Annotated in this window: 48 protein-coding genes (2 of these 48 cut by a window edge); 24 read left to right on the top strand and 24 right to left on the bottom strand. The window is 68.9% G+C overall.

The features are described from left to right. Nucleotides 1–70: the 3' end of a hypothetical protein gene (locus tag FL344_RS00765; protein WP_141617108.1), read on the top strand. The gene continues 1,037 nt to the left of window position 1, outside the view; the window shows 70 of its 1,107 coding nt (coding positions 1,038–1,107); its start codon lies off the left edge, out of view; its stop codon occupies nt 68–70. A 5-nt stretch (nt 71–75) separates the two neighbouring features. Here FL344_RS00765 and FL344_RS00770 read toward each other — a convergent pair whose 3' ends face one another. Next, nucleotides 76–1,929 carry a hypothetical protein gene (locus tag FL344_RS00770; protein ID WP_228564654.1) on the bottom strand — a complete coding sequence of 618 codons (1,854 nt, stop codon included), beginning with the start codon at nt 1,927–1,929 and terminating at the stop codon, nt 76–78. A gap of 18 nt (nt 1,930–1,947) precedes the next feature. Continuing rightward, nucleotides 1,948–3,402, bottom strand: a complete 1,455-nt coding sequence (locus tag FL344_RS00775) for an MATE family efflux transporter (protein ID WP_141589643.1) — start codon at nt 3,400–3,402, stop codon at nt 1,948–1,950. 221 nt (nt 3,403–3,623) lie between these two features. Here FL344_RS00775 and FL344_RS00780 point away from each other — a divergent pair, with 221 nt between their 5' ends. Further along, nucleotides 3,624–4,685 (top strand): gamma carbonic anhydrase family protein, encoded by a 1,062-nt coding sequence (locus FL344_RS00780; protein WP_141617110.1) that lies wholly within the window; start codon nt 3,624–3,626, stop codon nt 4,683–4,685. Between the two features lie 13 nt (nt 4,686–4,698). On the opposite strand, the gene FL344_RS00785 is transcribed toward FL344_RS00780, so the two are convergent. Continuing rightward, entirely contained in the window at nt 4,699–5,118 is a 420-nt protein-coding gene (locus tag FL344_RS00785) for a 2TM domain-containing protein (RefSeq protein WP_141589645.1), read from the bottom strand. 264 nt (nt 5,119–5,382) lie between these two features. On the opposite strand from FL344_RS00785, the gene FL344_RS00790 reads away from it, so the two are divergent. Next, nucleotides 5,383–5,829 carry an ATP-dependent DNA helicase gene (locus FL344_RS00790; protein ID WP_194862929.1) on the top strand — a complete coding sequence of 149 codons (447 nt, stop codon included), beginning with the start codon at nt 5,383–5,385 and terminating at the stop codon, nt 5,827–5,829. A gap of 457 nt (nt 5,830–6,286) precedes the next feature. Next, on the top strand, nt 6,287–7,633 hold the full coding sequence (locus tag FL344_RS00795; RefSeq protein ID WP_228564655.1) for an ATP-binding protein: 1,347 nt from the start codon (nt 6,287–6,289) through the stop codon (nt 7,631–7,633). Between the two features lie 13 nt (nt 7,634–7,646). On the opposite strand, the gene FL344_RS00800 is transcribed toward FL344_RS00795, so the two are convergent. From FL344_RS00800 to FL344_RS00815, 4 genes are read right to left on the bottom strand one after another with little or no spacing between them, the layout of a single operon-like run. Continuing rightward, a complete protein-coding gene (locus tag FL344_RS00800; protein ID WP_141617112.1) occupies nt 7,647–8,828 on the bottom strand; it encodes an aromatic ring-hydroxylating dioxygenase subunit alpha in 1,182 nt (393 codons plus the stop codon). Next, the gene (locus FL344_RS00805; protein WP_141617113.1) at nt 8,825–10,492 is read right to left on the bottom strand and encodes a GH3 auxin-responsive promoter family protein; all 1,668 of its coding nucleotides are present in this window, start codon (nt 10,490–10,492) and stop codon (nt 8,825–8,827) included. Before FL344_RS00805 ends, FL344_RS00800 begins: the two co-directional genes overlap by 4 nt. Nucleotides 10,493–10,499: 7 nt before the next feature. After that, complete coding sequence (locus FL344_RS00810; RefSeq protein ID WP_141617114.1) at nt 10,500–11,273, bottom strand: hypothetical protein; 774 nt, start codon at nt 11,271–11,273, stop codon at nt 10,500–10,502. Then, nucleotides 11,270–14,137: an FG-GAP-like repeat-containing protein gene (locus tag FL344_RS00815; RefSeq protein WP_141617115.1), complete on the bottom strand. Its 2,868-nt coding sequence runs from the start codon at nt 14,135–14,137 to the stop codon at nt 11,270–11,272. The genes FL344_RS00810 and FL344_RS00815 overlap by 4 nt, the downstream gene beginning before the upstream one ends. Before the next feature lie 175 nt (nt 14,138–14,312). On the opposite strand from FL344_RS00815, the gene FL344_RS00820 reads away from it, so the two are divergent. The 11 genes from FL344_RS00820 (at nt 14,313) to FL344_RS00870 (ending at nt 24,168) form a co-directional block, all read left to right on the top strand. Then, nucleotides 14,313–14,939 (top strand): hypothetical protein, encoded by a 627-nt coding sequence (locus FL344_RS00820; protein ID WP_141617116.1) that lies wholly within the window; start codon nt 14,313–14,315, stop codon nt 14,937–14,939. Between the two features lie 158 nt (nt 14,940–15,097). Continuing rightward, the gene (locus FL344_RS00825) at nt 15,098–15,613 is read left to right on the top strand and encodes a DUF1629 domain-containing protein (RefSeq protein WP_228564656.1); all 516 of its coding nucleotides are present in this window, start codon (nt 15,098–15,100) and stop codon (nt 15,611–15,613) included. Between the two features lie 133 nt (nt 15,614–15,746). After that, nucleotides 15,747–16,784, top strand: a complete 1,038-nt coding sequence (locus FL344_RS00830; protein ID WP_141617118.1) for a DUF2169 domain-containing protein — start codon at nt 15,747–15,749, stop codon at nt 16,782–16,784. Nucleotides 16,785–16,900: 116 nt separating this feature from the next. Next, nucleotides 16,901–17,365 (top strand): DUF4150 domain-containing protein, encoded by a 465-nt coding sequence (locus FL344_RS00835; RefSeq protein ID WP_141617119.1) that lies wholly within the window; start codon nt 16,901–16,903, stop codon nt 17,363–17,365. 34 nt (nt 17,366–17,399) lie between these two features. Beyond that, nucleotides 17,400–18,650 (top strand): hypothetical protein, encoded by a 1,251-nt coding sequence (locus FL344_RS00840; protein WP_141617120.1) that lies wholly within the window; start codon nt 17,400–17,402, stop codon nt 18,648–18,650. Further along, nucleotides 18,647–19,420, top strand: coding sequence for an AHH domain-containing protein (locus tag FL344_RS00845; RefSeq protein ID WP_141617121.1), 774 nt, complete (start codon nt 18,647–18,649; stop codon nt 19,418–19,420). The genes FL344_RS00840 and FL344_RS00845 overlap by 4 nt, the downstream gene beginning before the upstream one ends. A 7-nt stretch (nt 19,421–19,427) precedes the next feature. Beyond that, nucleotides 19,428–20,015 carry a DUF1629 domain-containing protein gene (locus tag FL344_RS00850; RefSeq protein ID WP_141617122.1) on the top strand — a complete coding sequence of 196 codons (588 nt, stop codon included), beginning with the start codon at nt 19,428–19,430 and terminating at the stop codon, nt 20,013–20,015. 14 nt (nt 20,016–20,029) lie between these two features. Beyond that, nucleotides 20,030–20,848: an immunity 49 family protein gene (locus FL344_RS00855; protein ID WP_141617123.1), complete on the top strand. Its 819-nt coding sequence runs from the start codon at nt 20,030–20,032 to the stop codon at nt 20,846–20,848. A gap of 97 nt (nt 20,849–20,945) precedes the next feature. After that, nucleotides 20,946–22,271: a TIGR02270 family protein gene (locus FL344_RS00860; protein ID WP_228564670.1), complete on the top strand. Its 1,326-nt coding sequence runs from the start codon at nt 20,946–20,948 to the stop codon at nt 22,269–22,271. Nucleotides 22,272–22,750: 479 nt separating this feature from the next. Continuing rightward, a complete protein-coding gene (locus FL344_RS00865) occupies nt 22,751–23,347 on the top strand; it encodes a DUF1629 domain-containing protein (protein ID WP_141617125.1) in 597 nt (198 codons plus the stop codon). A 20-nt stretch (nt 23,348–23,367) separates the two neighbouring features. Further along, nucleotides 23,368–24,168, top strand: coding sequence for an immunity 49 family protein (locus tag FL344_RS00870; protein ID WP_194862931.1), 801 nt, complete (start codon nt 23,368–23,370; stop codon nt 24,166–24,168). Nucleotides 24,169–24,195: 27 nt separating this feature from the next. Here the strand turns inward: FL344_RS00870 and FL344_RS00875 are convergent, their stop codons facing one another. Further along, the gene (locus tag FL344_RS00875) at nt 24,196–24,720 is read right to left on the bottom strand and encodes a CinA family protein (RefSeq protein WP_141617127.1); all 525 of its coding nucleotides are present in this window, start codon (nt 24,718–24,720) and stop codon (nt 24,196–24,198) included. A gap of 304 nt (nt 24,721–25,024) precedes the next feature. On the opposite strand from FL344_RS00875, the gene FL344_RS00880 reads away from it, so the two are divergent. Continuing rightward, nucleotides 25,025–26,869 carry a penicillin-binding transpeptidase domain-containing protein gene (locus FL344_RS00880; protein ID WP_228564657.1) on the top strand — a complete coding sequence of 615 codons (1,845 nt, stop codon included), beginning with the start codon at nt 25,025–25,027 and terminating at the stop codon, nt 26,867–26,869. Nucleotides 26,870–26,950: 81 nt separating this feature from the next. Here the strand turns inward: FL344_RS00880 and FL344_RS00885 are convergent, their stop codons facing one another. Then, the gene (locus tag FL344_RS00885; RefSeq protein ID WP_141617129.1) at nt 26,951–29,518 is read right to left on the bottom strand and encodes a glycoside hydrolase family 15 protein; all 2,568 of its coding nucleotides are present in this window, start codon (nt 29,516–29,518) and stop codon (nt 26,951–26,953) included. Nucleotides 29,519–29,719: 201 nt separating this feature from the next. On the opposite strand from FL344_RS00885, the gene FL344_RS00890 reads away from it, so the two are divergent. Continuing rightward, nucleotides 29,720–30,250 carry a hypothetical protein gene (locus FL344_RS00890; protein ID WP_141617130.1) on the top strand — a complete coding sequence of 177 codons (531 nt, stop codon included), beginning with the start codon at nt 29,720–29,722 and terminating at the stop codon, nt 30,248–30,250. A 3-nt stretch (nt 30,251–30,253) separates the two neighbouring features. On the opposite strand, the gene FL344_RS00895 is transcribed toward FL344_RS00890, so the two are convergent. The 6 genes from FL344_RS00895 to FL344_RS00920 form a co-directional block, all read right to left on the bottom strand. After that, nucleotides 30,254–31,597 (bottom strand): PAS domain-containing sensor histidine kinase, encoded by a 1,344-nt coding sequence (locus FL344_RS00895; RefSeq protein ID WP_141589663.1) that lies wholly within the window; start codon nt 31,595–31,597, stop codon nt 30,254–30,256. Next, the gene (locus FL344_RS00900; RefSeq protein WP_141589664.1) at nt 31,594–33,027 is read right to left on the bottom strand and encodes a sigma-54 dependent transcriptional regulator; all 1,434 of its coding nucleotides are present in this window, start codon (nt 33,025–33,027) and stop codon (nt 31,594–31,596) included. Before FL344_RS00900 ends, FL344_RS00895 begins: the two co-directional genes overlap by 4 nt. A 61-nt stretch (nt 33,028–33,088) precedes the next feature. Beyond that, nucleotides 33,089–33,766, bottom strand: a complete 678-nt coding sequence (locus FL344_RS00905) for an ABC transporter ATP-binding protein (protein ID WP_141617131.1) — start codon at nt 33,764–33,766, stop codon at nt 33,089–33,091. 7 nt (nt 33,767–33,773) lie between these two features. Beyond that, entirely contained in the window at nt 33,774–34,535 is a 762-nt protein-coding gene (locus FL344_RS00910) for an ABC transporter ATP-binding protein (protein WP_141617132.1), read from the bottom strand. Nucleotides 34,536–34,592: 57 nt separating this feature from the next. Next, complete coding sequence (locus FL344_RS00915; protein WP_194862941.1) at nt 34,593–37,022, bottom strand: ABC transporter permease; 2,430 nt, start codon at nt 37,020–37,022, stop codon at nt 34,593–34,595. Continuing rightward, complete coding sequence (locus tag FL344_RS00920; RefSeq protein WP_141589667.1) at nt 37,022–38,266, bottom strand: HlyD family secretion protein; 1,245 nt, start codon at nt 38,264–38,266, stop codon at nt 37,022–37,024. The genes FL344_RS00915 and FL344_RS00920 overlap by 1 nt, the downstream gene beginning before the upstream one ends. A 182-nt stretch (nt 38,267–38,448) precedes the next feature. Between FL344_RS00920 and FL344_RS00925 the strand changes: the two genes are divergently transcribed. From FL344_RS00925 to FL344_RS00935, 3 genes are all read left to right on the top strand, one after another. Then, complete coding sequence (locus FL344_RS00925) at nt 38,449–40,008, top strand: AMP-binding protein (protein WP_141617134.1); 1,560 nt, start codon at nt 38,449–38,451, stop codon at nt 40,006–40,008. A 101-nt stretch (nt 40,009–40,109) separates the two neighbouring features. Then, nucleotides 40,110–41,654: an ATPase domain-containing protein gene (locus FL344_RS00930; RefSeq protein ID WP_141617135.1), complete on the top strand. Its 1,545-nt coding sequence runs from the start codon at nt 40,110–40,112 to the stop codon at nt 41,652–41,654. After that, a complete protein-coding gene (locus tag FL344_RS00935; RefSeq protein WP_140869452.1) occupies nt 41,651–42,019 on the top strand; it encodes a response regulator in 369 nt (122 codons plus the stop codon). Before FL344_RS00930 ends, FL344_RS00935 begins: the two co-directional genes overlap by 4 nt. On the opposite strand, the gene orn is transcribed toward FL344_RS00935, so the two are convergent. From orn to FL344_RS38880, 5 genes are read right to left on the bottom strand one after another with little or no spacing between them, the layout of a single operon-like run. Continuing rightward, the gene (gene orn / locus FL344_RS00940) at nt 42,016–42,567 is read right to left on the bottom strand and encodes an oligoribonuclease (RefSeq protein ID WP_141617136.1); all 552 of its coding nucleotides are present in this window, start codon (nt 42,565–42,567) and stop codon (nt 42,016–42,018) included. The genes FL344_RS00935 and orn overlap by 4 nt on opposite strands. A gap of 39 nt (nt 42,568–42,606) precedes the next feature. After that, the gene (locus tag FL344_RS00945) at nt 42,607–43,803 is read right to left on the bottom strand and encodes a bifunctional alpha/beta hydrolase/OsmC family protein (protein WP_141617137.1); all 1,197 of its coding nucleotides are present in this window, start codon (nt 43,801–43,803) and stop codon (nt 42,607–42,609) included. A 3-nt stretch (nt 43,804–43,806) separates the two neighbouring features. Beyond that, the gene (locus FL344_RS00950; protein ID WP_141617138.1) at nt 43,807–44,298 is read right to left on the bottom strand and encodes an archease; all 492 of its coding nucleotides are present in this window, start codon (nt 44,296–44,298) and stop codon (nt 43,807–43,809) included. Further along, a complete protein-coding gene (locus FL344_RS38875; protein WP_141589673.1) occupies nt 44,295–44,987 on the bottom strand; it encodes a dienelactone hydrolase family protein in 693 nt (230 codons plus the stop codon). The genes FL344_RS00950 and FL344_RS38875 overlap by 4 nt, the downstream gene beginning before the upstream one ends. A 25-nt stretch (nt 44,988–45,012) precedes the next feature. Continuing rightward, nucleotides 45,013–45,696, bottom strand: coding sequence for a phosphoribosyltransferase (locus FL344_RS38880; RefSeq protein ID WP_011557074.1), 684 nt, complete (start codon nt 45,694–45,696; stop codon nt 45,013–45,015). 135 nt (nt 45,697–45,831) lie between these two features. Here FL344_RS38880 and FL344_RS00965 point away from each other — a divergent pair, with 135 nt between their 5' ends. Beyond that, the gene (locus FL344_RS00965; RefSeq protein WP_141617139.1) at nt 45,832–46,737 is read left to right on the top strand and encodes a ribose-phosphate pyrophosphokinase; all 906 of its coding nucleotides are present in this window, start codon (nt 45,832–45,834) and stop codon (nt 46,735–46,737) included. 432 nt (nt 46,738–47,169) lie between these two features. Here FL344_RS00965 and FL344_RS00970 read toward each other — a convergent pair whose 3' ends face one another. Both FL344_RS00970 and FL344_RS00975 read right to left on the bottom strand, forming a co-directional pair. After that, nucleotides 47,170–49,065, bottom strand: a complete 1,896-nt coding sequence (locus FL344_RS00970; protein WP_141617140.1) for a M12 family metallopeptidase — start codon at nt 49,063–49,065, stop codon at nt 47,170–47,172. Nucleotides 49,066–49,458: 393 nt separating this feature from the next. Then, entirely contained in the window at nt 49,459–50,004 is a 546-nt protein-coding gene (locus FL344_RS00975; RefSeq protein ID WP_141617141.1) for an IS30 family transposase, read from the bottom strand. Nucleotides 50,005–50,667: 663 nt separating this feature from the next. Between FL344_RS00975 and FL344_RS00980 the strand changes: the two genes are divergently transcribed. After that, on the top strand, nt 50,668–51,420 hold the full coding sequence (locus FL344_RS00980) for an enoyl-CoA hydratase (RefSeq protein WP_141617143.1): 753 nt from the start codon (nt 50,668–50,670) through the stop codon (nt 51,418–51,420). 64 nt (nt 51,421–51,484) lie between these two features. Here FL344_RS00980 and FL344_RS00985 read toward each other — a convergent pair whose 3' ends face one another. Next, a complete protein-coding gene (locus FL344_RS00985; protein ID WP_141617144.1) occupies nt 51,485–54,238 on the bottom strand; it encodes a M1 family metallopeptidase in 2,754 nt (917 codons plus the stop codon). A gap of 17 nt (nt 54,239–54,255) precedes the next feature. On the opposite strand from FL344_RS00985, the gene FL344_RS00990 reads away from it, so the two are divergent. Further along, complete coding sequence (locus tag FL344_RS00990) at nt 54,256–55,377, top strand: lysophospholipid acyltransferase family protein (protein ID WP_141617145.1); 1,122 nt, start codon at nt 54,256–54,258, stop codon at nt 55,375–55,377. On the opposite strand, the gene alr is transcribed toward FL344_RS00990, so the two are convergent. After that, entirely contained in the window at nt 55,334–56,563 is a 1,230-nt protein-coding gene (gene alr / locus FL344_RS00995) for an alanine racemase (protein ID WP_141617146.1), read from the bottom strand. The two genes, FL344_RS00990 and alr, sit on opposite strands and share 44 nt — an antisense overlap. Before the next feature lie 205 nt (nt 56,564–56,768). Here alr and FL344_RS01000 point away from each other — a divergent pair, with 205 nt between their 5' ends. Then, nucleotides 56,769–57,482 carry the 5' portion of a sigma-70 family RNA polymerase sigma factor gene (locus FL344_RS01000; protein WP_141617147.1) on the top strand. Its footprint extends 186 nt past the window's final position, so 714 of the gene's 900 nt are visible here — the first part of the coding sequence; the start codon lies at nt 56,769–56,771; the stop codon falls past the right edge of the window.

The following is a 57,482-nucleotide window of genomic DNA, read 5'->3' on the forward strand; positions in this document are numbered from 1 at the left end:
GACGCCCGCCTCACGCCCCCGGGACACCTTCCCCGCCGGGCGGACCGGCTTTGAAATCTGCCTGCCCTGACGCACTCACTCCGCTTGGAGCGTGAAGCGCCAGGGGACCTGCTCCAGGCCGGAAGCACCGGCGAGAAACAGCGTATGGAGACCGCTCCGGCTCGCCACGAACCGTCCGTCCCGCAGATTCGCCAGGAGACCGCCAGGAGCGATGAGCGTCACGCGGAGCGTGCCAGCGTCCAGGCCCAGCCGGTACGCGCGCCCCTCCTCCAGCCAGACGGAGAACACGTCCGTGTCGACGGCCGACTGGACCACACCGGACACCGAAGCCGGCAACGCCAGCACCTGCGCATCCTCGCTGGCGTCCGGATGGTCATCGAAGGCCACCTCCTCCAGCGTCAGGGAGAAACCCTCCACGCCATTCAGGGGCTGGAACATCAGGGTGACCTGCCGGGCGTCCCTCGCGCTGAAGAGATGGCGGCCGCCCCCCAACCCCAGGATGCCCACGGCGCCTCGCGGGTTCAGGGACAGGTCGGCGAACGGCGCATAGGACGCAAGATAGATGGCACGCACCTGGGTGTAGAAGGCGATGGCATCCGTGTCCTGAGGTGAGTCGAAGCGACCCGTGATGGCGGTTCCCGGGGAGATGACTGTCGCCGTCTCTGGAGAGTCGCCATGGTCATCCGTTCCCGCGTCCACCAGCGTCAGCACGAAGGAGTGCGCCCAGGGAGTCCCGCCTTGGATGCGAAGGGAGTAGGTGCCCCAGCGATTCATTCGGACCCGCAACTGGTCGGTCGTCGTGAGCGCCACGTTCGCGCCATCTTCGTCCACCACCTGGGCCGACCACCGCCCGGCCCCTTCCGTCCGCACCGTGTAGACATGCCCGGGCTCCCCCGTGAAGGAGAAGACATCCACGTCATCACGCGACTGAAGGGTGACCGCCACCGGGACACCCGGCGTCATGGGCGTGGCGGTCTCCTGTGTGTCGCCATGCTCATCGGGCCCCAGGTCCTCGAAGCGGCAGGCGGCATCCACCGGGAAGGTGCTTTGGTCGGCAGCCAGCAGCAGGAGCCAGTCTCGCTCGGACGTCGCCTGCAGGCTCACCGTGAGCGGCTCCCCTGACGTGCCCTGCACCGCATCCATCAGCAAGCCGGTCGCGGACCGCAGCGTCAATTGAAGGAACGGGTTGGGAGCCTGCTCACAGATGAAGCGGTAGCCATGCCCCACCCGCGAGCGGAAGGTGAACGCATCCGCGTCAAAGGGCGAGGAGAGCCGCACGGGGAACGACGTGCCGGAGCCGGCCTCCACGACGGTGGCCTCCTCCAACGTATCGCCATGGTCGTCCACGCCCAGCGACTCCAGCTCGTACGTGTAGCGCCCGTGCGAGTCCCTGCTGGAGACCTCGAAGTACCAGGTGCCCTCGGAGAGCGTGGGGAACCACGACACCGTCGCCCCCTCGACCATGGAAGGCATGTCCTGCGCGTTCCCAGCCACATCCAGCAACCGCACCCGGCACTCCACCAGCGTCAGCCTCGTGCACGAGAAGCGATACAGGCCGCTCGCCTCCACGGTGACGGCGAACAAGTCCCTGTCCAGCATCGCCTCCCGCCAGCCCTTGTCGATGCGGCCCTCCTGGGGCGACATGGGGAGCGTCAGCACCGTCGCGCTGTCAGGCGAGCCCCCATGGTCATCCGGCTGCGTGAAGGCGGCGACCGAGCACGTCAGCCCCGCGGCCCGCTCCCACGGTCCGCAGCGGCACATGGGCTGCCCCGCGTTGGAGAAGCAGGTGCCCGCGGTGCACCGCAGCCCCGCGCAGGCCACCTCATCCCCGGGCAACTCCACGGTGTGGCACGAAGCCAGCCCCAGGACGAGGAGCAGGAGCACCGGAAGCAGCCCCGGGGACCGGGCGGAGCGCCGTGCATGGACCATGACGTTCCGCCCTCCCATTCAGACCACCCGGTGCTTCCAGGTTCCGCGCCGGAACAGGATGACGGCCACCAGCGCCATCACCGAGAACGCCACCGAGATGGAAAGGAATGCCCCCGGCGGCCCCAAGCCCAGGGGTCCGGAGAGCACCCACGCCAGGGGCAGCTCCAACAGCCAGAAGCAACAGATGTTGAGCACGGTGGGCGTGGTGGTGTCCCCTGCTCCGTTGAAGGCCTGCGTCAACACCATGCCGAAAGCATAGAACAGGAAGCTGGCGCTCAGGATGCGCAGGGCGAGCACCGCTTCCTTCATGACCGCGGCGTCGTTCGTGAAGATGCCCACCACGGGATTGGCCGCGAGGACGAACAGCAGCCCCAGCGAGCCCAGGAAGACGGCGTTGATGCGCCCCGCCGTCCACACCGCGTGCTCGCCCCGCTCCGGCTTTCCCGCGCCCAGGCTCTGTCCCACCATGGTGGCCGCCGCGTTGCTCAGCCCCCACGAGGGCAGCAGCGCGAACAGCACGATTCGCAACGCGATGGTGTAGCCCGCCACCGCCGCGCTGCCGAACGTGGCCACGATGCGGGCCAGCACCACCCAGCTCGTCGTGCCCACCAACGCCTGAGCCGTGCCCGCGCCCGACATCCGCAGCATGGCCAGCATCGTCCCTGGTTCCAGGCGCAGGTGCTCGCGCCGCAGCCGCAGCCGGCCGGAGCCCTGCGCCAACCGGTAGAGCTGGTACACCACGCCGCAGGAGCGCCCGAAGGTGGTGGCCACCGCGGCGCCCATGACGCCCAGCTCCGGGAAGGGCCCCACGCCGAAGATGAGGAGCGGCGCCAGCACGATGTTGATGGCGTTGGCCAGCCACAACACCCGCATGGCGATGGCCGCGTCCCCCGCGCCGCGGAAGATGGCGTTGATGAGGAACAGCAGCAGGACGCTGCCCATGCCGCCCAGCATCACCTGCGTGTAGCGGATGCCGTGCTCCAGCACCCACGGCGAGCCGCCCATCAGCGCCATCAACGGCCGCGCGAAGTAGACGCCCGCCACCGACACCGGAATGGACAACACGACGCCCAGCCCCACCGCCTGCACCGCCGTGCGCGCGGCCCGCTCCGGGTCTCCTTCACCGATGCGGCGGGACACCAGCGCCGTGGCGCCGATGCTCAGCCCCGCGGCCGCCGCGTAGATGATGGTGAGCAGCGACTCCGTCAGTCCCACCGCTGCCACCGCGTCCGCCCCCAACCGGCCGACGAAGAAGACGTCGACGACGGCGAAGACGGACTCCATCATCATCTCCAGCACCATCGGCACGGCGAGCAGGAAGATGGCGCTGCGAACTGGAAGCCGGGTGAGGTCCCTCTCGGTTCCGTGAATGGCTTCCTTCACCGAAGCCCAGAACCCCTGAGGCCCCTCTTCGGGCGGACCTCCTGCTTCCGCCGGAACGGGTTCGAACCCGACCGGGGATGACTCAGACATGCCTGCCTCCGTTGGCGCCCTTCTGTCAGGAAGGCCGAAAGAGGTCCAGGGACGCCACGCCCCACGACACCTGACGCCTCTCCCCTCCCGGCCCCCTGCGCGGCGAGCGGGCAACCGCCCCCAGGGCAAGGCCCGGCCCTGAGAGCGTCGGACGCTGGACAACCTACCTGCGCCGTCGGGCCGTCGGGCCGCCGAGCGCGTGGGTGTAGGGTGCCGCGTCAATGGTCATCAGCCTGCCGCACGAAAGTGCGCCCGCGGTGCCTGTCGGGGGGGCCGCGCACTTCAGCCTCTCCAGCAGCGCTCGGGTGCTGGGAACTCTCCTCCTGGGTCCGGGAGCCAACATCGCGCAAGGCGCGGTGGTGCGCTCGCACGAAGGCGCCGTGCGGTTGGGCGCCGGCTCGGCCGTACTGGAGAACGGTGTCATCATCGGACTGCCGCAGCAGCCCGTCACGGTGGGAGAGCGTACCTTCCTGGACCACCGCAGCGTCGTACTCGGCGCGGAGGTCGGCGCGCTCTGCAATGTGGGAGGTGGCTCCATCCTCATGCCCGGCGCGCGCATCGGCACGCGCTGCCTGCTGGCGGAAGGAACGCTCATTCCAGCGGGCACCGTGGTACCGGACGACTCCGTCGTCGTGGGCCGCCCCGGCCGCATTCTCCGTCGAACCACCGCGGATGACCTGGAACGGCTCCGGAAGCGCCGCGGCGGAAGCCTCGACCTGCCGGGCCAGCCACTCACCGCTTTCTCCGCGAGAGATCGCGCAGAGGACGCCCCCATGGGACAGCTCTATACGTTTCGCGACAAGCACCCACTGGTGCACCCCACCGCCACCCTCTTCTCCTCGGCCGAGGTGACAGGGGACGTCATCATCGGCCCGGGCTGCATCATTGGCCCCGGGGTCAAAATCCTCGGGGATGGCAATGGCCCAGTCCGCATCGGCGCGGGCGTGCAGGTGCTGGCCAACACCGTGCTGCACCGGCTGTCGGACCACACGCTGACGCTGGAGGACGGCGCCATCATCGGTCCGGGCTGCACGGTGCATGGCAGCCACGTGGGCGCGAACACCGTGGTGGAGCCGGGTGCCATCCTCTGTGACGGAACGCGGCTGGGACGCGGCAGCTTCGTGGGCGCGGGCAGCCTGGTGAAGCAGGGCAGCGCCTTCGCTGATGGTGCGCACATCGAGGGCTTCCCGGCGACGCAGACGGGTACGTTGGCGTCCCTGCCGCCGGTGCCCCGCTGGGCGCTGCGGCCGGAAGACCTGCCGGGGCTGCGGCGCATCGGCTAGCGCGCCCGCATGCTCACCGCTGCCTGTCCGCGTGATTGAAGGCCGCGAGCAGCGTGCCCATGGCATGGAACGCCAGTCCCATGCCCCAGCCGATGGCGGGGTACTGCACCCACCAGCCCGGCCCCGAAAACAGGTCGATGAAGGTGAGCCCTCCCATGACGATGGTGTAGCTCGTCGCGTGTGACGCAAGGCCCATGTAGGCCCTGCGCATGCGGCGCTGCGCCTTGTCACGTCCCGCGCGCGCGGAGATGACGCTCTCCACGGCGGCTTCACTCACGCCCATCTCCCGGGCCATGGCGAGCAGGTCCTCCCGGGTGAGCGAGCGATCCACGTCCTTGCCCGCCAACGCGCGAGCCGTGGCCTCACGGATGATGTCCGCGGCCTCGTTCTGGGAAAAACTCGGAGGTGCACTGCGCTGCCGTGTGTCCGCCATGGGACGGGGACGCTAGCGCGGCGTATCCGCCACGAAAAGAGAAGCAATCCCCCCATGCCCACCAGGAAATCGAAATCGGCGGCGACGGAAGCCGGGGTGCGCTCAAGTCGCTCTATCGGTGAGTGACGCTCCGGGACGCGCGTCCGTGGCAGGGGGGCGCCTCCCGCGGCCGTAATGAAGGGGACTGAATGCCTCCCGGGACCTCCCGTCAGAAGGAGCAAGACGACGAAACAAGGCCACGGTGGCCATGAACGGGAGGCAGTCATGCGTGGAAAGCTGATGCGGGTGCTTGTGGTCATCGCAATGTCCGTCGGAAGCCCGGTCCTCGCGCAGGGCGTGCATGGCGCCTCCGGAATCCAGGCCCCCAACAACACCCAGGCCTGGGCACGGGGTGGCAGCGTGGATGCCGCGCGGCAGCGCGCGGAGAACGAGCGGCTGGAGCGGGAACGGCAGGCCCGCATCGAACGCGAGAAGAAGGCGCGCCTGGAGCGGGAGCGGCAGGCCCGCCTGGAGCGCGCGCGCCAGGAACGGGAGCGTCTGGCCCGCATCGAACGCGAGCGGCAGGAGCGCGAACGCATCGCCCGCCTGGAGCGTGAGCGCCAGGAGCGGGAACGCATCGCCCGCCTGGAGCGTGAGCGCCAGGAGCGCGCACGCTGGAACCGCGACAATCCCATGCACGGGCGCTCCGCGAGCAACTCCCGGCATGGCTAGTCTCCAAAGCATCCACCCCACGGACAGCCCCCCGTGGGGTGGATGCTTCAGTCGCGCATTCGCGTAACCCAGCGGTGGAGCAGGTCCACGCCGTGCCGGTCCACCTCCTCCATGGTGAGCGATTCGTGGCGCGCATGGCGCGGCCCACCCCTTGCCCGGAACGACGGCCGGTGCACGAACTCCAGGCGCTCAATCCACGCGCCGCCACCGCTTGCAGGAACGTGTTGCCCCAGACAGCCGCCTGTGCCTTTCAGCGGTGAACCCGAGTCAAGCGAGCCAGCCCACCAGTGACGGCTTCCGTGCGCTCCACTGCCCCCGGGGGTCGTTCCGCGTCGAAAGGCCCCGACAGAATAATGAGGCGCCCACGCACATGGTGAGGACGATGCCTCCATCCGACGCCGCAGCTCTCGGGAGCAGCCACCGGCAGCCAGCCAGCGAAACCCCCGTCGGGTATCCCTTGGAGCATGCCCACACGGTCCAGTTCTATGAGGACGAGGCAATCGTCATCGACATCGTCGAGGCCTACATCACGGGCGGGCTCGAACGAGGAGACCCGCTCGTCATCATCGCCCAGGCGAGCCACCGGCAGCAGCTCATCGCGCGACTGGTGGCCGCGGGCGTGGACACCGCGGCGGTCATCGCGAGCGGGCAGCTCACCCTGCTCGAGGCCCGTGAGACACTCGCGCGCTTCATGGTGGGGGGGCGCCCGGACTGGGAGCGCTTCCGCGAAGTCATCGGCACCGTGATTGAGCACAGCCTCGCGGCCGCGCGCCCTGGCGCCAAGGTACGCGCCTACGGCGAGATGGTGGATGTCCTCTGCCTGGATGGGATGCCGGACGTGGCTGTGGAGCTGGAGGCACTGTGGAATGACCTCAGCGTGCTGTACCCCCTGTCCCTCCTGTGCACCTACGCCATCGGCCACTTCGGCCAGGCGGCGCACGCGCGGCCCTTCCTCGATGTCTGCAAGGCGCACGCACACGTCATTCCCACCGAGCGCTACACACGGCTCGCGGATTCGGAAGGACGGCTGCGAGAAGTCACCCTCCTCCAGCAGCGCGCCCAGGCACTGGAGGCGGAAGTCAAACAGCGGCAGCAGGCGGAGCAGGCCCTCCACGAGGCGCTCCATCGCCGGGATGAATTCCTGGCCCTGGCCGGTCACGAGCTGAAGACGCCCCTGACCGCGCTCCAGCTCCAACTCCAATCACTCCCCTCCGCGGTGGCGCGGAAGGATGGTGGCGGACGCCTGCTGGAGCGGCTGGACAAGGCCATCCGCCATACCGAGCGGCTCGCCACGCACATCGACGGGTTGCTCGACGTCTCCCGCATAGGAGAAGGCCAGGTGCCCTTGATGATGGAGCCGCTCGACCTGTCACGGCTCGTCCGAGAAACGGTTGCCCGCGCCATGACTCCGGCGGCCGAGGCGGACTGCCCCATCCAGTTGAGGGCGGAGGTCCCCATCGAAGGCGTGTGGGACCCGCTGCGGATTCAGCAGGTGGTGGGCAACCTCCTGGTCAATGCCTTCAAGTACGGCAAGGGCCGGCCCATCGAGGTGCGGGTGGACGGCGCACCGGACCACGCGCGCATCCTCGTGAGAGACCACGGCATCGGCATTGCCCCCGAGCACCAGGAGCGCATCTTCCACCGCTTCGAACGCGCCGTTCCCTCGAGCGCCTTTGGAGGACTGGGCCTGGGGCTCTACGCAGCCCGTCAGGTCGTGGTGGCCCACGGCGGCACCCTCCGCGTGGAGAGCGAGGTGGGCCAGGGCGCCACCTTCATCGTGGAACTACCCTACCGTCCGCAGTAACGCGGCGACGGACTCAAATCCAGAAGGCCATGTCGCGCTCGGCGTCCTCGGGCCCCGAGCCCTGGCCGCCCTCCCGCAGCCAGCGGCGATACGCCTCGATGTCGGCGTGGTGCAGGTCCGCCTCCGTGCCGGAGTAAACGCCTCCACCCGGGCCGTCCAGCAGCGCCTCGCGCTGGATATCCATGATGACCACGTCCTGCTGGATGACCTGCCGCGTGTACCACCGCACCAGCGGCATCATGGCGCGTCCCACCAGCGCACCGGGGACATCCACCGGCAACCGATAGCTGATGGCCGTGTAGACGAGGCTGTCCGTGGGCCCGATGGGCGTGCACTGCGAATTGATGACGAAGCCGTGCTCGCCCCACAAGTAGTCCACGCGCGTGACATTGGGGACGTAGAACTTGTCCGTGTGGAGCAGCGGCAGTCCGCGCGGATTGAAGAGCCGGCCCAGGCCCGTGACGGTGTCCTGTGCCTGCTTGTACGTCACCAACACGCTGCCCGCCGTGCGCCGCACCGTGGCCGGCACTCGCTTGCTGGCGGGCCTGCGGAACCAACCTGGATGCACGAAGAGCGTGTGCGGGACGTCCATGAAGTTCTCGACGAGGTTCGTCACCCCGTTCGGGAAGCGCGTCACCATGAAGTAGACGGTCCACCCCTCCTGGTCCCAGTAGGGCACGCGGAACGGCGCGGACCGCGCGGGCTCGGCGCCGCCCATGTAGACGAAGACAAGGCCGTCCTGCTCCAGGGTGGGAAAGCGCGTCAGGCGTCCCAGCGCGCAGGGCGTGGTCGCCAGTCCCTCCCGCGCGCAGGCGTCAGCGTCGAGCAACTCGCTTCGCTGCGAGGGCCCCAACGAGGGCACCTCCACCACGGCGCCCGACGCATCGTAGACCCAGCCGTGATACGGGCAGCCGATGCGGCCATCGAAGACCGCGCCCCGAGACAGCCGCGCATTCCGGTGCAGACACCGGTCCCGGAGAGCGGTGGGCTGCCCATGTACATCACGGAAGAGGACCACCCCCGTGCCGAAGAGGGTCCGCGCCAGGGGCTCGCCTTGCTTCAGTTCGGTGGAGAGACACGCCACGTACCAGAAGTCCTTCAGCGCGCCACAGCGCGTGAGGTCGGCTTCGGCTTCCAGGTCCACGTTGAGGGCGGGCGAGGTGTCGCGCGAATACAGACGCAGTGGCGGTCTCATGTGGCGGCTCCGGAGAAATGGTCCGACCAGCCCGTCAGGCGGTGCAGGTCCAGGGGCTTGATGTCGCCCGCGCGCTGGCCCAGCGCGACGCAGCGGGCCTCGTAGCGGCGAGCCCCGTCCGCCACGCGCACGGCGCGCACCGGACCGAGCTGTCCCAGGGCTCGCGCGTAGCCGTAGTGGTGTCCCTCGCAGAGGGCGTGCTCCACGGCCTCCGCAGCGGCTGCGAGCCGTGGGGTGGGGGCGTCCGTCTCCAGGAACAAGACGTAGGACGGCGCGGGAGTCCACTCGGGCGCCAGCATGGAGAAGCCGGGGCGCGCGCCGCCAAAGAAGTCCGGAAGCACGGCATCCAGCACGGCCCCAACGCGCGTGCCGGCGAGCTTCTCGCCCACCAGGTCACAAACGGCGTCCGCTCGGCCGACGAAGCGAAGGCAGGGCGTCGCGTGTTGGAAGCCCTCCACGCGGACCAGGTCGCCCAGGCGGTAGCGCAGCAGGCCACCCGAGGTGGACAACAGCACCGTGTACGTACGGCCCTGCTCCAGCTCGTGTGCGAGGCGAGGTCGCGAGGTGGGCTGCTCGCTGTCGATGAACTCGAAGAAGTGGCTGCGCACCGCGAGCACGGGGGCTGGCGCATCGAAGAGGGGCACGGTGACGACGCCCTCCGTGGCCAACAGCCCCTTGCCCTGCACCTCCACGCCCGGAAAGCGGCGGCATGCGGCGGGCAGCGCGTGGGCGGCCTGTGCGTCCGTCCACATGCTGAGGAGCGACAATCGAGGCCACAGCTCGCGAGCGCTCCAGCCACCTCGCAGCACCTCACGCAGCAGCGAAGCCCGCTCCGGGCGCGGAGAGAAGCGCATCCGGGCCAGCACCGCTTGCATCGCGGCTTCATCGTGCGCGGCGCCGGACGCAGGCGGCCGGCAGCGCCCTCGCGTCAGGTCATCGGCCAGTCGCTCCCCGTGCCGCTCCAGCGCGTCCATGAGGAGCGTGAGAAAGCTGGGGTTCCACACGCTGATGAGAGACAGGTCCTCGCGGGCGACGAGATGCCAGAGCGTCACGTAGCGACAGGACTCCACATCCGGCAATGCCCCCACTTCACCGGGCACCGCGAAGATGCGGGACAGCAAGGGGCGCAGCACGCGCGAGAAGTAGGCGCTGTCCTCCGCGCTGCCCACGGGAATGCCGCCCGCCGTGCGGTCCTGCTTTCGCGCCAGCGGGGAGATGGACCAGTAGCTGGCGCCCTCGCGCAACGCGGGCCGGCGGTGGAGCAACTCGAAGAGCATGGGGGCCAGGGCGCGCTGGAACTCGGCCAGGAGTCCGCGTGTCATGGGCACCCGCTTGCTGGCGCCCGAGGAGCCGCCAGAGAGTTCGAAGCGCAGCACTGGCTCTCGCGTGAGCACTCGGGCCTCGCCCGCGGCGATGCGCTCCACGTCCGGAGCCAGCGCGTCCGGTGTCACCCACGGCACGGCGGCCTGGAAGTCACGGGCGTCGCTGATGCTGTGGAAGCCAGGAATGCGCTCCGCCTGCACGCTGCCCGCGGCCGAACGAAGCACCCGCTGCAGACACACCGCCTGCGCGGCCTCCGGATGGCGCAAGGCCCGGTAGAAGCGCAGCGCGGGGGGAGCGAGCACGGCCCGCAGGCCGCTCAACGGCAGGGAGGAAGCACTCACGACGGCCTCACGTCCCCACGCGGACACCGGCGTTCCGCAGCCCTCTCCGGGCCCAGCCGCGAAGCTGTCCGGACACACTCCGCCCCAGCGCCAGGAAGAGGTCCCACCAGCGAATCTCCACCAGGCACACCAGTTCCTCGCCCTCGCCATGGCGCGGATTGCGCTCGGCGAAGAAGGCGATGTCGGGGTGCAGTGCCGCCGCGCGGTCGATGGGCGCGACGCCGTCCCGCACGCGATAGTGCGCGCCCTGGAAACGGAGCGTGCCCCGCGACGCGTCGTACTGCGCGCCGAACCAGCGGGTGGCCAGCGCGCGCAGGAAGTCGGCGCGGCCGGGAGGCGGCGTCCAGTCCCGCCGAGGCATCGTCCTGGGGAAGTAGTTCACCGCGAGCAGGTACGTCTTGAAGCCGGCGCTCAACAGCAGCCAGTGCACCGGCCGCAGGGGATGGCGGAGCTTGCGCGACAACACGAAGCGCCCGAAGCACACTTGCAACACCTTGTGGCCCCACCAGTCGGGGTGGATGACCGTGTCGCCCGAATACACCACCTCCACCCGCTGCCCGCCCGCGAGTTCCTCGGCGACGCGCAGCGTGCTGAAGCCCACCAACTCCCCGCCTCGCCGCGTGTGGAGGAGGATGACGTACTGCTTGGCCTCCAGGTCCTCGGAGAAGCGCTCCGGCGACACGCCCGTGTAGCAGAGCTGCATCAGCGCCAGCATCTGCCCACGCTGCGCCTCCGTGAGCGCATCACGCCGCACCGTCGAACCCTTGAGCGGCGACATCATGGCCGGGCACGCCCCTGCAACACCTCCGCGTCAGGAGGCTGCCGAAGCTCATGCGTGCGGTCCGGCGACAGCGACACCTCCTGCACGTCGCCCCCGTACCAGTGCACCCGCGCCGTCACCAGCCCCGAGTACCGGCCCAGCCCGAAATGCAGCCGGGCGTCCGCCGATGCGGAGAAGCCTCCCATCAACCCCACCTCCTGCACCTGCTCCACGCGCTTGCCCGCCTCCTCGTAGGAGACGACCACCCGGGTGCCCACCGCGCTCCGGTGTGTGCGACCACCGTGCCCCACCAAGGAGAGCCCCACGAAGTGCGCATCCTGACGCCCCTCCGAGCGCAGCGTGTTGCGATACAGCGACACGGGCCCGTGCTGATTGGTGATGAGCGCGTCCAGGTCGCCATCCCCATCCATGTCCGAGAGCAGCACGCCTCGCGAGTTGTCCGGGTCGTCCAACCCGAGCTCGCGCGCCAGGTCCACGAAGTGTCCGGGCTTCGCGTCGCCCAGGTTGAGGTACGCGCGGCGCGCTTCGTTCGGGTAGATGGTGCGGCCCCGGATGTCGCCCCACTTGTCCGCGTACGTGTGGATCTCCGGACCGGACTGCATCAGCTTGTGATTCACGTACCAGTAGTCCTTGCGCTGGCCGTCGGGGATGCGCCACCGCGCCGCGTCCAGGCGGTCATCCACCATGCCATTGGCCTGCACCAAGTCCGGCCAACCATCGTTGTCCAGGTCTCCCGCCGCCGCGCCCCAGCCGAAGCGCCGCTCGTTGAGCGCGCCGCGGAAGGTGGCCTCGTCCCGGAACTCCGGCGTGAAGGCGTCCTTCCCGGGGCCCACCATCCACAGCAGGCTGCCCTCCGCCTGGAGCGAGTGGTGGACGTTGGAGACGTACAGGTCCAACCAGCCGTTGCGGTCGAAGTCCGCCACGGAGGCATTCATGCCCTTGTACGTGTCCTTTCCAATCTCGCCGAAGAGCCGGCCCGCCACGCGGCGGAAGTGCTTGCCGCCCTCGTTGAGGTAGACGTCGTCCGGCCCGAAGTCGTTGGCCACGTACAGGTCCGTCCACCCGTCGCGATTGAAGTCCACCGTGCTCACCGCCAGCGACCAGTGCGTCTCCGGCATGCCCATCGCGGCGATGTCCACCTTCTCGAAGGTGCCATCTCCCTTGCCGCGATAGAGCGCGTTGAGCCCACCGTTGGCCGCGTTGTGCCAGCCGTCGTGCATGAAGCGGAACATGCGGCGGTCGTCGGCGTGCTCGGGCTCGGGCAGCCGGAAGAGGTTGAGCGGCACCGGCGGCTCGTAGCCCGGCAGGTGCGTGGTCATCACGTTGAGCACGAAGAGGTCCAGGTGCCCGTCCCGGTCGTAGTCCAGGAAGGTGAGGCCCAGGCTCACCGCGTGGTCCGTCACGCCCGCGGCCTCCGTCACGTCCTCGAAGCCCGCGGTGCCCGTCTCTCGCAGCGTGTTGCGCAGCAGCCGGACAGGCCCGAAGGCCACCGCCACCGCGAGGTCCAGGTCGCCGTCACCGTCCCAGTCCACGAAGGTGCCGCCGCCCGGTAGGCCCTCTTCCTTGTAGCGGGTGGCGAAGCGCTCCAGCGCGGGCTCGGGCACCCGTTCGAAGCGGAGGTCGCCGAGGTTGCGATAGAGGATCGCATGGTCCTCGGGCCGCGCCAGCGGGTGCGTAAGGAACAGGTCCGGCCGGCCGTCCCCGTCGTAGTCCCCCACGGCGACGGAATCCCCCACCGCCACCAGCCACTTCGCGACGTGCCCCAGCCGTGAGTCCAACTCCTCGAGCGTGTTGCCCATGGTGGAGTCGAGCCCCGCGGCCCGCGCCTCCACGCGCTCCATGCGGAAGTCCAGCGGCGAGGTCCGGACTCCGGGCGTGGCGGCCAGGGTGTAGCCACCCACCATGAGGCCTCCCAGCCCGCCCACCACCGCCGCGCGCTTCAGCCAGCCGGAGGACACCAGCGTGCTCAGCGACTCGCGCAACCCGCGCTGCCAGGCGGCTCGCGCGTGGAGGAAGAGGAAGCGGACCGTGGCGCACGTGAGGGCCGCATAGAAGAATGTGTAGACGCTCTCCTTGAAGTGCAGCACCAGGTCCACCAACGTCACCGCCAACGCCAGCAGTATCTGCCCGCGCCGCGTGCCCGGTGACGTGGCCGGGTCGGTGAGCATGTAGAAGACGAAGATGAAGAACGACGGCGCGCCCAACGTACCGAGGAAGAGGACCTCCGGCGGCAGGTGGTGCCGGAGCACATAGGCGCGCAGCGCCGTCTGGAGCGCGTAGAAGAAGAGGAAGCTGACCACCAGCCACCCGCGCCCCACCCGGAAGAAGAACAGCACCAGCGCCGCCATGAGGATGAAGGCGGAGAGGGCCACCTCGCCGTTGGCCCACTGGTAGGCGGGCGCGGCGGTGATGAGCTCGCGCGTGAAGAGCAGCGACATGGCCACGCCGAACATGGACGGATTGAAGACGTGGCGCCCCTGGAAGGTGAGCACGTACTTCGAGCCGATGGCGATCCACACCGGAAGGAGGAGCAGCCAGCTCGAATGCGAGTAGTTGAGCAGCAGCGCCAGCGAGCAGCAGGAGATGTACGCGCTCAGGGGGACGACCTTCTGCCGCTTCAGTCCCCACCCCAGCGCGACGTCCAGCACGTTGCCCGTCACCACGATGGCGGCCATCTGCCACGGGCTGCGGTTGAAGCCGAAGAAGGTGAAGCCGAGCACGCCGTAGAGCGTCAGCAGGAAGGCGAAGGGCAGGCGCGGGTCGTTCCAACGAGGCCAGACCCAACCCCAGCGCTCGACGCGCGGCGCCGTGTGTTGCGGGATGTACACCTGTGCAGCCGGGCTCACCCCGGGACCAACGCTCATGGAAGCCCGCCTCCCGCCGAAGCGCGTCGCCGCGCGCGTGCGGAGCGTGCCCCGTGGAGCGCGCCCTGTCCAATCAGGTCAGGGGCTTGCAAGAGCCCCTGCTGTCCATGCATCCATGCCATGCCCGGGGCATTGCAAACTCCGGGCACAGGTCCTTCAGCACGCGCGCTTTCCGATGCCCTCTCCGCACACCCGAGCCCTTCTCGCCATCCTGGCCGCTGTCTGCATCGTGGCGGCGGCCGGGTTTCGTCACGCGCAGAATGTGAAGGGCTCACGAGGCGGACGCATCTCCGGTCCCAAGCTGGCGTGGCTCTTCTACGCGGTGTTCCTGTGGTTCCTCGTGTGCCCGCTGGTGGCGCTGGACGTGGCCGTGCCGGAGGAGGCGCGAGGCGTGCTGGGCGCGTTCGCCGCCTTCATGTGGCTGCGAGGCGTGGCGGAGCTGTACCTGCTCTACGGCGTGAAGCGCTGGCGTCCTCCGTATGGCGTGGCCCATGACGTGGCGTGCATCGCCCTGGTGCTCGGAGGCCTGTTCTGGGGCCGGGCGCGGTGGCTGGGCGTGCTCGGCCCCGAGGACCTGTGGGCCCTGGCCTTCCTGGGGCTCGTGCTCGTGAGCCTGTTCGTCGAGGTCGCCTACGCGGCCCTGTTCTTCCACGCCGTGGAAGGACGAACCACGGGCGAGGACGGCATCTGGTTCGCGGACGAAGAGCAGGCCCGGTTCCGCCGCATCAACCGGCTGACCCTTGCGCTCAACGTGCCCCTGTACGCGGGACTGGCGGGCCTGCTGGCGGTGGGGGCGTGGTAACGCTTCCGCTGCCGTTTCTGGAGATCAAGAGCAGACATACCCTTTGGGGTCTTCTTTCCATATACTGACCTGACAGGTCATACCGAATGCACTCATTCTCCATCCTCTCAGAGGCCAGTGCGCCCAAGGACTGCCTCATTGCCCAAGTTCCCGCGCCCTTGATCCCCAAGAAGTGGCGAATCAGCGCGGGACTGCCAATGGGACATCACTTCCCGCCCAATCTCATCTTTCAGATGGACCGTGGGCACCCGGGCCAAGCCATCCCAGACCTCGTGAGTAACACTGAACGCATCAGCATCGTGTCCGGCAAACTCAAGTCCTTACTGGAACAGCATGCAGCAGCCCGCATCGAATTCCTTCCCATCTCCATTGCCCGAGCCAATGGGAGAATCGTCGCGAAGGACTACTTCATCGCCAACGTGCTGGACCATGTCGATTGTGTCGACAAGGCGCGCAGCGAGGTGGAAGAGCTAAACCCCGACCCAACGATGCTTTCAGGGCTTTTCCGTCTCCAAGTCCATTCGTCCCAAATCCCAGCTGAAGCCCGTCTTTTTCGGCTCAAGAGCATGCCACCCGCAGTGCTGATCCGAGACGACCTGCGAGCCATCCTCGATGCCGCCAGCATCACTGGGGTGAAGTACATCACCATGGGCGAAGAGTGCACCATCTACTGACTCCGGACTTGCCTCTGCCAGTCGTCAAGAATTCCTGGTGCACCAGACGCCCCCTCGGAACGGGTTCGGCATGGCTGCCAGTACTGGTAGTTTGCCCCGTAGCAGCTTGGACCTCCTGCCGAATCGAAAAATCATGGGACACCCTACCCTCGAGAACGAAACGCCCTTTGCCTTCGACATGATGGGCCTCGCCGACGAGGACGGGAGGCCACTGCTTCTACTCGTCGTGAAGGCCACGTACGACTTCGGAACGTCTGGGCTCAAACTCGCGGGCGAACAGTTGCCCGTGACGTGGGGCGGCGAGTCCTGGGGCAAGCCCGGAGAGTCCAGCGACAAGTACGAACCCGAGAGCGCCTTCATCAAGCTGGCCACGGACGTGGCGCTGATTGGGCATGCCTACCCGCCACAGAAGGGCGCCACCGAGGCACTGGTGGCTCTTCAGGTCGGGCCGCTGAAGAAGGCCGTGCGCGTCCTGGGTGAGCGGACCTGGTTCAAGAGCATGGGGCATGTCGCGGCCACCAAGCCGCTCCCCTTCGACAAGATTCCGCTCACGTGGGAGCGCGCATTCGGCGGCTGGGACCGGACGGACACCGTGAAGCCGGCCTTCGAGCCGCGCAACCCCGTGGGAGTGGGCTTCCGCGCCAGTCCTCGCCACTTCGAGGAGGGGCTGAAGCTGCCCAACCTGGAGGATCCCGCCACGGAGCCCCTGCGCGACTTCGGCCAGAAGGTGGTGCCCGCGGGCTTCGGCTTCACCTCCCCGCACTGGCAGCCTCGCGCCAGGTATGGCGGCACCTACGACGAGTCCTGGAACAAGTCGCGCAAGCCCTTGCTGCCCAAGGACTTCGACCGGCGGTTCTTCAACGCCGCCGCGCCGGGTCTCATCGCTCCCGGGTACCTGAAGGGGGACGAGCCGGTCATCATCGCTGGCGCCTCTCCCAAGGGCCGCCTGTCCTTCGCGCTTCCGGGCCAGGCCGCTCCGGTCGTCACCGTGGCGCTCGCAGGAGGCGAGGACGCGACGCCCCCCATGCACCTGGACACCGTGACCCTGGATACCGACGAAGAGCAGGTGACGCTCCTCTGGCGTGGACATGTCGCCCTGGGAGAGGGCCTCCACGATGTGCGGGGCCTGAAGGTCACCGCCCAGGGAGTGACTGCGCCCAAGGCGGCCTGAGCGGGGCCTGCGTAGGGGCATGTATCCAGCGGCGCCGCCGTGCTCCGGCTTCGCGGTGGCTTGCCTCGCACCGCGTGGCCTCGCCGGGGTATTCTGTTCCCCTGGAGGTGGCTGGCATGGCGGTCAATACCGGTGTGAACAAGATGTCCGTGGTGACGAAGGACAGTGGCGGCGTCACCGTTGCCTTCCCGGACGTGTGCAAGACGCCCAGCCCGGCCGGGCCCGTGCCCATCCCCTACCCCAACGTGGCCCAGTCCTCCGACACCGACAAGGGCACGAAAAAGGTCTCCGTCGCTGGCAACCCGGTGTGCGTGAAGGACTCCAACTTCAAGACGAGCACCGGCGATGAAGCCGGCACCGCTGGCGGTGGCGTGGCATCCAGCAAGACCAAGGGCAAGGCGGAGTTCGTCAACTTCTCCTTCGACGTGAAGTTCGAAGGGAAGAACGTGGCGCGCGCCTTCGACCTGATGCTCCACAACGACAAGAACACGCCGCCGTTCCCCGTCATGCAGGGTCCTGTCATTGCGATGAGCAAGAACGATGAGGCCCCCAAGTGCCGCGTCTGCGACAAGGGCCTGTAGTCATTCTTCCTCTCCTTCCTAGCAGGCTGCGCGAATGAGCATCAGCAACCCGTCTCGCGCGACACCCCACTCGGCCTCCACGCTGCCTGGCGATGCCATCGTCATCACCGGGCTGGGAATGGTGTCTTCGCTGGGAGCAGACGTCGTAACAAGCTGTGCCGCAGCTCGAGCAGGACTCACCCGTTGGAAAGAGCTTGATATCCGTGTAACGGATAAAGACACCCTTGAGGCTGTTCCGCTTCAAGGACAGGAAATCACTTGGCTGACTCACGGTTTCGAAGGTTTCGCTCGCTGGCTCCGGCTGGGTGATGCAGCTTTACGGGACCTGTTGGAGTACTCACAACTGGGACGAGCAGCACTCCCACACACGGGCATCTACCTACAACTGCCCGGGCGACTGCTCGCGCAAACCCACCTCCAATCCAATGTACTGAGCCGGATCCCCGAAGGAGAGCGAGCGCGGGTGGCAAGTGCACTTGCCTCCGAACGTGCCGAAGCCGAAGCGCAGTTCACCCGCAGACTCATTCCCGAACTGCTGGAACTGAATCAGCTCTCCATCCCACCACGCGCCCAGGCCTATTTTTTTGGGGGAGCCGCGACGTTCTCCCAGGTCCTCACTCGTGCGATGGAAGCGCTGCGGACCCGAACACTGGAGCGATGCATCGTGGGAGGTATCGACTCCTGGGTCGATGACGAACCACTCACGCAGGCGTATGAGCTGGGACTTCTGCGCACGCCCGACAAGCCCGTGGGCCGCTTTCCCGGAGAGGCTGCCGCCTTCGTCCTCCTCGAGCGCCTGGACTGTGCTCGCGAACGCGGCGCTGTCATTGAAGGACTGCTAGGCCCGGTCGCCTCCGCAGAAGAAAAAGGGCACCGCTTCGCCCAACGTCCCATCACGGGCACCGCTCTTTTTGAGTCCATTTCCACTTGCTGCCATCCCCCTACGAAGCAGGAAGACATTGGACTCTCCATCATCAACTTGAATGGGGATGAAGTGCGTGCGCGCGAATACGGCCACGCACTTGTCCGCATGGAAGAAGCGGGACTCCCCGCTTCGGCCCGACGCTGGTACGTCGCCGAACACTTTGGCGAACTTGGAGCCGCGACGGGCGCGACAGCAATCTGTTTAGGCGTCAGAGGTCTGGTCAGGCAGTACGCCAGAAGCCCGGCGATTCTGGTGGCGTTGCTGGATGACGAGCCGCACCGAAGCGCGTTCCTCCTGCGCGAAAGCCCCTGGCGCCCAGAGATTTCACCGAACAGTGCAACTCATGTGAGGCAGTCATGAGCAAAGAACATTTTGAAGCACTTTCGAATGACAAATCCCACGTAGCGGGTGAAGACAACGGCTGCGTGACCCGCTGCATCTATGAGACCCAGAGTGGAAAGATGGTCTGCACCTTCAAGGGTCATGGATACAAGGAGAATGGCTTCAATTACCAGAAAGGCTGCCACGAAGCGGACTGGTACAACCTTCCCATCCACGAAGAAGGCAGCGATGCGCGCAAGCGATTCAACGCGATCTTCTCCACCGCCTTCAAACAGGAATGGAGAGACCCCAGCAAGCGCGCGCAAGCCTGGTATATGGGGGCAGGTCCCTACGGCCACCTCAACTTCGTCGGGAGTGGAAGATGGCCTTGGTCAAACAATGCGCACCACATCGTCCCTGTGGATGACGTGTTGAGCAAGTTGCTCACAGTCGACGAGCTCAAGACCCTCCAACAAGCGAAGTACAACGTCAACAAGGGCATCAACATCATCTATCTGCCCAATGGCACCCGGCACGCCACGTTATTCCAGTTGCTCAAGCACCCCAGGTATCATAGCACCTACAGCATGGATGTACGGGCGCGCGTCAATTCCATCCGGAAGAGCCTGACGGCAGCAGCGGACAAGGAGCGCGAGAAGCATCCAGAAGCCACTCCGGAGACCCTGCCTCGTCTCGGAGAACAACTCCACGCATTTTCGAATCGGACACGCCAGGACATCCGGGACGCTGGCGTCATGGAACCTGGCGCTCACCTCAACAAGCTTTTCGAACTGCTCGACTCACGGTAACTGCCCCATGCCATCCTTCTTCATCCTTTCGACTGTTCGGGAGCCGAAGAACTGCGTCATCAACGAAGAGCCCGAATCGATTCGCGGCACGAGCTGGCGCATCAGTCGCGGCGTGCGCATGGACGAACGGTTCCCCTCGGACGTGGTGCTCCAGATGGATGGGGAGAACAAGGGGCTTGCGACCCCAGACCTCATTGCGAACACCGTGCAGTTCGCCATCGTCTCCAACCGGCTCAAACAGTTACTCGCTGAGCATTCCGCCGCCCACATCGAGTTCCTCCCCGTCTCCATCGCCAATCACAAAGGCCGGATTGCAGCGAAGGACTTCTTCGTCGCGAACGTGCTCGACCAGCACGACTGCATTGACCTGGCGCGAAGCGATGTAGAACAGCTTGGCTTGGAGCCGGAGATACTTTCTGGCCTGTTCCGGCTTCATGTCCTGGAAGACCGGGTTCCTCCCGAAGCGAAACTCTTTCGCCTGAAGTCCATGCCTTCCGTCATCCTCATTCGTGACGACCTGCGTGCGGTCCTTGATGCCGCGGGAATCACGGGCGTGAAGTACATTGGCATGGGCGACCGCTGCCGCATCTACTGAGCCAAGCCTCCGACATGTTCTCCGACACCCTGAGAACCCTCCAGGACGACGCTGTCTTCGGGATTGAAGAAGCAGTCCGCAGCATCCAGCGACAGGATGCCAACGAACGCTCAGGGCAGGCCTACACCATTGCAGCGCTGTGCCATCGTCGGCTCGCCATCTGCGCACTCCTCTTGGATGCAAGGCCCTCTCGATTCGGCACCCACCTGTGCCACTCCGCACAGGCTCGCCTCCACTTCCATCAACTCGTCGAGAACGGACATCCTGCTGAGCCTCAGTATCTCTGCGTCAGCAAGGAGTTCTCCTTCATCGATGCACTGGCCGCAGGTCAGAACGACCTGGCGGCAGGTATCGCGCGGCGCTCCGCCATCCGCCACAACCCTGAATTCGAATACGAGGACGACTTTCTCCTCCACCACTTCCTTCAGCAGCTTCTTCTGCAAACGACAGGGGTGCAGTCCGCAGAGCTTCCCGCGTTGCTTGAACGATGGGAGGCAGTGCTGGAGGGGGGCGCGGACGCCTACCTTGATGCGTGTCGTGCACTGTTGGCCAGGCAGGCACAAGTCTTCGATGATGCCCTACAGGCCATCATTGACGCACGTCTTCTGCGGTTCCAGAAGATGAGCCGCACCTCCAGTCCTGAAGAGGAACTACGGAAGACAGAAGGTGCACTCTTCATGAATGGGCTTGCCCTGGTGCGACTTGCTGAACTCCGGGGGATGGAGACCCGGCGTGAGTACACCATGATTCCTGCACTGGCTCGCATCCCCACGGGGCAGCGCGCACCTTCCGCGACGGCGTGGATGCTTGCCAGGCAAGAGTCGGCGGACTGAGCGAGCAGATGCGCGTCCATGAGGCAGGCGCCGTCGAGCACCTACAAAGCTCCCCTCATCCAAGATGCCTTCGTGGAGAGGAACTGACGTGACGAACATGCTGACCTGGCGTCCACCGCACTGGAGTAACTATGAGACGCACCTCGATGAGGCAGCGTTCCGCTTGAGCCAGTGGGAGGCAGCACTCGACGCGCCCGACTTCATCTTGGAGGAAGCCGCGGAGCTGGAGGAACAGCTCGCTGCGCATATCGACGGCCTCGTCTTGGGCGGAGAGCCTGTCGCCCATCAGCTGCTGGAGCCCTCGCTGGCCTCCGAAGAGCCAGAACACATCACCGTGGCCGCGCTGTCCCTCCTCAAGGGCGAAGCCCCCTCCGGTACCGAAGCGGTGCTCAGTGCGCTTGAGTCGGCCGAACCGCCCGCGCTCGCCGCTCTCCAGCGCGCATTGGGACTCGCCCCCTTTCCAGCACTTCTTTCGAGCCTTCCCGCCCTGCTGCAGAAGGATGACGCACTCCCGGAACTGCAGGCGCTTGTGCTCGATACACTCGGCCAGCACGGAGTCGCCACCCACCAGCAGTGTTTGCCCTGGGTCACGCATCCCGTGCCACAAGTAGCCGCCGCTGCGCTTCGCGCCGCGAGCCGCTCCCGACTGCCACTGGAGCCCACCCACATTCAGCGCGCGATGAACTCAACCTCATCCGACCTGCGCGATGCCGCCATCGTCGCGGGACTGCTATCCGGGCACAGCGCTGCGTGGACTGCCTGCCAGGCCGCTGCGGCACCGGGCGGCACCGGAGGGAGACTCCCCTTGCTCCTGCTGGGACTGAACGGCGACGAACGGGATCTGAAACGCATCCTCGGACGGCTCTCCGATAAATCACTTCAAGCAGACGTGCTCTGGGCATTGGGTTTCTCCGGTCGATTGGATGCTGCCGATGCCTGCATGGAGCTGCTGGGACAGGGCCCCATCGCCGCGCTCGCGGGGGAGGCCTTCAGCGCCATCACCGGATTGCGCATTGAAGGAGACTTCGCGATACCGAAGGACGAGCAAGAGGCGGAAGAACCCGTGCCGCTGGAAGAGGATGACTTGGACGCGGACCTCAAGCCGAAGCCCGAGGATTCACTGCCCACTCCCAACGCGATGACAGTGGCGGCATGGTGGCAGCAAACCCGGCCGAAACTGGACGCCAGACAGCGCTACCTTTCGGGTCAGCCCCATCAGCCCAAAGTCCTGCTCGATGCACTCATCAGCGCGCCCATGCGACGGCGGCATGCGCTTGCACTGGATTTGGAGTTGCGCAGCCGGGGCGCCCTCCGAGTGCCGACACGCATGTTCGTGGCACAGCAACTCGAGGCGTGGAAGAAGGCCCAGGGGGCGCCAACATCGACCTTCAACCGCCCTTTTGCCGAGGCACTCCGAAGCTGAGGCGCGCGTCATGGGAGGGAGGCGCATTCCGTTCAACCTCGGGCCATGAGCCGCTCCGCGAGACTGCCTAGCGGTATGGGCTTCCCCAGTGAGCGGCTGCCGATTGAGTAGCTCAGGAGGAAGTGGCGGAGGCCATCTCCTGCATCAATACCCTCCTCACCCACGCCTTCACAACGATGCGCGCCACGCCCGTCCGGAGGCAGATGATTGCTACCCAACGGTCATGTACTCGAGGGGCTCATGAGCACTGAAGTTTGGGAAAAGACCGCACGCAGCAATACCGTCAAGAGCAAGTCCCCACAGAGTCAAGGTATCCACGGGTAAAACAACGAAGGTTGCGGTCGGCAAGCGAACAGAGCCCCACCCCGATTTGCTCGCGAGGAAATCTGTGGCTGGAACGAATCGCGCCATGAAAGCTCACCAAGCGGAAGCCCTCCGGCAGCAAAATTTCCCTCTCTCCAAGCCTACCGCAACCTACCATGACCGAAGCCACCCATCAGTACTTCATCATCACTGAAATCGAGAGCGACGAGAGTTGCCTCATCGACGAACTGCCCAGGCCATTGGACAAGAAGTTCTGGATGGCCACCAAGGGCGTTCGGATGGGCAATGAATACACCTCTGGGGTACGACTCAAGATGTCCAGGGATGGCGGCCTGGGTATCCCCGACTACATCCCCAACACACTCCTGCTCCCCATGGTCTCCGACAAGCTCAAGTCGTTGCTTGAGAAAGAGGCCGGAGTGGAAATCGAGTTCCTTCCGTTCTCGCTCTACAACCACAAGGGGCGGGTGGCGGCAGAGGCTTGTTTCATTGCCAATGTCATTGGCACTCACGAGTGTGTGGATGCAGCGAAGACCCGGGGAGAGAAGTCCATCATCTCTCCTGGCCAGTTCGAGGCCTTGTCCCAACTCACCCTCGATTCAGCCAAGGTTCCCTCCGACGCGAAGCTGTTCAGGGTCAACGTATTCCCTCGGGCGCTCATCATTCGCGATGATCTCCGCGCAACCCTTGAGCGAGAGGGCATCACCGGCATTCGATACGTCGCCATGGGGGAGCGCTACCAGCTCCTGTAGAGCTGCGTGTGAACCGGACCATGGACTTGGAAACCATTCGCTCGAATGCACATTCCGCGCTGACTGATGCATTGAAGAGCATTGCTGTACAGGGTGTGGCCGAGCGCTCCGGAAAAGCCTACGAGGTCGCCGCCCTGATGTACCACCGGCTGGCGCTCTGCGAACTCCTTGCCGAACTTCGGAGCGATCGCTTCCAGGTCCTCCTCTGCAAGTCTGCCCTCGTGCGCCTCGTCGCGATGCGGCTCATGGCAGCTGGGCGTACTTTCCACCCACTCACGACATGCGCGAGCAAGAATTTCTCATTTGTCGATGCCATTACGGCAGGCCAGCTTGACTTGGCGGTGGCGCTGGCTCGGCTGATGCCTGACCGTCACGAGCCTCAGTGGGAATACGAAGACGACTTCTTGTTGCATCGCTTCATGCACAAGCGTCTGTTACATCTTCACGCGCACGAGGAGCATGACCTGCATCCCCTCCTCGCACGCTGGGAACAAGTGGTCGGCGGCGAACATGCGCCCTATCTCGAGGCCTGTCGGATGCTCCTGAAACAGGACGCAGACGGGTTTCATGATGCCCTGATTGCCGTCATCGAAGAACGTGGCCGGCAGTTTAAAGAAAAGGGTGCCTACCCAGAGGAGGCGAGACGCACGGATGGCGCGCTCTTCATGAATGGTTTCGCGCTGTTGCGGTTGGCGGAACTGGGCGGACTCCCCACTCAACGGGAGTACCCCAACATCCCCCGATTTGCCCGGCTGCCCGTATCCAAGCTGGCATTGCCTCCGGACGCGTGGAAGACACCGGACGATGCGCTACCGTCATAGCGTCTCCCCGGTGCGCATCCGCTCACATCAGCCGCCTGAGGGCACCGTGGGCGGCAGGTCATCCACGCCCAGCCGCTCCACCAGCAGCGCCAGACTCCGGCCCACGATGGCGCGCCGGATCTGACCTCGGTCCCCAGTGAAGACGTGCCGCTCCACCGTAGCCTGTCCACCCCGCTGGAGCACCGCGAGGTAGGCCAAGCCCACGGGCTTCTGCGGCGTGCCGCCTCCGGGTCCCGCGATGCCTGTCTCCACCAGCACCCAGTCCGCCGTGGAGCGCGCCAGGGCACCGTGGGCCATGGCCTCCACGGCCTCGGCGCTGACGGAGCCATGCGCTTGCAGCAACGCCAGCGGCACGCCGAGCTGCTCCACCTTGGACTCATACGAGTAGGGAATGAAGCCACGCTCGACCACCGCGGAGGCGCCGGGCACCTCCGTCAACGTCGCGCCCAGCAGCCCTCCCGTGCAGGCCTCCACCAACACCAGGCGAACGCCCGCCGCTCGACACCGCTCCAGCGACTGTCTCGCCAAGGCCTCCAGGGATGCTTCCATCATGCGCCCCACTCCATCGCATCCGCGGCGGACCTGCACGCCCAAGAACGGTCACGCCGTGCGTTCCCTGCCGTGTCCTCGCTCGGGGCGCCGCACCGCGTCCGAGGCCACCGTAGCAGCCGGACGTGGGGCCCAGTCGGCGCACCGGGGCGGGGACACCGTCCACGGTCGCGCAGTCCGTTGACCGACATCCCCTGGCCGCACTCCGGGTGGCCTCGGCGGCGGATTCCTTGACCCATCCGCGCCTGTGCGCAACAGAGTGCCGCCCGTGTCCTGGCGAGCGTGGAAGGTTGGAGTCCTGGCCCTGATGGCCGCATTCCTGGCGGCCTGTGCGTCCAGGCCGGTGGCCCCTGCCCCTGTGCCAGTCCCCGAGCCCGTCGTCACGGGCCCGGTCGCCGAGGCCGAGGCCTATCTGCGCGCCTGGGCCGCGGGGGATGTCGCCTCCATGCGGCGCGCCGTCGTCAACCCGCCCGCGTACTTCGAGGTGATGCACCAGCAGTTCCGCGACGGACTGCGCATCGTCTCCTCCCAGTTCGAGCTCGGACCGTTCCAGCGCGATGGCGACGCCAGGGTGGCCACCTTCCGCGCCGTGCACCTGCTGCGCGGGCTCGGGGAATGGGAGCTGGAAGGAGCACTGCGCTTCGTCCGTCACCAGGGCCAGTGGCGCGTCCAGTGGACCCCCGCCACGCTGCACCCCGAGGCCCGCGAGGGTGACCTCTTCTCCCGCACCCGCACGGCCCCGCAGCGGGCCGACATCCTCGACTCGCAGGGAACGCCACTCACCCTCCACGGTGAGGTCATCACCATCGGCGTCGATCCCACCCGGGTCCGGAACCGCGCGGACGTAGCGGCGGCGCTCCAGGCACATGCCGGCGTGAGTACCGCACAGTTCGACGCGGCGCTGAGCGCGGCGGGCACGGCGACGAGCCGCTTCGTGCCCATCATCGACCTGCCCCCCGCGCGCTACCAACAGGTGCGCCCGGCGCTGGCCCCCGTGCCCGGCATCTTCTTCCGCCGCAAGAGCGCCCGCACTCCGGAGGACGGCTTCGCGGCGCACACCCTGGGCCGCGTTGGCGAGGTGACAGCTGAGCTGCTGCCCCAGATGGGCCCCACCTATCTGCCTGGAGACCTCGTGGGCCTGTCCGGCCTGGAGCGGGCATACGAGGTCCAGCTCGCGGGCAGCCCCTCCGGTGACGTCCTGCTCATGCGCCCCTCGGGCAAGACGCAGGTCCTCTTCCACTTCGAGGGTGAGCCGGGAGCGCCCCTGTCCACCACGCTGCGCCGCGAGGTCCAGGCCGCCGCGGAGGCCGCGCTCGACGGTGTGGCCCACCCCGCGGCCCTCGTCGCCGTGGACAGCGCCACGGGGGCCATCCTCGCCGTGGCCAGCCGGCCGCTCTCGCAGCCGCTGCACCGTGCCCTCACCGGCCGCTACCCGCCCGGGTCCACGTTCAAGGTCGTCACCACGGAGGCGCTGCTCGCCCGAGGCATGCGGGTGGATTCCCCTGTCGCGTGCCCGCCGATGACGATGGTGCGCACCAAGCCCTTCCGGAACTTCGAGGGAGAGTCCCTGGGTGACACCACGCTGCGACAGGTGTTCGCCCACTCGTGCAACACCGCGTTCGTGACGCTCGCGACGGGGCTCGGCAATGATGCGCTGAGTGCCGCGGCTCGCCGCTTCGGCTTCGATGTGCCCTATTTCCCCGGGCTGACTTCCGCCGGTGCATCGTTCCCCGCGCCCGCGGATGCCATCGAACTGGCGGCCGCCGCCATCGGTCAGGGGCGGGTGCTCGCGACGCCCATGCACATGGCCTCGGTCGCCGCGGCGGCGGAGTCTGGCGAGTGGCGCGCGCCCTACCTCGTGGAAGGACTGGACGGCGGACCGAGCAGCCCGCTCTCGGACGGTGTCCGGGCGCCGCTGTCCGCGCTGATGCGCGCCGTCGTGATGGAGGGCTCCGGGAAGGCCGGCCGGCAGGTGCCCGGGCTCGGCGGCAAGACAGGCACCGCCGAGTTCGGCACCGTGGCGCCGCTGCCCACGCACGCGTGGTTCATCGGGTTTCGAAAAGGCGTGGGATTCGCCGTCCTGGTGGAAGGCGGTGGCGTGGGCGGGCGCGTCGCCGCGCCCATCGCCGCGAAGTTCGCTGGTGCGCTGTAACGCGCCCGAGCTTTCACACACAGGCTCCGCAACGACAAGGCCCCAGCGCGCGGCGTTCCTCCCGCCGCGCGCCGCCGGTGCTCAGGCTCCGCGACGACGCAGCGCCATGGCCAGTCCCGCGAACGCCAACACCACCCACAGCGCCACCGCGCCCGGCCCCGTCGCGTTGCAGCCGCCACCGCCCACGTCCGCGCCGCTATCCGGCGGAGTGCCCGCGTCGGGCGTCTGTGGCCCCGCGTCCGGCTGCTGCGTACCCGCGTCCGGCGTGCCCGCGTCCGGCGGCTTCGTCAGCGTGCTCTCATCGAAGTACGCACCACACGCCGGGTCACTCCCACCGGCCGCGCGGTGGTCCAGCGCCAGCGCATAGGCGCCCGCGCCGAAGCCCGCCATGGGCGTGTTGTACTTATACGTGCCGTTCAGCTCGTCATACGTCTCCGCCACGGCCAGGTAGTTCTTCAACGACTGGTCCGTCACCCACTTCAGCACGCGGTCCGCACGCGCCACATCGCCGCCCATGCGCTTGGCCATCGCGCCGCGCAGGCTGACGATGACCCACTCCGCGCTGTCGTACTCGCCGCCCCAAGGGCTCAAGTCCGCGCCATCCGGGTGGTCATACCGGTCATCGTTGCGCTGCCAGCCCGCACCCGCCGGTGAGGACAGGCGCAGGTCCAGTCCATGATAGGTCGCCTGGGCAATCTTCCCCGCCGGGTCGAACAGCTCGAAGGCGAACGCGTCGAACACCGCCGCGTCCCAGTAGCCCCTGCCCTTCCTCAGTTCCTCCAGGTTCGAGGCCAGCGCGAAGTTGCTGTCCGTCAGCGTCTCCGCCATCGCCCGGCGCAAGGACTCGCCCGCCTGCCGGTAGCGCTGTGCGCGCTCCGTGTCGCCCACCCGCTCCGCCAACTCCGCCGCGTCACACAGGCCGCGCGCCGCCGTGAGGCTGGTGTACGTCCACGTCCGCTGCCGCCCTTTCCAGTGCGTTTCCCAGATGGACGAGTCCGGACGGATGAGCCCCGTCACCGGGTTGATGAGCGCCACCAGCGCGTCCCCCACCTTCGTGGACACCGTGGGCCAGGTCTGGTCCACCAGCGTGGTGTCGCCCGTCGTCCGCTCGTAGTGCCGCAGCGCCCACAGGAAGAGACCGAAGCCGTCGAACTCGATGTTCGGCCCCGCCTCGTTGAAGTCCGTCTCCTCCACGCCGAAGCCGTGGTAGCGCGTGAGGGTGATGATGTACGGCGGCATCGAATACGGCTCCAGCTCACGCCAGTGCTGGAAGCGGCCACTGTCCGCGTTGAGGTAGTAGGACAGCGCGTCGCGGGCATCGCTCTGCATGCCCAACGTGGCCATGGCCGCCACCGCGTAGGCCCCGTCCCGAATCCAGGCGTACGTCCACTGCCCGGGCGGCAGGCTCGCCAGCACCGCGCCGTAGCCCGCGTGGCGAACCACGCCTGGCAGCGACGCCGGAGCTCCGCCGGGCGCCTTGAAGCGCGTGCGGCGCGGCTCGCCATCCCGCGACAGGAACTCGCGCAGGTACACGTCGCGTGAACGCACCTGCGCCATGTGCAGCACCACCGCCGAGTGCCGCAGCAGCGACTCCTCGTCCGCCGACATGCCCGCGGGCACCTTCACCGTGTCCGTCTGGAATGCCGCCCACCGCGCCACTTCCGCGTCCACCAGCGCCTGGGCGCCGGACGCGCCCGCGTACTCCGTCAGCCACTGCCGCACCGTGGCCCCGGCCGCGGGGTCACCGTGGTGCGCGAAGGCCACGCCCACCCACCGCTCCGCGCCCGCCGGGATGTCCCCCAGGTTGAACTGGTACGCCGTCGCCCAGCCCGTGCCCGCCGAGGGCTGCGCCGTGAAGTCCTGCAGGTCCTGCCCGCCGCCCCCATTCACCACCGAGTAGGCGTTCTGCGGGCCCGTCGTCGTGGACAGCCACGCCGACTTCCGAGCCACCGCGCCCAACGGCCGCGCCACCAACACCCCCGCGAAGCCCTTCTCCACGAAGTCGTTGCCGCTCAGCTCCACCGTCTCGCCATTCTCATCCAGGTCCGCCATCACGCTCGGACGGCCGAAGCCCAGGTGGAAGTTGTGGAGCGAGAAGGCACTCACGCCCGTGACGGCCGACGCGCCGGTGTTGCGCACGCGCAGCGCCATGACGAAGGACGCGTGCGGCAGGCCCTGCGGCGCGAAGACGAACGTCGTCGCCTCCAGCGTTCCCACCCGCTGCACCAGCGCGCCCAGCCCCGTACCGCCCGTCTTCTCCGGCGCCCACGCCGCGTAGCCGCTGGCGTCCCGGTCCGCCTCCTGCGTGCTGAGCCAGCGCTGCGTGCCCCCGGAGCGCAGCCCGAAGAACGCGTCGAAGAGCAGGTCGCGAGCGTGAATCACCTTCGGCTGGCCATTCTCGAAGACGTCATTGCCCGCCGCGTCGATGACGGGCTCCTCGGTGGCGAACAGGTGCTCGCGGAAGTGCGTCACCTTGCGCTGCTCCACATCCAACATCACCGCGCCATGCCCGTTGGACGACGGCAGGCGCAGGAAGGAGCGCTGGACGGGGACTTCCGCGCGGGCGCCGGCGCCCACGGCGCACAGCAGCACGAGGAGCAGCACGGGCGGCTGGCCAGGTCGGCGATACAGGCGGGGGGTGGGAATCATCCGGCGGATTCTGGGACCCTTCCCGTCTCAGGCCAACGGTCTTGCTGTCCTTCCCGGAAAAGGCTGTTTCAACAGGGGGTTCAGCCGGGACTCTGGCGCCTCCGCGCAACCACCTGTCGCCACCCTCTCCCCAAGAAATGGGACTCATCGCGTACTGACTGGTGACGCGGCACCGGACGACCCACCGCCGCAGGGGACCTCATGACTTCGCTCGCCCGGCCCGCGAGGCTGACCTGGCAGAACCGCGGCACCTTCCTTCGCGTCCTGCTGACGCAGGTGCTCTACGTCGCCCCGCTCTTCTGGTTCATGGAGCTGGCGCAGAACGTGGCCTGGCGGTGGATGAATGGGGACTGGGGTTGGGTGTTCCCCAAGTCGCCGTACCACTGGTTCTCCTTCGGGAGCCTCATCCTGTGGGCCGGCTGCGTGGCGCTCCTGTGGAGCCTGCACTTCTTCTGGTTCTACCCACGCCGCGTGAAGGTCTGGTCGCGGCTGGCCATTGGCGCCGGGGTGTGCTGGACGGGCGAATGGGTGGGCGGCTACGTCGCGGCCAATGTCTTCAACCATCCGCTCCAGGTGTGGCCCGGCTCACCGCTCGTCTACGTCCACTACAGCGCCCTGTTCTTCTGGGTGAGCAACTGCATCGTCTATCACCTGCTCACCAACGACGTGGTGGACCTCACGCCCGAATACGACGCGCCCCCGACGACGGCGCGCCGCGCCCAGGTGGCCTGAGGCTCACGCGCCCTGAGGCAGCTTCAAGCGCGCGCGGCAGCCCTTGCCCTCGGGGCGGTTCTCCAGACGCAGGCTGCCCCCGTGGGCCTCCGCGATTTGCCGGCTGAGCGCCAGGCCGATGCCGCTGCCCTGGGGCTTGGTGGTGAAGAAGGGCACGAAGAGGTTGCCCGTGTCCGTCATGCCGGGGCCCTCGTCCTCCACCCAGACCTCCACCGCGCCCGGCGACAGCACGGCCCACGACACCCAGACGTCCCCCGCGGCCTCCGGCGCGGACAGCACCGCGTCCACCGCGTTGCGCACCAGGTTGATGAGCAACTGCTCCAACTGGTCCACGTCGCCCCGCAGCACCAACCCGGGGCCCGCGCGCACGCCCACCTTCCGGCGCTTCTCCAGTGCGGCCACCCGGCGCACCCACGCGTCCACCTCCACGGCGCCCAGCGTCGGAGGCGGCAACCGCGCGAGGCTGGCGTAGGCGGACATGAAGCGCGCCAGGGATTGGGAACGACGGGCGACGATGCCCAGTCCGCTCTTCGCGTCCTCTTCCCAGTCGGACGGACGCGGCGCCATGAGCAACGTGTCGCGCAGCGCCTCCGCGATGGAGCCGATGGGCGCCAGCGAATTGTTGATTTCGTGGCTCAACACCCGCACCAGCCGTTGCCAGGCCTCGCGCTCTTGCTCACGCAATGCCAGCCGCAGGTCCGCGAGCACCACCAACTGGTGCGGCAGGCCGCCCTGCCGGAAGGAGCCTCGCCGCAGCTCGTAGGGGCCGCCCTCCTCCGCGAAGGAGCGCGTCAGCCGGCGAGGCACGTCGCCCTCCAGCAGGTCCGTCAGGCCCAGGGCTCCGGCGCCCTTGCCCACCAACTGCGAGCGTGACGCGCCCAGCAGCCGCTCGCCCGCGCGGTTCACCAGCCGCAGCGTGCCCGTCACGTCGAAGGCCAGCACGCCGACGTCAATCTCCTCCATCACCTGCTCCAGGAGCGCGCCCGCCTCCAGCACCCCCAGCCGCTGCTCGCGCAGGGTGTCCCCCAGCGCGTTCACCTCCAGCAGCACCTCGCCCAGCGCATCCCCCGCCCGCGCGCCCCGGCCGCGCACGGAGTAGTCCCCTTCGCGCAGGGCGGCCAGCAGGTTGGCCACCGCGTGCAGCGGCCGCATCACCCGTTCGCGCACCAGCAGGCCCACGCCCAGGAAGGTGCCCACCACCAGGGAGGTCAGCGTCCACTGCACCTTGGAAGAGAAGTCCCCCAACCACACCAGCACGAGCGCGGCCACCGAGCCCGGCAGGCCCGCGAGCCACGCGAGCCCGAGCACCTGCAGGTCATGCGGCGGTGGCTGGCGCTCCTCGCTCACCGAGCGCCCTTGATGCCGTAGTACTGGAGCCGCCGGTACAGCGCGCTGCGCGACAGCCCCAGTCCCTTCGCCGCCTCGCTCACGTTGCCTTCGTGCCGCGCCAGCGCCCGCTCGATGAGGTAGCGCTCCACCTCCTCCAGCGTCATCTCCTCCAGCCGCGTCATGCCCTCGCGGCCCGCCCGCTTGAGCAGCAGGTCCTCCTGCGTCACCTCATCACCCGACGCCATCAGCATCGCGCGCTCCACCGCGTGCTCCAGCTCGCGCACGTTGCCCGGCCACGCATAGGCCAGCAGGGCCTCCAGCGCCTCCGAGGACAGCCGGACGTTGGGCCTGCCATAGCGCCGGCCCTGTTCGGCCAGGAAGTGCGCGGCCAGCAGCGGGATGTCCTCGCGACGCTCGCGCAGGGGCGGCAGCTGCACCTCCACCGTGTTGAGGCGGTACAGCAAATCTTCCCGGAAGCGGCCCTCCGCCACCGCCCGCGACAGGTCCACGTTGGTGGCGCTCACCACGCGCACGTCCACCCGCCGCGTCTTCGACGAGCCCACCGGGTGCAGCTCGCCCGTCTGGAGCACGCGCAGCAGCTTGGCCTGCTGCGACAGCGGCATGTTGCCAATCTCGTCCAGGAAGAGCGTGCCGCCGTCCGCCAGCTCGAAGCAGCCGATGCGGTCCGACTTCGCGTCCGTGAAGGCGCCCTTCACGTGGCCGAACAGCTCGCTCTCGAAGACGCCTTCGGACAGGCCGCCGGAGTTGACCGCGACGAAAGGCCGCTCCGAGCGCGTGGAGCCCCCATGAATCAGCCGCGCCACCACCTCCTTGCCCGTGCCGTGCTCGCCCGTCACCAGCACGTTGGCGCCAGACGGCGCCACCCGCTCGATGAGCCGCCGCACCGGCTGCATGGACCGCGACTCGGACACCATGGTGAGCTGATTGCCCTGCCCCCGGCGCAGGTGCTGGTTCTCCTCCTCCAGCCGGCGGCTGCGCTTCAGCGCCCGGCGCAGCTCCAGCTGGGTGCGCAGCGTGGCCAGCAGGCGCGTGTTGTCCCAGGGCTTCTGCACATAGTCGCGAGCACCGGCGCGCATGGCCTCCACCGCGCCCTCCACGCTGCCCCACGCCGTCATCACCACCACCGGCAGGGACGCATCCTGCGCGCGGATGCGGCCAAGCAGGTCGATGCCCTCCTGGCCGGAGGTGGTGTCGCGCGCGTAGTTCAGGTCCATCAGGACCAGGTCCACGTCCTCGGCCTCCAGCGTGGCGAGCGCACCCGCGGGCGACTGCGAGGTGACGACGGTGAGTCCGTCCCGCTTGAGGAGCAGCCGGAGGGCCTCCAGGACGTCCGCCTGGTCGTCGGCGACAAGGACACACGGAGGCCGCGCGGCGGCACTGGGGGGATTCGGGAGGGAGGAGGCGGATTCAGACACAGGGGACACCAATGGGGGGAATGTGCCAGAAACAACCGGCGGCGGTCGCGCGGGTTGTAGGCGGCCGGGGACCTCAGGCGCCCTGCAACCAACCATCCGCGAGCTGGATGACGCGGTGGCCGTAGGCGGCGTTCGCCTCCGAGTGCGTCACCTGGATGATGGTGGTGCCGTCCCGGTTGAGGCCCTGGAAGACCTCCATGATTTGCTTCGCCTGCTGTGAGTGGAGGTTGCCCGTGGGCTCGTCCGCCAGCAGCACCTTGGGGTTGGCGATGAGCGCCCGGGCGATGCCCACGAGCTGCTGCTGCCCACCCGAGAGCTGCGAGGGGAAGAGGTCCTTCTTCCCCACGAGCTGGAAGCGGTCCAGCATGTCGCCCACCAGGGCCTCGCGCTCACCGCGCTTGAGGTCGCGGTAGGACAGCGGCACCTCCAGGTTCTCCGCCACCGTCAGGTTGTCCAGCAGGTGGTACTGCTGGAACACGAAGCCGATGGTGCGCCGGGAAAGCTCCCCGCGCGCCTTGGGCTTCATGGCATGTACCGACTGGCCATCCAGCAGGTACTCACCCGTCCAGTCCACGTCCAGCATGCCCAGGATGGAGAGCAGCGTGGACTTGCCCGCGCCCGACGGCCCCATCAGCGTGACGAACTCACCCGGCTGGATGTCCAGGTCGATGCGGCGCAGCACCCAGGCCCGGCCGCCAGCCAGGGGGTAGGACTTCTCGACGTTCCTCAGGGAGATGAGCGGAGCTGGCATGTCCGTCTCAGCGGCGCTGCTCGTCCTGGACGATGCGGCCGTCGAAGAGGCTCACCGTGCGGGTGGCCACGCGCGCGTGCGCCGGGTCGTGCGTCACCATGCAGATGGTGGCGCCGCCCTTGTGGAGCTCCGTCAAGAGCTGCATCACCGCCTCGCCGTTCTTCGAGTCCAGGTTACCCGTGGGCTCGTCCGCCAGGAGGATGAGCGGGTCGCCCGCCACCGCGCGCGCCACCGCCACGCGCTGCTGCTGACCACCGGAGAGCTGCCCCGGCATGTGACGGGCCCGGTGCGCCATGCCCACCTTCTCCAGCGCGCGCTCCACCCGCTGCTTTCGCTCGGCGGCGGGCATGCCCCGGTACGTCAGCGGCAGCTCCACGTTCTCGAACACCGTCAGGTCGCCGATGAGGTTGAAGCTCTGGAAGATGAAGCCGATGTGCCGGTTGCGCACCAGCGCCCGGTCCGTCGCGGACAGGTCCAACACGCTGCGCCCGTCCAGCAGGTAGGCCCCGCGCGTCGCCGTGTCCAGCAGCCCCAGCACCGCCAGCAAGGTGGACTTGCCCGAGCCCGACGGGCCGACAATCGCCACCCACTCTCCCTTGCGTACGTTGAGGTGGATGTTGGAGAGCGCGTGCGTCTCCACGTCCTCGGTCTCGAAGACCTTGGTCAGTCCGTCCAGGTGGATGAGCGCCTTGCCGGGCTCCGCGCCCGCGTCCTCCTGCGTCACCGTGCCTTCCGGGGAAGCAGCCGTCTTCGTGTCGTTCGTCATCATCGCTGACCCACCCGCTCCACCGCGTTCCACGCGGTCATGTCTGAAGTCTCCATCGGCCTACTCCGCTCGCAGGGCGATGGCCGGGTCCACGCGCGTGGCCCGGCGCGCCGGAAGCCAGGCGGCCAGCACGGCCACCGTGCCCAGCAGCAACGCCACGCCCGCGAAGGTCCACCCGTCGTACGCCGCTACCCCATACAGCATTGCGTCCAACAGCCGCGCCAATCCCAACGACAACCCCAGGCCCAGCACCACGCCCAGCGCGGTGAGCCGCAGGCCCTGCCCCAGCACCAGCGTCAGCACGCGGGTCCGCGACGCCCCCAGCGCCATGCGGATGCCCATCTCCCGCGTGCGCTGCGCCACCGAGTAGCCGATGACGCCGGAGATGCCGAGCGCCGCCAGCAGCAGCGCCGTGCCCGCGAACAGGCCCATCAGCAGCGCCGATACCTGGCGGGAGCTGATGGACTCATCCACCAACCGCGTCAGCGGCGCCACCGCGTACAACGCCAGGTTGCCATCCACGGCGCGCAGCTCCGCTTCAATGGCGGTGCGCAGCGCCTCCGGGCTGCCGCCGGACTTCGCCCGGACCGCGAGCGCCAGGAAGGGCGTGGGCACCTTCGCCGCCGGGTAGTACGCGGCGGGCCGCGCGGGCGTATCCAGGCCCCATTCGCGCACGTCGTCCACGATGCCCACCACGGTGGTCCACTGCGCCGTATCCCAGTGCAGCTTCAACCGCTGGCCCAGCGCATCCCCCTGGGGCCAGTAGAGGTCCGCGAAGGTCTTGTTGATGACCACCTGCCAGGGCGCGTCCGGCCCCTCCGTCCCGTCTCCCTCCAGGAGGTGCCCCTGGCGCGGGGTGACGCGCAGCGTGCGCAGGTAACCCGGGCTGACGGCGCGGAACTCCACCGCGGGCCAGACCTCACCCGGCGCCTGCGGCCGTCCCTCGATGTCGAAGCTGCTGTCCGAGCGCCCTCCCAGCGGCAGCAGGTTGGTGACCCCCACGGCCTCCACGCCCGGGAGCGACTGGAGCCGGCCCAACAGCTCCCGCTGGAAGGCCACCTTGGATGCCGCGTCCGGGTAGCGCGCGGAGGGCAGCACGAGCTTGCCCGTGAGCACGCCCTCGGGCGAGAAGCCCGCGTCCACCGCGCGCAGGGCCAGGAAGCTCTTGGTGAACAGCCCCGCGCCCACCAGGAGCACCAGCGCCACCGCGACCTGCCCCACCACCAGCCCCGCGCGCATCCGGCCCGAACCATGGCCCTCCGTGCTCCGGCTGCCCTCGCGCATGGCGACGCTCAAGTCCTCCCGGCTGCCATGCAGCGCCGGACCGAGCCCGAAGAGCACGCCCGTGAGGAGGCTCACGCTCAGGGTGAACACCAGCGGCCGCGCATCCAGCCGCACCTGGCTCGCGCGAGGCAGCGCCTCTCCCACCAGCGCCACCAACGCATCCGTGCCCCACAACGCCAGCAGCATCCCCAGCACCCCGCCCGCCAGGGACAGCACCAGGCTCTCGGTGAGGAACTGCGCCACCAGCCGGCCCCGGCTCGCCCCCAGCGCCGCGCGGATGGACACCTCGCGTCCGCGCGCCGCCATCCGGGCCAGCAGCAGGTTGGCCACGCTGCTGCACGCCGCCAGCAGCACGAAGCCCACCGCGCCCAGCAGCAGCCACAGCGTGCCGCGCACGTTGCCCACGACCTTTTCGTCCAGTGACGTCACCGAGAAGGACCAACCCACCTTCCGGTACCGCGAGGGGACGGCCTCCTCCATCTCCAGCGCCACCCGCGCCAGGTCCGTGCGCGCCGCGTCCTGCGTCACGCCGGGCTTCAACCGCCCCACCACCGACAGGAACCGGGCGCCGCGTTGGTCCTCCTGCCGCTGTGCCTCCGTGGGCACGAAGGGCACGTACATCTCCGCCCAGGCGGGGTAGGCCACCCCCGCGGGCAACACGCCCACCACCGTGTACGGCTCGCCGTCGAGCTGCATCGTCTGGCCCAACACCTGCGCGTCCCGCGCGAAGTGCACGCGCCACGCCGTGTCGGTGAGCACCACCACCCGCTCACGCCCCTGGACGGCCTCCGCCTCCGTGAAGGCGCGGCCGAGCACCGGCGACACGCCCAGCGTGGTGAAGAAGGACGGTGTGGCCACCACCGCGGCGAGCTGCTGGGGGGTGTCCCTGCCCGTGAGCGTCAGATTGCCGCCCCGGTAGGCCGCCACCGATTCGAAGGCGCGCGACCGCGTCGCCAGGTCGACGTACTCCGGCACGGACAGGGAGATGTCCTCGAGCCCGGCCTGCGCGATGTTCCCCTGGAGGTGCACCACCCGCTCGGGCTCCGAGAAGGGTGGCGGCGTGAGGAGCACCCCGTTCACCACGCTGAAGACGGCGCTGTTGGCGCCAATCCCCAGCGCCAGCGCGAGCACCGCCACCAGCGCGAAGCCGGGGCTCTGGCGCAGCGAGCGCAGCGTGTGCCGCACGTCACGGCGAAGTGCGTCCATCATCGCAGCCGCACCCGCTCCACGGCGTCCCACGCGGCCATGTCCGACAACACCACCTGGTCACCTTCTTGAAGGCCCTGCAGCACCTCCACCGCGTTCACCGAGCCCCGGCCCAACTGCACCGGCACGCGGACGGCTTCATCACTGCCCGGCATCAAGCGGAAGAGGGCCATGGTGGCGTTGGGCTGCGCGCCAGCCGGGCGCCCCACGGACAGCACGTCGCCCAGCCGCTCCAGCTCCACCGTGCCCTCCACCGTCAAATCCGGCCGCGCGCCGCGGGGCAGCTCCGCGGGCAGCGACACCTCCACGCGCACCGTGCCCTGGCTCGCCGCGGGCGCCACCCGCGCCACCTGGCCTTCCACCACGCCGTTGCGGGTGTCCACCAACGCCTTCAGCCCAGGCTGGATGTCGCGCGCCTGCGTCTCCGCGATGCGCAGCTCCGCCTTCAGCCGCTCCGGCTTCACCACCTTCGCCAGCAGCACGCCCGGCGTCACCCACTGCCCCAGCTCCAGCGGCAGGTCCTGGAGCACGCCATCCTCACCCGCGAGCACCTTCATCGACTCCACCTGCGCGCGGCGGAAGCGGGCCACCGCCTTCAGGCGCTCCACCTGTCCCTGCTGCGCGGTGAGCTGCTCCTTCATGCTGGACGCCACCACCTGGAGCTTCTTGCGCTCCAGCTCCAGGCGACGGTTCAGCTCCGCGGCCTTCTCGCGCGCCTGCTGCATCTCCAGGTCGCCGATGTGTGCCTTCTGGTGAAGGGCCTCGTTCGCGTCGGCGCGGCGTCCCGCCTCGGCGGACTCGTTGATGAGCGACGCCACCATGGCCTCCTGGGCCAGCCGCTGCGTCTCCAGCTCCATGCGCACCTGGATGAGGTCGGCCTCCACGCTGGCCAGCTGACGCTCGGCCTCCAAGGCCTGGAGCTGCACGTCCGGGTTCGACAGCTCCAACAGGAGCGTGTCCGCCGTCACCGTGGCCCCGGGCCGCACGTGGATGCGCTCCACCCGGCCCGCCGTGTCCGCGGTGAGCCAGCGGATGTACTCCGGCACCAGCGTGCCCGCGCCCTTCACCTGGCGCACCATGGGTCCGCGCTTCACCGTGTCCAACCACACCGAGGCCCGCTCCACCGTGGGCGCCGCCGGACGCAGCCGTGACAGGCCCACCGTCACCAACAGGAGCACGCAGGCTCCACCGATGGCGAGCACCCAGGGCTTGCGACGCGGCTTCTTGGCTTTGGGAATGTCCACGCCCCTGCCCAGAGCGAGGCTCGTGCCAAAGCCAGCAACCGCGCCAACCCCCTGGAATTGCTCGGGGTGATGGACTGCCTCGCGGAGGCCGTGCCCACTTGCGGAAAGTGCCGTCCCAGAAGCGGACAGCGGCCGGAAGGGGGTGGAGGCCCCTGGGGGCGCCAGCGCTAAGGTGCGCGACCATGTCGGCCTCCCTTCTCGAAGTGTTCCTGGACCATGCACACCGCGCGCCCGAGCGGCCCCTGCTGACGTTCGAGCAGGAGCGCTTCACCTACGGGCAGTTCGCCACGCACGTCACGGCCTTCGCCCGGGGCCTCAAGCAGCGCGGGCTCCAGCCGGGGGAGCGGGTGGCGCTCTTCCTGGAGAACAGCGCCCGCTTCGCCATCGCCTACCTGGGCGTGCAGGCCGCGGGCGGCGTGGTGGTGCTGGTCAACACCGCCTACCGGCAGGTGGAGCTGGCCCACATCCTGTCCGACGCGGAGGTCTGCGGCTGCGTCACCGGCGCGGCGGGCGCCGCGGAGCTGGTGCCGCTGCGGGCCCAACTGCCCTCGCTCCAGTGGCTCATCACCGTGGAGCGCCCCACCGCCGCGCTGCCCGAGTCGCTCACGGAGGTCCCCTTCGACACGCTGCTCGCGGAGGGCACCTCCGCCACCGCGCCGCTGGTGATGCCGCGTCCGGAGGACCTGGCAGTGCTGGGCTACACCTCTGGCACCACCGGCCGCTCCAAGGGCGCCATGCTGCTGCACCGCAATCTGCGGGCCAACGTGCGGGCCGTCACCGAGGCGTGGCGGTGGACGGAGCAGGACAGGCTGCTGCTCACCCTGCCGCTGTTCCACACCCACGGCCTGATGGTGGGCCTGCACGGCACGCTGTTCACCGGCGCCAGCGTGGACCTGCGCCGCCGCTTCAACGCCGCCGAGTCCCTGACCGCGCTGCGCGATGACGCCTCGCTCACGATGTTCTTCGGCGTGCCCACCATGTACAGCCGCCTGCTGGAGGAGGCCCGCGCGTCACGCGTGAAGCCGCGCGCGCTGCGCCTGTGGGTGTCCGGCTCGGCGCCGCTCAGTCCCCAGCTCTCCGCGGACATCGAAGCGGAGCTGGGCGCCCGCATCCTGGAGCGCTACGGGATGACGGAGACCATCATGAACACCACCAACCCCTACGAGGGCGAGCGTCGCCCCGGCACGGTGGGCTTCGCCTACCCCGGCCAGGAGGCGCGCGTGGTGGACGTGCGCACGCGCCAGCCGCGGCCGCGCGGCGAGACGGGCGAAATCGAGGTGCGGGGGCCTCACGTCTTCGCCGGGTACTGGCGCCGCCAGGACGCCACTGCCGAGTCCTTCGACGCGGACGGATGGTTCCGCACGGGCGACCTGGGAGATATGGACGCGGACGGCTACCTGCGCATCACCGGGCGGGCGCGCGAGCTCATCATCAGCGGCGGCTTCAACGTGTACCCGCGCGAGGTGGAGGAGGTGCTCGCCATGCACCCGGGCGTCGCGGAGGTCGCGGTCCTGGGCCTGCCGGATGCGGACCTGGGCGAGCAGGTGGTGGCCGTGGTGGTGCCTCACGCCGGGGCGACCCCGCCGGAGTCCCAGTCCCTGGTGGACTGGTGCAAGGACCGGCTCGCCAGCTTCAAGAAGCCGCGCCAGGTCATCTTCACGGATGCGCTGCCGCGCAATGCGTTGGGCAAGGTGCAGAAGCACCTCCTCCGGGCAGCGCTGGTGCCACCTGGCACGCGATGAGCCGCGCGTCCACCGCACGGTTCCGAACAGACGCCGCGCAATTGCATGGCGTGGGCACCTTGCTGGCCTAGGGTTCGCGCCCAGGACGGAAGGAGCATCGTGTGACGGACACCTCTGAGCGGCCGGACGAACCCGACGCGCGGGTTCCCAGCGGCGTGCCAGGGCTGGACGCGCTCCTGCGCGGCGGCTTTCTTCGCGGAGGCACGTACATCATCACGGGGGCGCCGGGGACGGGGAAGACCATCCTCGGCAACCAGTTCTGCTTCGCCACCGTGGCCCAGGGTGGCCGTGCCATCTACCTCACGGTGCTGGGGGAATCCCACGCGCGGATGATGCTGCACTTGCGGAGCATGCGCTTCTTCCACGCGGAAGAGGTCGGCCGCGCGTTGAACTACGAAAGCGGCTCCGCCGCCCTCAAGGCGGAAGGGCTGGCGGGCCTCAGCAAGCTCATCTTCCGCGCGGTGCGCGAGCACGGCGCCACGGTGCTGGTGGTGGACGGCCTGGTGGCCATGGAGGAGCGCTCCGAGGACCCGCTGAGCTTCCGGGAGTTCCTCCACGGCCTCTGCGTCCACAACGCGCTCGCGGGCTGCGCCACGCTGCTGCTCACCGGGCAGAGCGGCGACCCATCCGACCCACGCTACGCCATGGTGGACGGCGTCGTCGCCCTGGCCCAGGAGCGCGTGGGCGTGAAGTCGGTGCGCCTGGCCGAGGTGACGAAGTTCCGCGGCGGCCCCCAGGTCCCCGGCCGTCACGGCTTCGAGATTTCCGACAACGGCCTGTCCATCCATCCCCGCATCGAAGCCCTCCACACGCGGCTGCCCACGCGCATGCCCTCGACGGACGCGCGGCTCACCTTCGGAATCCCCGCGCTGGACGAGATGCTCTCCGGCGGCCTGGTGCGGGATTCGTCCACGCTGGTGGCGGGCCCGCCCGGCTGCGGCAAGACGCAGCTGGGGCTGCACTTCCTGGCGGAGGGCGCACGCCGGCAAGAGCCCGGGCTGTACCTCGGCTTCATGGAGCCGCCGGCCCGGCTGGTCAACAGGGCGGAGCGGCTGGGGATGGGTTTGGCCGCACACGTGGAAGCGGGCCGGGTCCACCTGGAGTCGCGCGTGGCGGCGGAGACGCAACCGGACGCGCTGGCCGAAGAGCTGTTCGGGTGGGTGAAACGACACGGCATCCAGCGGCTGGTGCTGGACGGACTGGAGTCCTTCTGTCAGGAACTCACGGACTCCGAGCGCACGCCCCGCTTCCTCGCCGCCCTCATGCACGAACTGCTCAACCTGGGCGTCACCCCGCTGGTCCTCCAGCAGACGCGCTCGCTCGCCGCACCGGAGGCGGACGCGCGGCTGGACGTGGAAGCGCTCGTCGACAACGTCCTGGTGCTGCGGATGGTGGCGCTGCGCTCGCGACACTACCGCGTGCTCTCCGTGCTGAAGGCGCGGGAGAGCGACCACGACACGGCCCAGCGCCTGTTCTCCATGACGCCTCGGGGCATCGAAGTCGCGGCGGACAGCGAGAGCGCGGAGGCCCTCTTCAGCGGGCAGGCCCCTTTCCACGCGGCGCCCCCGCGGAAGCCGAAACGCAAGACAGGGAGCAAACCGGTCCGGCGCGGCAAGCCGTCCCGGCGTGGGGGGCGTGGCGTATGAAGCGGCTTCTCATCGTGGACGACGAGCTGGCCATCGTCGAGGCGCTCCAGGACATCCTGTCCGTGGAGGGCTACGACGTCGACACCGCCTTCAACGGCGCCGAAGGTCTGCACCGCATGGCGGACGCGAAGCCGGACCTGGTGCTGCTGGACTTGATGATGCCCGTCATGGACGGCCGGGAGATGCTGCGCCGCATGCGCGAGGACGACGGCCTGCGAGGCATCCCCGTGGTGGTGATGAGCGCCGGCCGCATCTCCGACGAGGAGCGCCGCTCCAGCGCGCGCTTCCTCGCCAAGCCCTTCGAGCTGGACGTGCTGCTCGACACCATCGCCGAGCTGCTCGTCGAGCCTCAGCCCAACGCCTAGGCCGGCGTCCCGCGGAAGAGGGTGTCGCGGTAGTACTGCAGCTCAGAAATGCTGGCGCGCACGTCCGCCAGGGCGGTGTGCCCGCTGGGCGCCTTGCGCGGCTCCACCAGGTTCGGATACCAGGCGCGCGTCAACACCTTGAGGCTCGTCACGTCCACCATGCGGTAGTGCAGGTAGCGCTCCAGCAGCGGCATGTAGCGGATGAGGAAGCGCCGGTCGGTGTGGATGGAGTTGCCGGCGAGGATGCCCTCGCCGAGGGCGCAGTGCTCGGTGACGAGCGCCATCACATCCCGCTCCGCCACGCGCAGCGAGGTGTTGGAGGCGCGCACCTTCTCCAGGAGCCCGTTGCGGGTGTGCATCTCCCGGACGACGGGCTCCATGCGCAGGAGCACCTCCTCCGGCTGCCAGATGACGCGCTCAATCTCCGCGATGGGCCGCAAATCCGGACCGGTGATGATGACGCCCACCTCGATGATGGAACACGTCTCCGGGTCCAGCCCGGTCATCTCCAGGTCCAGCCACACGAAGCGCTGCTCACTCGAAATCATGCGGCGGACCCTACCAGCCCGCGCGTGTGCCCGGGGTGCTCATTGCTCCACGTCCGTGTGGACATCCACATCCGAAGCCAGCGTCCGGTGCACCGGGCAGCGGTCCGCGATGGCCACCAGCGCCGCGCGCTGCGCGTCCGTCAGCGGGCCCTCCATCTTCACCGTTCGTTGCAGCCGGTCCATCTTCCCGTCCTTCGTCTCGCACTCCTCGCACGCCTTCGCGTGTACCTTCTCGTGGCTCAGCCGCACGTGGACATGCTCCAGCGGCCAGCCCTTGCGCGCCGCATAGAGTCGCAGCGTCATCGCGGTGCACGCCCCCAGCGCGGCCGTCAGCAGTCCGTAGGGCGTGGGGCCGGTGTCCTCGCCGCCCACCGACAGCGGCTCATCCGAGCGCAGCCGGTGCGCCCCCACGCGGATGTCCTGGGCGAAGCGGCCCTCCCCCGCCTCGTGGACCTCCACCACGCCCGGGGGCAGGGGCGCCTCACGCTCCCGCACCGGTGTCACCTGCCGCGCAGCCCACACCCCCAGCACGTCGGCGGCATGGCCCGCGTCCGCGTCGTGGGACAGGAAGTGGTCCGCGCCCTCCAGCAGCATCAGGCTGGCCGGACGGCGGGCCATGGCCATCCACCGCCGGGCGTGTTCGAGCGGCACGTACCGGTCCGCTGGCGCATGCAGCACCAGCAGCTCGCCCGGAAAGGCGTTCAGCGCCCGCCGCAGGTGCGCCTCGTCGATGTCCTGGAGGAAGCGGCGCGTGAGGCGCAGACGGCCCGGCCCGAAGTCGAGCTCGCCCTCACCCGCCTCCCGCGCGGTGGGAGCCAGCCGTTCGAGCAACGGCCCACCACCCACCGGCGCATTCACCAGCGCCAGCGCGGCCACCTCCGAAAGCCGGGGCAGCGCCGCGGCCGCCGCCGTGCCGCCCAGGCTGTGCCCCACCAGCAGGCGCACTGGCGGGTAGCGCTCCCGAAGCCACGCCGCCGCGGCCTCCACCGCCTCCACCGAGGGCACCGTGTCCGGCCGCGGCCCGGCAGCCACGGGTGCGGTGAAGTCTAGCGACAGCACCGCGAAGCCGCGGGCCACCAGCGCATGGGCCAGCCGGGAAGGCGCCGGTGATGGCCCCAGGCACGCGAAGCACCCCACCCGCACCGCGCTGGCCACGGGCCTGCCGGGTGGCAGGTCCAGCCGCGCCGTCACCACCGAGCCCTCCGCGCCTCGCAGCGTCACGTCCCGCGCGCCCATGCGTCACAGCTCCACTTCGCACTCAGCCGTCCACAGGCCATCCGCGCCCTGGGACACACGCGTGTCCACCAGCGACACGCCCCGCACGTCGCGCGCGAAGGGGTGGCGCTCCCGGTCCAACGGCTCACCGAAGGCGTGGCCGAAGAGGCGCGTGCCGTCCATGCGCACCGCGAAGCACCGGAAACACAGGTGGCGTGCCGCCATCTTGTGGACGATGGCGCGCAGCCAGTCCGCCAGCAGCCGCTCCGTCGCCGTCGCCTCGCACACCAGCTCCACCTCCTCGCGCACCTCCACCGAGGCGGGGTCCACCACCAGCGCGCACAACGCCACCGCGGCCTGCTCGAAGGCCTCTTCCAGCGAGCGCCCCCGTCCCCGCACCACGCGCTCCGAGCCGCGGGTGAGGTGCTCCCACCGAGGCATCGCCTCGCGCGCCGCCGCCGCCTGCCCCGTCTCCATGACGCCTCCTTCGTGGGTGTGTCCCGTCGCCAGATTCACGCGCGCGCCTCCGTGCCGACTCCGCCAAGGAAGCGGAGGAACCACGCGGCGGCCTGGCGGGCCACCTGCTCCAGCGCGCCGGGCTCCTCGAAGAGGTGCGTGGCCCCCGGAATGATTTGGATGCCCTTCAGGCCCTCCATCCGCGCGAGTGACGCCTCATTCAGCTCCAGCACGCCCACGTCCTGCCCGCCGACGAGCAGCAGCGTGGGCGCCTGCACGCGGGGCAACACCGGTCCGGCCAGGTCGGGCCGCCCGCCACGCGACACCACAGCGTGGATGAGGTCCGGGTGCAGGGCCGCCGCGACGAGCGCCGCCGCGGCGCCGGTGCTGGAGCCGAAGTAGCCCATGCGCAGCACGGCCAGCGCCGGCTGCCGCTGCGCCCATTCCGTCACCGCCGCCAACCGCCGGGCGAGGAACGGGATGTCGAAGCGCAGCTCCCCGGTGCGCGCGTCCTCCACCTCCTCCGCTTCGCTCAGCAGGTCGAACAGCAGCGTGGCCAGCCCCTGCGCGCGCAGCGCACGCGCCACCGCGCGGTTGCGGGGACTGAAGCGGCTGCTGCCGCTGCCATGGGCGAAGATGACCAGACCTCGCGCGCCGTCCGGGATGCCCAGGCTGCCCCCCAGCGCCACGTCGCCCACCTGAACCTGCACCTCCCGGACGTCCGGGTCCGTATTTCCTTCCTGCCACATGTCGTCCGTGCCTCCTTGTCTCCCATCACATCCAGAAGCCGCCCAGGTCCGTGGACTCGAGGACCTCGCGCGGCTGCACCGGCTCCCGGGCGCGCACGAGCAACTGCCGCAACTCCACGTCCGGCAGCGGCCGGTAGTCGTCGTAGGCCTCCGACACGTCGCGCATCGCGGGCAGCACCTCCACGCAATGCACCGCGTCCGCTTCCGGGCGCACCCGGGCCAGCCCATGCGGGGTCCCCACGGGGACGCCCAGCACCAGCCGGGCCGGGTGTTGCCGCCGCAGCACCTGGAGCGCAGCCATGGCCGTGGCGCCCGACACCAGCCCGTCATCCACCAGCAGCACCGTGAAGCCCCCCATCGCGGGCTCCGAGGTACCCCGCAGTCGCTGGACCTGATTGTCCACTTCCGAAGCCTCCGCCCGCGCCAGGCTCCGGGCCTCCACCTCCGGCAGGCCCAGGCCTCGCAGCGCGTCCTGGTCCAGGTAGATGCCGCCCCCTTCCGACACCGCGCCCAGCACCGTCATCCGGCCCGGCACGTCAATCCGGCGGGAGACCCAGACGTCCAGTGGCGCCTCCAACGCGTGGGCCACCTCGTACGCCACGCGGAGCCCACCTCGCGCCAGGCCCAGCACACGCACCTCGCCACCCCGGTAGGGCAACAGCCGCGCCGCCAGCCGGCGGCCCGCATCTGCTCGGTCCCGAAAGCGCATTGCGTCCTTCCTCCTTCCCACAAGGAAGTCACGGGGCGCGCGACTGGCGGCGGAGGGCCATGCGAGGGCCGTCCCGGAGGGATGCTCGCGGGGGGACCGCCGGGGACGCGCCGTCCGACCGGCAGGCGCGCTAGGGTGCGGCCCATGGACCCTGTCCTCCTTGTTGGCACGGCGAGCCCCCACCTGGGACGCGCGCTCGGGCAAGCCCTGGGCGTAGCGCCCGCTGACTGCCACTTCGAGCGTTTCCCCGACGGGGAAATGCACGTCGAGGTGCCCGAGCAGGTGCGAGGCCGCACCGTCATCCTGGTGCAGTCCACGACGCCACCCGCGGGCGAGCACCTGCTGGAGTTGCTGCTGATGGCGGACGCATGCTGGCGCATGGGGGCCGCCCGCCTGGAAGCCGTGGTGCCCTACCTGGGCTATGCGCGGCAGGACCGGCGCGCCAGGCCAGGAGAGCCCCTGGGCGGCCGGCTGGTGGCAGACCTGCTGTCACAGGGCCGCTTCGCGCGCGTGCTGGTGGTGGACCTGCACAGCCCCGCGCTGGAAGGCTGCTTCGGCGCGCCGCTGGAGCACCTCACCTCGCTGCCGCTGCTGGCGGAAGCGCTGCGCGAGCACGTCACCGACACCTCCGTGGTGGTGGCGCCGGACCTGGGCGCGGTGAAGCGCGCGGAGGCCCTGGCGCGGCTGCTGGACCGGCCGTGGGCGGTGATTCACAAGGTGCGGCTGAGCGGGGACGAGGTCCACGCCAGCGGGCTGATGGGCGAGGTGCGGGGACGCCGCCCGATTCTGGTGGATGACATGGTGTCCACCGGTGGCACCCTGGCCGCCGCCGCGGGCACCCTGCGCGACGCGGGCTGCGTGGAGGACTTCACGGTGGCGACGACCCACGCCCTGCTGGTGGGCCCCGCCGTGGAGCGCCTGCGCACCTTGCCGCTCACCCGGCTGGTGAGCACCGACAGCGTGGAGCCTGTCCTGGGGCTGCCGTTCCAGCACCAAGTGGTGACGCTCGCGCCCCTGGTGGCCCGGGCCCTGCGGCCCTGACGGACAGCGGACACTTCCGAGCACACCTGGCCCGGAGGGTGAAAGGCGTCACGGACACCGAGACGGGGCGGGCAGCCGCCTCTGGGACACAACCCTCTCGGTGAGCAGTGCCTGAAGCGGAGGTTGCTTCGAGGGCTCGACGTCGGCATCCACTGCACGGACTTTCACAGAGGATGAGACACCGGCTCCTCGGATGCCCCTGGCACCCCGCGCCCGCCGAAAAAGCCGACGGGGGCGCCGTCCTGGCGGTCAGCCGGGACACAAGAAGCACGAGCGAAGTCTCTTGCCGCCCGAAGCCGTTGTCATGGGCCGCGCCAATGGAGGAGCAGAGCCGACGGGCTCCCGCGTGAGGCCGACCGAGTCCCTTTGTTTTGGGAAAGAGAGCATGAGACCGCGCCGGCCCGGAGCTGCGCCGGGCCGGCGCGTGTGACATCAGGGGTCGCGGAACGTCGTGTTCGCGACGATGCCGGGGAGCGTCAGTCCCGAGGCCGAGGAGCGCACGAGATGGAAGGCGCCATCGGCGTCACGAGCGATGAGGTCATCGTCGCCATCGCCGTCCACGTCCGCGACGAAGAAGCGGTTGGCGTCGTTCCAGGCGTCCGCGTCCGTCAAGTAGCTGCTGGAGAGCAGAGTCACCAGGGACAAAGCACCCGCGTTGGCGTTCAGCGCGACGAGCCCACCACCAGCGAACCTCAACACGAGGTCGTCGTCGCCGTCCCCATCGTAGTCGGCGGCAAAGATGCGGTTGCCGAGCCCCCATCCGTTTGCGTCCGAGAACGTGGTGCTCCCGTAAAGCAACGGCATCCAGACCAACTGCGTGCCGTTCGAGCGCAGCGCATTGAAGTCACCGCCACCGTTCCGGGTGATGAGGTCGTCCCTGCCATCGCCGTCGTAGTCGGCCACGAAGAAGCGCAGCCCGCTGTTCCAGTTGTTGGCATCAGAAAGCATGGTGGTTGCGAGGGCGGGGACGCTCGTGAGCGTGGTGCCGTTCGAGCGAAGTCCCACGAACTCCCCACTCGGGTGGCGCGCCACGAGGTCGTCGTCGCCGTCCCCGTCGTAATCCATGACCCAGAAACGGTTGCCCGTACCCCAGCCGTTGGCGTCCGAGTAGGTCGTGCCCGTCAGGAGGGGACCCGCGTTGACAAAGTGGGTGCGCTCGGAGCGTAGGGCGGAGAACTCTCCAGCAGCGTTTCGGATGACGAGGTCGTCGTCGCCATCCCCGTCGTAGTCCGCGACAAAGAAGCGGTGCTCATCGTTCCAGCCATGACGGTCCGACAGGGCCGTCGTCATGAGATCTCCGAGCAAGCGGGTGAAGGTTCCCGCGTTGGCGACGTAGGCGAAGAACTCGCCGCCCGGGCCACGGATAATGAGGTCGTCGTCGCCGTCCCCGTCATAGTCCATCGTGAAGAAGCGATTGCCCATGGGATATGCAGGAACCGGGTACATCTGATGGGTAGCCGCGATGTCCCCGTCGCTCAGGCCAGTACGTTGCCCGATGATCGCTCCGGGGGTCAGCACAGTGATGGTCGGCAGGTCATTGCGGGAGAAATCGTGGGTGCCGTAATGCATGATGGAGCCGTAATCGTAAGCCCCCACGTCATCGCCATCAGCGATGTGCTGATCGAAGGCGTACTCCAGCCCCACTTCGACGTTGCTCAGATTGATGGTCACGAAGCTGTTGCGGTCCTCGCGGCTGTGCTCATGCCAGAAGCCGAGGGCATGGCCAATCTCGTGAATCGTATTCCCCGTGCTGCACCCGTTCGCCAGGTTGATGAACTGCTGTCCTCCCCGCTTACCGACGGGAGAGTTGCATGCGCTGGCGTGAGGCTGGAACGTGACGAAGTCCGGGAAGAGCGCCGCATTGCTGGCATCCCGCAGGATGAACCGGACGTTGGTCCGTTCCTGCCAGTGCCGGATGGCGGTGGTCACCCGGGCCTGATTCGTCAAGCCCGCGTCGATGGTGAATGGCACCAGTGCGCTAGGCCAGCGGTAGCCAGCACCGGTGATCGTCACGCCCTGGGCGGTCACCTCCGCTGGGCTCTTGGGGAGCTCGGAGACCGCGCCCAGAATGATGTCCCCTTGGAAGACGGCGAGACCATCAACCGTCGCGTACTTCAGTTCGGTTGGAGCGGAGTTCGTTCCAATGCGCAGATAAGTGACGCCCTTGGGAGCATCGGTGGGGACCCAACGACTCTCCGCCTCGGATTCGGAGCCGATAATCGCGGGGACAGCGGGCTCGGAGGCGCTGCAGCCCGTCAACAGGGCAGTCGTGGAGAGGAGCAGGCGGAGCGAAGTCCGTCTGCGCGCGCAGGCTGAAATATCAATCATGACGAAAAAACCCTGACCTACTGTAAACACAAACCAGACGAGGACACTCGCGAATGCGAGCCACCTACAGCAGACAAAGTGTCGAGCATCGCCGACATGGAGCGCCGGCGAGCAATTGACTATAGGCGGAACCGGACTTGTCTATCAACAACTCAATCGCTGCATCATGGGGGCGTCAAAACTCGCATCATGACGTTCGAGTGGTGCGCGTGACGAACCGCAAGCTCCCCTCTCGTGCTTGATGCGCGCAGGAAATTGCGTCCCAATGGTGCACCCAATCGCTCAAAGAAACACCTGATGCAGTTTGGCTGATGGGGTCTCTCATTACAGGGGCTTCCCAGGGCGCCGGTTCAGTCTGGGTGACACCGCGTCCAACGACCTCTGAGTGAACGTCTAAACGTCCGTTCCATCCGGGAAGTGCTGTCGAAGGAACCGGTTGGTGTTTTCGTTCGATTTACGCTGCCAAGGCTTTGGGGGCTCGCAGAAGCAGATAGAGAAGTCGGTCGCCATCGTGAGCGCTCGGCGCTTCGACAGTTCCGTTCCGCAGCCCCACGTCAGAGAGCGCCGCAACTCCCGGGGCATCTTGCGAACTGCCTGCGGCAGAGAGCGGACGACGCTGGTGCGATCCTTGCCGGCTACCTTCACGAGCATCGTGAAACGAGAGTGTCGCTCGACAAGCGTGGCGATGTGGCTGTTATTCGCGCAAGCGAGCAAATCCACTTCCCAGCGCCCCGACACCGCGCTGTCCTCCTCCTCTGGTGGCCTATTGCGAATCGACACCGCGTCACGGATTTGGCCGCGTTGCCAGCCAGCCGTCGTCGCCAACTTTGAACGCCTCATCTTCCAACGCAAACGCAGATGCTCAAGCAACTCCTTCCTGAGCACTCCACGGGACTGGACGAAGAGGCTCTTGTAAATCCTCTCGTGGGAAATCCGCATCGACTGCTCCCCTGGGAGTTCGGAGCCTGTCAACGCAAGTGGGACAGTGCGTTCGAGAGATTACTGCGCAGCTTCCTGTAAGGCGGAGAGCCGCGCCGGGTCGTTTATCCAAACAGCGATTGACAGGCCTTCGACATGGGTGCACGCGAGGGAAGCGCTCAGGGTGCGCGGCGTAATGAACTTCGCGGCGGCGCGCGCCGCGAGGAGGGCTTCGCGTTGCCTTCTCTTCGACGGTGACGTCTGCCGCCTCCAGCGCCCTCTCCCACTGCAGCCACCGAAATTTGACCTCGTCGTGGTGCTCCTCCAGCACGTCAACCCAAAACATGGTGCCTGCTTCCCCCTCTATTCCAAGGAGAATAGCCGCAGGGACTGACATGGAGGCGCGAGAGCCCCCTGCTCCGCTTGAGTTCGGCCCCCTTCAAGCAGCCATGAGCCGCCTCGTGCTCCGGCGCAGGGCGCGACCGGCGACTCCCGAGGGGAATCACCTCACAACGCCCCCCATCAACGGCGGTGCCGCCCGCCGTGCGTGCCCGTGGAGGATTGCACGCGTTCCATTATTTTTCAGCAAAACCCCATGAACAAGCCGGACCGTGGTCCGCCATGGAACATCAACGCGCGTGCGCGGCAACAGTGAGCACGGAGTCGGTTAGGCTCCCCGGCACCATGTCCGACACGCTGCTGACGAAGCTCGACTCGGGGGTCCTCACCCTCACCTTCAACCGGCCCGAGAAGAAGAACGCCTTCACGCATGCCATGTACGAGGCGGCCACCCGCGCGCTGAAGGACGCGGAGGGCAACGTCGACGTGCGCGCGGTGCTGCTCACCGGCGCGGGCAGCGTCTTCACCGCCGGCAACGACATTGGCGACTTCATGGAGCACCCGCCCGCGGGCGAGGACAGCGCCGTGTTCCGCTTCCTGCGAGCGCTGGTGGACGCGGACAAGCCGGTGCTGGCGGCGGTGGACGGCCCGGCGGTGGGCATCGGCACGACGATGCTGCTGCACTGTGACTACGTGGTGGCCAGCGAGCGCGCGCGCTTCCACATGCCCTTCGTCCAGTTGGGGCTTTGCGCGGAGGGCGCCAGCAGCCTGCTCATCCCCAGGACGGCGGGCTTCGCGCTGGCCAGCGAGCTGCTCCTCTTCGGCGAGCCCTTCGACGCGGCCACGGCGCTGCGCGCGGGCATCATCAACAAGGTGGTGCCGGACACCAGCCTCCAGCAGGTGGCCACCGAGCGCGCCGCCACGCTGGCCTCCCGCCCGGCGGAGGCGGTGCGCGTGACGAAGCGGCTGATTCGCGAGCCCCTGCGCGCCCAGATTCGCGAGACGCTGGCCCGCGAGGGCGGCGAGTTCATCCAGCGCCTCCAGTCCACCGAGGCGCAGGAAGCCTTCATGTCCTTCATGTCCCGCGGCCGGAAGTAGGGCCTGGCGGAACCTCCGGGCCCGGACACCCCACGAGGGATACCGGGCCCGGCCGTCCGCGCGACTACCGCGACGTGGGCGCCTGCGGCGGACGCGGCGGGGTGCCCTTCGCGAGGAAGGACTCGACGCTGGCCGCCTGCGTCTTCTTCAGCGCGATGCACTGGTCCACGAGCTCCAGCACCTGCGCCAGCACCCGGGGGCCACCCGGCGCCTTCGCGGTGCGCTCGGTGAAGAAGTCCTCCACCTGCTGACGCTTGCCCGCATCGCAGAAGTTGCTGCCGATGTAGGCCATGCGCCCGGCGGCATCGAGGGGCAGCAGCGCCTCGGGCGAGTCCCCCACCAGGCGGTCGTAGTTCTCCTTCACGAAGTCGAAGGCCACGTCCTGGGTGCGCAGGCCCTGCGAGGCCGCGAACGCCATCCACATCGTCTCACGCGGGTCCAAGCCCTTCTCGAACACCAGGGCCAGGTTCTGCTTCACCAGCTCCGGGTCCGTGAAGCTGCTCAGCGCGCCGATGAGGTGCTGGCGCGTGCGCCGCTCCGTCTCCGAGCGCACCGCCACGACGAGCTGCTCCCGGAAGGCCGCGTCGTTCTCGGTGGCGGCGAGGGCGAGCACCACGTCCACCATCTCCGGCGCCACCGCGTGCTTGTCCTTCAGCCACTTGTTCGCGAGGACACGCGCCTCCGCGAGCAGCTTCGGGTCCCTGCCGTCCCGTCCCGCCAGCCGCACCAGCCGGGGCCGGAGCAGGCGCGTGTCCTCGCTCTCGCCCTTGCGCGGGGCGAAGCCGAGCTGCCGCGCCCGGGGGCCATACGTCTCACGCAGGAAGCGGGCCCGGTCCTTCAGCTTCTCGTCCGGCAGCAGCCGCGAGCTGACCAGCTCCAGCAGGTCCAGCGAGGCCAGGGTGACGACGCGGTCCGGCTCATTCGCCAGGCGGCTCGTCAGGGCCAGGGCCTCGGCGGCGGGAATCGTCCCGGCCAGGGCCAGCGCGCGCACGTCCGTCAGGAACGTCACCTGTTCGGTGCGCGACAGCCGCTTCATCCCGGACTTCGCCAGCTTCGCCGCCGCGTCCCCATCGAGCTGGACCCGGAAGTAGCCCGCGCCCTCCGCGTTGGGGAACACCCAGTCCGGGCACGTCTTCGCCTCGCCCAGGGCCACCTCGGCGCGCTCGCCCTCCAGCAGCGTGCAGGTCCGGGCCTCCTTGCCGCCCACCGCGTACTCCACGCACACCGGCACCTTCCACGTCTGCGGGCCCGGCGACGCGGCCCCCAGCCGCAGGTAGCGCTGCTGCGTGAGCACCACCTTCGCGCCGTCCGCGCTACACGCCAGCGACGCGGTGACGAGCGGCGCCCCGCTCTGGTCCAGGAAGGTCCCCAGCATGCCCGTCACGTCCTTGCCGGACTCAGCGGACACGGCGTCCAGGAAGTCCTTCGCGGTGGCGTTTCCGCCCGCGTGCTTGCGGAAGTAGCGCTGGATGCCGCGCTGGAAGACGTCCCGGCCCAGCCACTCCTCCGTCATGCTGAGCACCGCGGAGCCCTTGCCGTAGGTGATGCCGTCAAAGGCGTTGTGGATGTCGTTGGCGCTCTCAATGGGCTGGCGGATGCGGCGCGCCGACAGGAGGCTGTCCACGTCCAGGGCCCGGGCGCGGTCGTGCACGCGCTCGACGGGCGCGTCCCAGGCGGGGCGCCACGATTCGACGATGCGCGGGGTCATCCACGAGGCGAAGGCCTCGTTGAGCCACAGGTCATCCCACCACTGCATGGTGACCAGGTTGCCGAACCACTGGTGCGCCAGCTCGTGCACTTGCGTGTCGGAGAAGGCGCGCTGGCGACCCAGCGAGTCTTCCTCCGGCTTCGCGAGGATGAGGCGCGAGTTGAACGTCACCAGGCCCGGGTGCTCCATGGCGCCGCCCAGCAGCGGCACCGCCAGCACGTCCAGCTTCTCGTACGGGTACGGGATGCCGAAGTAGTCCTCCAGCGCGGCGAGGATTTCCGGCGTCACCTGCGCGGCGTAGGCGCCCTCCGCCGTGCGGCCGCGCGGGGTGATGATGCGCGTCTTCACCTTCTTCTGACCCGCGTCCGCGGCGGGGAGGAAGTCGAAGGGCCCCACGCCGAAGGCGATGAGGTAGCTGGGCAGCGGCTGCGTGCGCGCGAAGCGGTAGGTGCGGCCACCGTCCGGGCGCACCTCCTCCGACTCCTGCGGCGTGTTGGTGACGGCCACGACGCCCGCGGGCACGTGGAAGGTGAGCTGCCACGGCACCTTGAAGCCGGGCTCGTCGAAGGAGGGGAACACGCGGCGCGCGTCCACCGGCTCGAACTGGGTGTAGATGTACCAGTCCCCGCCTTCCTTGACGCGGAAGGCGCCGTCCGTCTCCTTCTCCGACGCGACGCCTTCGTAGTTGATGCGCAGCCTCGCCTGCCCGGTGGCCAGCGGCTTCGCCACAGAGAAGCCGAGGAAGTCCTCCTCGCCCTTCACGGGCGTCCCGAAGAAAGCCGAACCGTTCTGGATGAACACGGCCCCCGTCACGTTGAGGCTCTTGGCGTGCAGCCACACCACGGACGTGGGCGTCGTCACGTCGAGCGAAATGTCCATCACGCCCTGGAACGAGGACACCTTCGGGTCCAGCGTGAGCTCCACCTTGTAGCCGGTGGGACGCACCTCCGTGGGCAGGCGCAGCTTCGGAGACTGCGGCGTGGCGGAGACGGCCTGTCGTGAGGCCTGGGCCAAGGGGGGTTCAGCGGTGGCGGGAGGGTTCTGCCGGGCACCGCACGCACTGAGGAGGGCGACAGCGGCCAGTGCCGCTGGACGGAGCAGGTTGGGCATGGCGCGCAGTGTGTCCCATGCCGGGCGAGCAAGGTAGCGCGCAACAGGCAGGTGTGGCCTTGCCGTCATCTCCACTTCGAGGTGGAGTGCGTCACGTGTCCCAGATTGCGCCTGCATCCCCGCCCCCTGACTCACCCGCCGTGACGCAGAAGCTCCCGTCAGAGCACCTGCGCCGCATCGTCGGCACGCCACCCGGACGGGTGGTGGGATTCCTCACGCGCTTTGTCTGGGCGTTCTTGACGTGGCTGTCTCCGGAGTCGCGTGACGCGCTCGCTCGCTTCGTGGGCAACCTCGCGTACAGGCTGGGTATCCGTCGTCGCGTGGCGCTGGAAAACCTGGCCATGGCGATGCCGGAGAAGAGTGACGCGGAGCGCCGGGAGATTGCGCGCGGCGCCTACATCAACATGTCGCGCGTGGTGCTGGAGTCCCTGCCCTCCGGCGACCGGCTGCCGCGGGACTGGGCCGAGCAGGGCGTGGAAGGCGATGCGGCCTGGCAGGCGCTGAAAGCGCGCGTGGCCACGGGCAAGGGCGCGCTGCTGGTGACGGCGCACTTCGGCAACTGGGAGTTGCTGGGGGACATGCTCATCCGCCAGGGCATCCCGCTGGACGCGCTGGTGCGCCCGCTGAAGGGCGCGCTCAACACGCGCATCGCGGAGAACCGCGTGCGCGTGGGCGCCGGCCTCATCTATCCGCGAGGCGCCATCCAGGAAATCATCGACGCGGTGAATCGCGGCGAGTCCCCCTTCATGCTGCTGGACCAGGCGCTGCCGGCGAAGGGGGCGGCCTTCGTGCCCTTCTTCGGCAAGCTGGCCTCCACCACGCCGGCCATGGCGGTGGCGGCGGCGCGCACGGACGCCCCGGTGTTCGTGGTGATGGGCGTACGCAACGGCCGAGGCGGCGCCCGCTTCCGCATGGAAGTGGAAGGCCCCATCCTCCCGCCCGCGCCGGGTGAGTGCGCCGACCCGATTACGGAGCACACCGCGCGCGTGACGGCCGCGCTGGAGCGCTGCATCCGCAAGTACCCGGACCAGTGGATGTGGCTGCACCGCCGCTGGAAGGTGCAGCCGCCACCGGAGGCCGCCCTGCCCGCCGGGACTACGCCACCACCGTCCGCTTCAGGTGCGCCCCCAGCCGGGTGACGAGCTCGTAGTGAATCGTCTGGGCCCAGCCGGCCAGTGACTCGGCGGGCACGGACTCCTCGCCGTCGCGGCCCATCAGGGTGGCCGTCACGGGGCGCTCGTCGGACGTGGCGCGTGTCACGTCCACGATGAGGTGATTCATCATCACCCGTCCCAGCACCGGACACCGGCGGCCATTCACCAGCACGTGCGCCTTGCCCGACACGAGGCGCGGGTAGCCGTCGTAGTACCCCACCGGCAGCACCGCGATGCGCGTGGGCTCCGGACACCGGTACGTACAGCCGTAGCCCACGTAGCTGCCCGCGGGCAGCCACTTCACCACCTGGCTGCGGCACCGCCACGACAGCACCGGCTTGAGCACCGGAACCTCGCCCAGCACCAGCCGCGCCGACAGCCGCGTCTCCGGCGACGGCCACAGCCCATAGAGCGAAATCCCCACGCGCAGCGCCTCATAGCGGGCGCGAGGCAGCACCAACGTCGCGGCGCTGGCGGCGATGTGCCTTTGCAGCGGCCGGGCCGGCGCCAGTTGCTCGGAGAGGAACGCCAGCCCCTTCTCGAAGGCGTCCACCTGCGCCAACGCGTAGCCCTGCTCCGTCACGTCCTCCGTGTTGGCGAAGTGGCTGAGCACGCCCACCACCTCCAGCACGTCGCGGGACTCCGAGAGGAAACGAGACTCCGTGGGCAGCCCCTCCAGCGTGAAGCCCTCGCGCCCCAGGCCGGTGTCGAGGTGGACGTGGACCCGCAGGGGCCGCTCCAGCTTCGCCGCGCGCAACACCGCCGCCGCGTCCGCCCAGCCACGGTCCGCCACCACCGCGTCCACGCCCTCGCGCGCCAGCACCACCGCCTCATCCGGCGCCACCGCGCCCAGGACGAGCACCTGCCGCGGCGCCAGTCCCTGTGCCCGCTCGTACTCCCGCACCTTCAGCGCGTCCTGCGGGGCAATGACATAGAGGAGGTCCACCTCGCCGTGGACCACGGGCAGCACCTGCGCGAGCCCGTGCCCATACGCGTTGCCCTTGAGCACCACCCCCAGGGCGCGCGGCGCCCCCTGCCCCTCCAGGGCCCGGAACACGGCCACGTTGTGCCGCAGGGCGGACGCACTCAACTCCAGCCACGAGGAATGGACCGCGTCTCCTGGGCCACTGCCGATTGACTCCACGTTCACCTCCACCACGCTCGCAGCCATACCAGCAATGCGCGGGCCATGCGCCAGGCGCGGCCCATACGCCACACCCGCCCGCGCGCGGAGCAGGCGGACGGCGGTGGCAACGCCCCGGGTCCATGTCGCCTCCTTGCTGGAAGGGCCGCTGGGGAAGCATTGTCGCCTCCGACGGTTGAACCGCCCTGAGCGGTTTTCCGGAGGCGGTGCCATCGACTCGCGCGTGTCCCCCATGGACTTATCCCTGGCCCAGGCCTTCGTCGCGGCGCGCGGTGGCGCGGAGGCGTCTTCGCCGGAGTCGCTGGCCCCACTCCAAGCACGGCTGGCCCAGGCCCTGGACATGGCGCGCGCGCCCTGGCCCGGGGTGGACCTGGAAGGCCGCCGCTTCGTCAGTCACCTCGCCCGGCTGCTCCCCGGTGACGGCACGGCGGTGGCGGTGGAGACCCTGAGCCTGCCGGACGTCTACCTCGCTCGCGCGGCGGCGGACGGGCTGCCCACGGCGCTCTCCGCGTTCGAGGCGCGCTACCTCCCGGAGGTGAATCTCGCGGTGGTCCGGCTGAAGCTGCCGCCCTCGGGCCTGGACGAGGTACGCCAGCTCTTGCGTCAGCGCATGCTCGTGGGCAGCGCGGAGACACCGGCCCGGCTGGCGGCCTATCCGGGCACGGGCCCGCTGAGTGGCTGGGTGCGCGCGGCGGCGCTGTGGCTCGCCCTGGACTGGCAGCGGCAGCGCGGCGGACCGGCGGAATCCACGGACGACGGCGACCTGTCGATGCTGGTGTCCCCCGAGGACGACCCCGAGCTGGCCTACCTCAAGCGCACGTACCGCGCCGAGTTCAGCGACTGCTTCTCCACCGCGCTCCTCGCGCTGGAGCCGCGCCAGCGCAACGTGCTGCGCCTCAAGTACCTGGACGGCCTGAGCATCGACCAGCTCGCCGCGCTGTACGGC

Origin of the sequence: Myxococcus sp. AB036A (assembly GCF_006547355.1) — a bacterium.
GTDB lineage: Bacteria > Myxococcota > Myxococcia > Myxococcales > Myxococcaceae > Myxococcus > Myxococcus virescens.

Bases quoted from the DNA above. Each gene is read 5' to 3' on its own strand.
- FL344_RS00790 (WP_194862929.1), top strand. From the start codon at position 5,383: ATGCGTGGAAAGCTGATGCGGGTGCTTGTGGTCATCGCAATGTCCGTC.
- FL344_RS00945 (WP_141617137.1), bottom strand. From the start codon at position 43,803: ATGGGCGCGCGGGACGTGACGCTGCGAGGCGCGGAGGGCTCGGTGGTG.
- FL344_RS00880 (WP_228564657.1), top strand. From the start codon at position 25,025: ATGGCCGCATTCCTGGCGGCCTGTGCGTCCAGGCCGGTGGCCCCTGCC.
- orn (WP_141617136.1), bottom strand. From the start codon at position 42,567: ATGATTTCGAGTGAGCAGCGCTTCGTGTGGCTGGACCTGGAGATGACC.
- FL344_RS00845 (WP_141617121.1), top strand. From the start codon at position 18,647: ATGAGCAAAGAACATTTTGAAGCACTTTCGAATGACAAATCCCACGTA.
- FL344_RS00885 (WP_141617129.1), bottom strand. From the start codon at position 29,518: ATGATTCCCACCCCCCGCCTGTATCGCCGACCTGGCCAGCCGCCCGTG.
- FL344_RS00865 (WP_141617125.1), top strand. From the start codon at position 22,751: ATGACCGAAGCCACCCATCAGTACTTCATCATCACTGAAATCGAGAGC.
- FL344_RS00860 (WP_228564670.1), top strand. From the start codon at position 20,946: ATGCTGACCTGGCGTCCACCGCACTGGAGTAACTATGAGACGCACCTC.
- FL344_RS00980 (WP_141617143.1), top strand. From the start codon at position 50,668: ATGTCCGACACGCTGCTGACGAAGCTCGACTCGGGGGTCCTCACCCTC.
- FL344_RS00835 (WP_141617119.1), top strand. From the start codon at position 16,901: ATGGCGGTCAATACCGGTGTGAACAAGATGTCCGTGGTGACGAAGGAC.
- FL344_RS00905 (WP_141617131.1), bottom strand. From the start codon at position 33,766: ATGCCAGCTCCGCTCATCTCCCTGAGGAACGTCGAGAAGTCCTACCCC.
- FL344_RS00810 (WP_141617114.1), bottom strand. From the start codon at position 11,273: ATGATGTCGCCGCTCAAGGGTTCGACGGTGCGGCGTGATGCGCTCACG.
- FL344_RS00830 (WP_141617118.1), top strand. From the start codon at position 15,747: ATGGGACACCCTACCCTCGAGAACGAAACGCCCTTTGCCTTCGACATG.
- FL344_RS00850 (WP_141617122.1), top strand. From the start codon at position 19,428: ATGCCATCCTTCTTCATCCTTTCGACTGTTCGGGAGCCGAAGAACTGC.
- FL344_RS00780 (WP_141617110.1), top strand. From the start codon at position 3,624: ATGGTCATCAGCCTGCCGCACGAAAGTGCGCCCGCGGTGCCTGTCGGG.
- FL344_RS00985 (WP_141617144.1), bottom strand. From the start codon at position 54,238: ATGCCCAACCTGCTCCGTCCAGCGGCACTGGCCGCTGTCGCCCTCCTC.
- FL344_RS38880 (WP_011557074.1), bottom strand. From the start codon at position 45,696: ATGCGCTTTCGGGACCGAGCAGATGCGGGCCGCCGGCTGGCGGCGCGG.
- FL344_RS38875 (WP_141589673.1), bottom strand. From the start codon at position 44,987: ATGTGGCAGGAAGGAAATACGGACCCGGACGTCCGGGAGGTGCAGGTT.
- FL344_RS00855 (WP_141617123.1), top strand. From the start codon at position 20,030: ATGTTCTCCGACACCCTGAGAACCCTCCAGGACGACGCTGTCTTCGGG.
- FL344_RS00925 (WP_141617134.1), top strand. From the start codon at position 38,449: ATGTCGGCCTCCCTTCTCGAAGTGTTCCTGGACCATGCACACCGCGCG.
- FL344_RS00935 (WP_140869452.1), top strand. From the start codon at position 41,651: ATGAAGCGGCTTCTCATCGTGGACGACGAGCTGGCCATCGTCGAGGCG.
- FL344_RS00775 (WP_141589643.1), bottom strand. From the start codon at position 3,402: ATGTCTGAGTCATCCCCGGTCGGGTTCGAACCCGTTCCGGCGGAAGCA.
- FL344_RS00875 (WP_141617127.1), bottom strand. From the start codon at position 24,720: ATGATGGAAGCATCCCTGGAGGCCTTGGCGAGACAGTCGCTGGAGCGG.
- FL344_RS00800 (WP_141617112.1), bottom strand. From the start codon at position 8,828: ATGAGACCGCCACTGCGTCTGTATTCGCGCGACACCTCGCCCGCCCTC.
- FL344_RS00770 (WP_228564654.1), bottom strand. From the start codon at position 1,929: ATGGTCCATGCACGGCGCTCCGCCCGGTCCCCGGGGCTGCTTCCGGTG.
- FL344_RS00970 (WP_141617140.1), bottom strand. From the start codon at position 49,065: ATGATTGATATTTCAGCCTGCGCGCGCAGACGGACTTCGCTCCGCCTG.
- FL344_RS00820 (WP_141617116.1), top strand. From the start codon at position 14,313: ATGCCCTCTCCGCACACCCGAGCCCTTCTCGCCATCCTGGCCGCTGTC.
- FL344_RS00870 (WP_194862931.1), top strand. From the start codon at position 23,368: ATGGACTTGGAAACCATTCGCTCGAATGCACATTCCGCGCTGACTGAT.
- FL344_RS00975 (WP_141617141.1), bottom strand. From the start codon at position 50,004: ATGCGGATTTCCCACGAGAGGATTTACAAGAGCCTCTTCGTCCAGTCC.
- FL344_RS00785 (WP_141589645.1), bottom strand. From the start codon at position 5,118: ATGGCGGACACACGGCAGCGCAGTGCACCTCCGAGTTTTTCCCAGAAC.
- FL344_RS00815 (WP_141617115.1), bottom strand. From the start codon at position 14,137: ATGAGCGTTGGTCCCGGGGTGAGCCCGGCTGCACAGGTGTACATCCCG.
- FL344_RS00890 (WP_141617130.1), top strand. From the start codon at position 29,720: ATGACTTCGCTCGCCCGGCCCGCGAGGCTGACCTGGCAGAACCGCGGC.
- FL344_RS00915 (WP_194862941.1), bottom strand. From the start codon at position 37,022: ATGGACGCACTTCGCCGTGACGTGCGGCACACGCTGCGCTCGCTGCGC.
- alr (WP_141617146.1), bottom strand. From the start codon at position 56,563: ATGGCTGCGAGCGTGGTGGAGGTGAACGTGGAGTCAATCGGCAGTGGC.
- FL344_RS00910 (WP_141617132.1), bottom strand. From the start codon at position 34,535: ATGATGACGAACGACACGAAGACGGCTGCTTCCCCGGAAGGCACGGTG.
- FL344_RS00840 (WP_141617120.1), top strand. From the start codon at position 17,400: ATGAGCATCAGCAACCCGTCTCGCGCGACACCCCACTCGGCCTCCACG.
- FL344_RS00990 (WP_141617145.1), top strand. From the start codon at position 54,256: ATGCCGGGCGAGCAAGGTAGCGCGCAACAGGCAGGTGTGGCCTTGCCG.